We start from the raw sequence: 57,671 nt of genomic DNA, 5'->3' as shown, positions 1-57,671 counted from the left end.
AATTTCGGCTCTAAGGCCGGCTTTCCCGTAAGCGATATCTTTGGGCGCCATTTTTGGATTGGCCAGCATACCCATGTATACTTTCAATTGGTCATTATCACCCAAAAGCAGTGTCATAGTTCGGTTCTCATCTACCTTGACATCCTTGTTTTTAGTAGGATCCTCATCCTTGTCCGGCAAGCTCAAGTCCATGGACTGAGGCTTCGACAACGACGTGGTAAGCATAAAGAACGTGATCAAAAGGAACGCCAAGTCAACCATAGCCGTAAGGTCAACCTTGGAGTTGAGCTTCTTACTACGGACTTTCTTCGAGCCTTTCTTGCCTCCACCGTCGCCGGTATTTAATTCAGCCATTTCTTTTTCTTTAAATTAAAAATCTTTACCACGTAGACCAGTCACCAAATTGAAACTGTTGACCTTTTGATCCTGGAGAATGTCCATTACCTTTTTGATTTCCGGATATTCCTCTTTAGCGTCACCTTTGATTGCGATAGTCAACTCCACATTGTGGTTGTCGATCGCCGCGCGGCGCGCATACTGAATCCAGTCTGCCAATTGGTTGTTCAACGAATCTTTAGGGATTCCCGGTTGAACATTCTCTAAGTTGCGATCGGCCGCCTTCATGTCAATTACCTGCTTGAGATTCTCGATAGGGACGCCAAAATTCTCGATAAGCGCAAACTTGTCCTTGTCTTCCTGAGAGAAGGTCACATTGTATTTCTGAGCCATCATTTCCAACGTGCTCACCCTTAAATCACGACCTGTAACGCCAAAAAACACTTTGCCTTTCTGTCCGATCGTTATCGTAGCCAAGTCGCTGTCAGGCAATTTGGTTTGATTCGTGGAATTAGGCGTGTCTACCGGAAGCGGTTCCGGCTGTTTGGCAGTCGCGGTAAGGATAAAGAACGTCAGCAAAAGAAACGCAACGTCACACATCGCAGTCATGTCGATGCTCGTCGCTTTCTTAGCCATTTTTACTTTAGCCATATCAGATATTTTAGAGTTGTTTCCGCTTAGTATCCAAACGGAAACAACCTTTAATTAGTATTTAGTTTCTTGAAGTACCTCTGTACTTTCTGTAAGTGTTCACGATCGTAGAACCTGCCTCGTCGATTGAGTAAGTCAACGTATCGATCTTAGAAGTAAAGAGGTTGTAAGTCACGATCGCAACAGCTGAAGTAGCAATACCTGTAGCCGTGTTGATAAGTGCCTCGGAGATACCGTTTGCAAGCATCGCCTGGTCTGGTGTTCCTGAAGTAGCCAAAGCACCGAAGGCCTTGATCATACCGGTTACCGTACCCAATAGACCCGCAAGCGTACCAAGTGAAACCAAAGTGGATAGGATTGTAAGGTTTTTCTCCAACATCGGCATCTCAAGAGAAGTAGCCTCTTCGATTTCTTTGTGGATGGTTTCAGAAGCTTCCTCGCTGCTCAACCCTTCTTTTTTAACTTCCTGGTATTTGACAAGTGCAGCTTTGATCGCATTTGCAACCGATCCTTGTTGTTTGTCACAAGCTGCGATTGCCGCGTCGATGTCACCGTTTTTGATACTTGTCTGAACATTGTTCATGAACGTGTCAAGATTTCCTTTTCCTGCAGCTTTCGAGATAACCATGAAGCGTTCAATAGAGAAAACGAGCACCATCAAAAGCAGTCCCATAAGAACCGGTACGATAGGACCTCCTTTGTATACCATCGCCAAGTAATTTCCAGGTAGTGGGTGACCTTCGTTCGTTCCGCCTTCAAAGTTAGAACCATTACCCATTACGAATTGCCAGATTAACCACCCAACAAAAATACATAGAACGATTACGATACCGGAGAAGACACTCCCACCGTTTGAACTGCTTTGTTTCTTAGCGTTTGCCATTTTTACAATTTTTAGTTTTTAATAAATTATCTTATAGTTTTTTTAATTTTTCGGTAAAAACCATGAACGGCAAATTTATATGTTACTTCCAAATAAAAAAACTTTTTTTAATATTATTAGCATTAATTTAATCTGCCGCAAACCGTTGTCACACCTAACGTCCAAACGTTTGCAATCGTATTTTTGAGGATGCGTTTTTTTGCAAAAAGGTTGCGTTGGCACCGTGTTTTTTTTGTAAATATCTATATCCGAAATTTATACCTTTCGCAAAACCAACCTCCAGCTAAACAAAACATAAAATTATGGGTACGAAAGACCAGTTAACAGCCGTCATAAACGAGGGATATTCGTTAAAAGGAGAAGGCATTATCCTTGGCGCCGCAATGTTGGATGGAGAACCAATCGCGGATACCCACGTCAGGATTCCGCTAAAAACCCTGAACCGGCATGGCTTGATTGCCGGCGCGACCGGAACCGGCAAGACCAAAACGATCCAAGTGCTTTCCGAGCAACTTTCCTCTTTTGGCATTCCCGTACTCATGATGGACATCAAAGGGGATTTCAGCGGGATTGCCCAGGCCGGGACCGAACAGCCTTTCATCGCGGAACGACATTCAAAAATCGGCTTGCCGTTTGCGCCGGCGGGATTTCCGGTAGAACTTATGACGTTGTCCGACCAGAACGGCGTAAAGATGCGCGCAACGGTCTCGGAATTCGGGCCCGTGCTGTTTTCGCGCATTTTGGGGCTCAATGACTTGCAATCCGGCGTGGTGTCCATCATTTTCAAATACTGCGACGACAATCAAATGGCACTGCTCGACCTCAAGGACATCAAAAAAGTGCTAAATTATATTACCGATGACGGCAAATCCGAAATAGAAGAAAGCTACGGCAAAATCTCCACGGCGACGACCGGAACCATTCTTCGTAAGATCATCGAGCTCGAACAACAGGGAGGCGATATTTTCTTCGGCGAGCTTTCGTTCGATATTTCAGACCTGATGCGCCTCGACGAGAACGGACGCGGTTATGTCAATATCATCCGACTCAACGACATTCAGGACAAGCCGAAGCTTTTCTCGACGTTCATGCTCAGCCTGCTGGCCGAAATTTATCAGCAAATGCCCGAACAAGGAGACGCCGGCCAACCCGAATTGGTAATTTTCATAGACGAAGCCCACCTGATCTTCAACGAGGCGAGCAAGGCGCTTTTGGATCAAATCGAAACCATAGTGAAACTCATCCGCTCGAAAGGAATCGGAATCTATTTCGTGACCCAGAATCCGATGGATATCCCAAACGGCGTGCTTGCCCAATTGGGGCTGAAAATACAACACGCACTAAGGGCTTTTACCGCGAACGACAGGCAGGCGATCAAACAAACGGCCGACAATTATCCGACATCCCAATTCTACAAAACCGACGAGGTGCTCACCAGCCTTGGAATTGGGGAAGCGCTTGTCACGGCACTCAATGAGAAAGGCGTCCCGACACCGCTTGCCGCCACAATGATGCGCGCTCCACAGAGTCGAATGGATGTTCTGACCGAAGATGAGATCGACGCAATTAACGGCAAATCGAAACTTTTCAAGAAATATAAAGATCCCATCGATCGCGAAAGCGCTTACGAACTGCTCAACAAAAAAATTGCCGAAGCCGAGGAAATCGCCTCCGCCCAAAGACAACAGGCCGAAACCGCAAAACAACAGGAGGCACAAGCCAAAGTCGACAACAAAAAAGCGCAGCAAGAACAAAAACGGTCGGGCGATCAGGTTGGCGAGGTGACCAAATCGGTCGTGAAAGTCCTGACAAGCGCAACGTTTATCAGGGGCGCGTTCAGTGTGCTAAATAAAATGTTCCGCAAATGAAAGCGTTCGCCACCATCGGACTCCTGATATTGTCCAACATCTTCATGACATTGGCCTGGTATGGCCATTTAAAATTTAAGGAATGGAAATGGTTTGAGAGCGCCGGACTGATTGCCATCGTATTCATAAGTTGGGGATTGGCGCTGTTCGAATATTTTTTCCAGGTTCCGGCGAACCGCATCGGATTCAAGGAAAACGGAGGGCCATTCTCGCTGCTCCAGCTAAAAGTGATACAGGAAGTCATCACGCTCGTGGTTTTCGTCGGATTCTCGATGTTGTTTTTCAAAGGCGAGAGCTTTAAATGGAACCATGCCCTGGGATTTTGTTTCTTGATTTTGGCGGTGTATTTCATCTTTAAAAAATAATTCCGGGCGCCTGTCCCTAAGAAACGTTAACACGGTTTTTCTTCTTGTCATTTATAGGTAACTTTAGTGCACCAATAACAACAACATGGCAAGAAAACGCATCGCCATCGTCGGGGCCGGGTTCGCCGGTTTGACGCTGGCACAACGCCTGAAACGTTCCGATTACGACATCTGGATATTCGACAAGCACAACTATCATCAATTCCAACCTTTGATGTATCAGGTCGCGACCGCCCGACTCGAGCCGTCGAGCATATCTTTTCCGCTGCGGAAAGTGTTCCAACATTGCAAAAACGTCCATGTTCGCGTGGCGAAAGTCGAAAAAGTGGATCTCGACCGTAAAAACCTGCAAACCACGATAGGCGAATACGACTACGATTATCTAGTGATTGCCAACGGAGCCGAAACAAATTACTTCGGAAACGAGGAATTGGCGAAATATGCCTATCCGATGAAATCCGTTCCTGAGGCCATCCAACTGCGCAACCGAATTTTACAGACGTTCGAAGATGCCATAATCGCGCCTGCCGAACAGCTCGAATCCTTGCTGACGTTCGTCGTCGTCGGTGGTGGCCCGACAGGCGTCGAGCTTGCCGGAGCGCTTGCGGAGATGAAGAAAAACGTCCTTCCGCGCGATTATCCGGATAAGGATTTTTCAAAACTTCGGGTGTTCCTGCTCGAAGGCTTGCCGAACCTGCTCAATGCGATGAGCGATGAATCGAAGAAATATTCACGTAAATACCTTCAGGATCTCGGCGTGATCGTCAAAACCGACACCTTGCTTTCCAATTACGACGGAAAAACCGTGACGTTGAAAAACGGAGAGACGATCGCGTCCCAAAACGTGATTTGGGCGGCCGGAATTTCCGGCGTCAAACTCGACGGAATCCCGGAGGAAGCCTACTCAAGAGGCAACCGATTGCCCGTCAACAGGCAAAACGAACTATTGCAGATAAAAGATGTCTTCGCTATTGGCGACATCGCTTACATGGAAACCAACAAATATCCGAAAGGACATCCTCAGCTAGCCGCCGTGGCAAACGAGCAAGCAGAAGTCCTGGCCAAAAACTTCATCCGGATGGCCAAAGGCGTCATGCCAAAACCATATGAGTATCATGACAAAGGCTCGATGGCGACGATCGGGAAACGCAAGGCGGTCGTCGATTTGCCGCAGTTCAGCTTTCAGGGGAGACTGGCTTGGTTTACCTGGATGTTCGTTCACCTGATGTTGATTTTAAGTATCAAAAACAGGTTGCTGATTTTCATCAACTGGGCGTTCAGCTATTTTACGAACGACTCTACGTTAAGGGTTTTGATGGATGCGCCGGATCGGAAAAGCAATTAGCGAATTAGTTAATTAGCGAATGGATAATTAGCGAATTAGCGAATGGGGAGGTTAGTGAATGAGATTTCTATTTACACGAAGTCCACATCTGATATCCGGGCGCGAGTAAACGGAATAAAGCCGGATCAACACTAGCTCACGACAAATACTCGAATATTTTTGTCTCCACTTCCTCACTGTCCCATTTGGACTCGATGTCAGGAAGCTGCATGACCTCATCCATAATCGCCTTTTGTCTATCGCCTTCGGCCAAAGCCTCGCTGTATGGGCGATCGCTGAAAGTCACACGACTGTACAACGGCAGCCATTTTTCAGGATATTTTTCGGAAAAACGCTTTTCGATTTTCTTTTGAAGCAGGAATTTTTCGTCGGCTACACTTGAGGACATTTCCATGAAATTGCGGTAGGAAAGCTCTGCAATCGCATCGGCATTCGGTTTTCGCAAGGTTTGGTATTCCTGAAACGCCGAAAGCCAGTCGTCTCCGTGTTTTTCCATACACTCATTAAGTACCGTAATGTCTTCAAAACCGGCGTTCATGCCTTGCCCGTAAAACGGTACGATGGCGTGGCACGCATCGCCGATCAACGCTACTTTGTCCTCGAACGTCCACGGATAGCATTTCATCGTAACAAGCGTACTCGTTGGGTTTTTGAAAAAATCTTCGGCGAGTTTTGGAATTACGTCAATCGAATCCGGGAAGTTTTTAGCAAAGAAATCCTCTACCGATTTCCTGTCGGTCAGGGACGCGAACGAATTGTCGCCTTCGAACGGCATGAACAGCGTGCAGGTAAAACTCCCGTCAAGATTGGGAAGCGCGATCAGCATATATTCGCCCCGCGGCCAGATGTGAAACGAATTTTTGTCGAGTTTGTGCGTCCCGTCGGGGTTTGCGGGAATGTTCAATTCCTTATAACCCGTGCTCAGGAATTCCTGCGAATAATTGAACATGCTCTGTCGTTGCATGCGATGGCGGATTCTTGAAAAAGCCCCATCGGCCCCGAAAACCATATCGTATTTCAGATCGGTCCACTCCCCTCTTTCGGTCTCTCCAATATGTAAAGTTGCCGTGGCAAGGGAAATATCCCAAATGCGTTGCTCGAAAAAGAATTCGGCCCCCGCGGCTTCGGCCAGGTCGATCATCTTGCGGTTGAGCGTTCCCCTCGAAATCGAGTAAATGCTCTCGCCTTCTTTGCCGTACGGCTGGAATTTCAATGTGTCCGATACATGGATCGCACGTTTGTCCATCGCAATGGCAATTTCGCGAATATCGTCTCCGATACCCACCGCGTCAACGGCCTTCCAGCCGCGAGTCGACATGGCCAGGTTGATCGAACGACCAGAGAATTGTATGGTGCGAATATCGGGACTGCGGTCGAAAACATGTACGGTGTGACCCGCTTTCCGAAGGTAAATCGCCAACAGCGAGCCCACTAAACCAGAGCCTACCACAGCGATTTTTAGAGGTGAATGCATGGTATTCTTGCTAAAACGACGTAAAAGTAAGCATTATAAAATGCCCGTCGACCACATTTTTCTTTTTTTGGCGTGTCCGACATTGCTGCTAAACATTATGTAAGTCAAGCTAAAATTTCTATAACGCATCCGATTATTAAAAAACTAACTTCGGATTTCACCAAGATATACGCCTTATGGAATTCGACATCAACACCGCGATCAATCTGATTATCGACAAACTATCGGTTTGGGGACGGGAGTTCGTTAGAATGCTTCCCAATATCGCCATGGCGGCCATTGTGTTCGTCATCGGCTTCTTCATCTCCAAACTTATCAAGCGTCTTGCGCTGCGGCTCATCGCAAAAGTGTCGCATAACGTCACGCTTAACCGCTTGTTCGCAACCGTAGTTTACGTGTTCGCGATCGGGATCGTGCTGTTCATAGGATTGAGTGTGTTAGGGCTTGACAAGGCCGTCACGTCTATTCTCGCCGGGGCCGGGATACTCGGGTTGGCGCTTGCTTTCGCGTTTCAGGACATCGCCTCAAACTTTATGTCGGGAATTTTTATGTCGTTCCGCAAGCCGTTGAAAGTGGGAGATGTCGTCAAACTTAAAGGCTACATGGGCAAGGTCAAAGAAATCAATTTGCGCGATACGGTCATCCAAACATTTCAAGGTCATCTGATCACGATTCCAAATAAAGATGTTTTCCAGAATCCGATAGAGAACTATACGACGCTGAACAAACGACGTTTCGACCTCGACATTGGCGTATCGTATGGGGACGATCTCGACCTTGTCAAACAGGTCACGCTCGACGCCGTGAAAGATATTCCAGATATCTCCAAAACCTCGCCTACTACGATCATGTTTCGGGAATTTGGCGACAACTCCATCAATTTTCGCGTCAGGATGTGGATCGACAGCGCCGAACAGGGAACGTTTTCAAAGGTCGGGAGCGAGGCTATCCAACGCATCAAGAAAGCCTACGACAAGGCCGGGATCACGATTCCGTTTCCTACGAGAACGTTGGATTTTGGCGTCAAAGGCGGTGTTCCGTTATCCGAAATTCCAATCATGACGCAGCCGTCGACTGAAGTTGACGATCCAGAAGATCTGGGAATGGACATGGCGGATGCCCCGGACGACGATCAGTGAAGCTGTTGAATGCCTTTTTTGAGAACCTGGCCGAATTCGTACATGTCCTCGAATGAACAATACAACGGAACCGGTGCGAGACGGATCACGTTGGGTTCGCGCCAGTCCGTGATTACGCCGGCTTTCATGAGATAATCGAATAGGTTGCGCCCTTCCCCATGCAAATAGACTGACAACTGGCAAGCCCGCTCCGATGGATTCGTAGGCGTGATGATCTCAAAATTGCCGTTCACTTCCCTTTGGATTTCGGATAACACAAACTCCAGGTAAGACGTAATCCGGTCGCGTTTCTCGATCAGTGCGTCCATTCCGACCTCGTCGAACATCTCAACCGAGGCAAGGTAAGGCGCAAGCGAAATCACCGGAAGATTCGATATTTGCCAACCTTCCGCACCTTGGGCGGCATCGAACTTGGGCTCCATTTTGAAACGGCGTTCTTTATTGTGTCCCCACCAGCCTGCAAATCGCGGCATTTCGGGATCGGAGTGATGCATTTCGTGAACGAAAATTCCCGAGACGTTTCCTGGGCCCGAGTTCATATATTTATAAGAGCACCACGCAGCGAAATCTACGTTCCAGTCGTGAAGTTCGAGCTTGATGTTTCCCGCGGCGTGCGCCAAATCCCATCCGACGAACGCGCCTTTTTGCTGGGCGTACCGGGTAATCGCTTTCATGTCGAAAACCTGGCCCGTGTAATAATTGACGCCTCCGATCAGTACGAGTGCGAGTTCATCGCCGATTTCGTCAATCTTGGCCAAAATGTCTTCGTGCCGGATATTGTGCTCGCCTTCCCTCCTCCTGATCTCGACGATCGTCGTTCTGGGATCGTAGCCCCGGAACCTGACTTGGGATTCCAGCATGTATTGATCGCTTGGAAACGCTTTTTCCTCACACAAAATCTTGATTCGCCTTCCTGACGGACGGTAAAACGACACCATCAGCAAGTGGAGGTTCACGGTAAGCGTGTTCATCACGGTAACCTCGCTCGGCAAAGCACCCACGACCTTACTCAACGGCTTTGCAAATCGCTCTTGGTAATCCCACCACGGCTTTTCAGCGTAAAAATGCCCTTCGACGGCCAAATTAGCCCAGTCGGACATGATTTCGTCTACGTAAGCTTTGGTGCGTTTGGGTTGCAATCCGAGGGAATTCCCGGTAAAATAGATGACCTGCTTGCCGTCTACTTTCGGAAAAATAAACTCGTTCCGGTATTTTGATATTGCGTCCTGATTGTCAAGTTGTTGTGCGAATTCGCGTGTGTTCTGGAACATGTTTGTAGTTGTTGTGGGCGTAAATTTACGAATTGGTTGTCGTTTTTTGTTTGAATATCACTACCAGTCATTAGTAATTATTAACGAATTGCTAATCCAAACCTAACGGTTGCGGAAAACGCCCCTCCTACTTTTGCCGCCAAATCCACAACTACATGAAAAAAATTTACGCTCTCTTACTGCTTTGCTCCGCTTATGTGCAGGCGCAGGAATTGTTTCCGTATTTGCAATCGGCAAAACCGACTTCGATTTACGTCAATTGGAAAACATCCGAGAATCCCGAAACCACTGTGATGTTCGGCGCTTCCGCGGATGCGCTGACGAATACCGTAACGGGCACGAACCAGATCTTCAACGATACGGGTTACAACAACAATTATTATTTCCACTCGGCTAAAATCGAGAACCTCCAGCCGAACACGAAATATTTCTACAAGATCAAAACGGGCGCTATGGAATCCCAGGTCTATTCGTTCAAGACGATGCCGCTTCCGGGGCAAGCCGCTACGGCAGACGGCCATTTGCGCTTTCTCGTTTTGGGCGACAACCAAATGCGCAACGTGCCGCGTTTCGATACACTCGTGAGTGCCGCAAAACGCAAGATCGCGCAGAAATGGGGCGCGAACCTCGATCCTGCCGACAACATTGCGATGACCGTCATGGTGGGCGACCAGGTCGATGTCGGAACGTTGGATCACTACGAAAACGTCCATTTCAAGAAGAACAAGCAATTGTCCGGTTATTTGCCCATCTCGACGCTCGTCGGGAACCACGAAACCTACGGCACGCTTGGCATGAACGCCTATTACAACCATTATGTTCTCGACGACATGACATATCAGGGCATCGACTCGGGAACCGAGAATTACTACGCCAACCAAGTCGGGAATACGTTGTTCATCGCCATGGATACCGAACACACCAGCGCCCAGCAATTGGCGTGGGTGGCGAACGTCGTGGAAGCGGCCAACAACGATGAGACCGTGCAATGGATCATTTCGCTCGGACACCGTCCGTATCAGGCGGAGCAATACGTGGGCGACATTTCACAATGGGTACGCAACAATGCTATGCCGATCCTGACGACATCTCCGAAACACATTCTTCACATTGGGGCACATCATCATTTGTACCACCGCGGCCAATTGAAAAACACGCCGACGTACCAGATCATTTCAGGCGGCGTGGCTTGGGACCAATATTGGGGAATGGCCGTGGAGCAGAATTTCGAAGACGTTCAAAAAACGATCTCGAACTGGATTTACCAAATTATCGATATCGACGTGGCAAACGGCACTTTCAATGTAGAAGCATATTCCATCGGAAGCATTTACCAACACAAGGACAACCAATTGATGGACGAATTCCACCGTCATTTGGGATTGGCCGCTCCAAACCAACCGGAGATCACGTCGGCACTTTCAGGAAACGACGTCGAGTTGCCGCTGACGGTCGAAACGTCCGCTTATGCGACTACTACGAACCAGGAATTGAACTCGACCCAGTTTATGATCGGGAAAACCGAAAACTTCAGCATCGTCGAAAAAGACGTGTATCGCGATTTCGAGGATTTGTTCGGCTCGGTAGGAACCCAGGTCGATTCAACGGCGAACGTCAATCTCGGCGTCGACATCACCAAACTGACGCTTCCGACGGGATCGCTCCCGAATGGTTTGTATTTCATCAAGGCGCGCCATCGCGACAAAAACCTGAATTGGTCGCCGTGGAGCACGACAAAGTCGTTCAACATCATCAACAGTACATTCGCCAACACCCAAATCCAGCTCGATACGATTGCCTATATGCCGAATACGCCTATAGAAGTTTCGTTTTCGGATACGCCTGGCAACAGCACGGATTGGATCGGGATTTACAAAAACGGACAAAATCCGGGAAGCGCGACGCCTTCTACGATTTGGGCTTACACAAACGGAAATATCAGCGGGTCCCACATCTTCACATCAGGATTGACGCAGCCTGGCCGTTATTACGCGACCTTGATGGAGAACGATGGTTATACCGAAATTGCCGAGCGCAAACAATTTTATGTAGGGCCATTTGTCAACGTGTCGACGAATCAGGCGGCATATCCGACGGGAAGCGCGGTGACGGTGACTTTCTCGAACGGCCCGAACCTGAATTTGGATTGGATCGGGATTTATAAAGTCGGACAAACTCCTGGCTCGGTAAATTCTACCAGATGGAATTATTGCAACGGCACTTCGGGTAGTTTTACGTTCAACGGATTGGCCGATGGCTATTATTACGTGCAGTATTTTCTTCAGGACGGATACGATACCGTAGGAGAAAAAGTGTTCTTCCAGGTTGGCGACCAGATTACCGAACTGGCGATCAACAAAACGGTTTACAACCTCAACGAGAATATCATCGCGACCTGGACGGACGCACCGGGAATCATCAAGGATTGGCTCGGCATTTACCACGAAGGCGACGATCCGAATGTGGACGAGTTGGTGAGTTATACCTATTTTGACGGTTTGGCCGAGGGCGCGAAAACCATTCCGGACGAATATTTACCAACCCAGGAAGGGGCTTACTTTATCGTGATGTTTACCAACGATTCTTATAACGAAGTCTCGAACCGCATTGCGTTTGTCGTGGAGGATCAATTGGGCATTCCCGACACATCTTCTCAAAACGGCGTTCGCGTCTACCCGAATCCGGCCAAAGCTGGGGAACGCACCTTTATCAAGTCGCAATATCCAATTGAGAAAATCGATATTTTCGATATGATGGGGAATTTGTTTTATACCTCGAGCAACATCCACGACTATAATTACTCGCTCATCAACAATAGTTTGCCGACGGGAACTTATGTGTTGAAGATCCAGTCGAATAAGGTGTATACCGTTAAGATGGTGGTAAAGTGAGCGATGGAGGCTTGATCCGAGGCGCTTGGCCTTGAGATGAGTTACTGATTTGATTATAAGCTGAAAATCCCGTTTAACAGGCGGGATTTTTTGTGCTGATTGGTGGCGTTTTTTTAAGATTTTTTACAGTTTTTCTGTAGCGGAGTAAGTGGAAATCCGGCGAAATTTACGGGTGGGTGGTGGCGGCTTTTTTTACAAACCAAACTTTAACTTTTCAAGGTCGCCACCCTTATCCAAAAAAAATCCCGCTCAATTGAACGGGACTTCTATATTGGTTTAGCGCGGTAACTCAACCGCCCAGACGCTTAAATAATCAACATCGCATCTCCGTAAGAGTAAAATTTGTACCCTTCCTTGATGGCTTCGTCATATGCTTTTTTCATCAAATCGTGTCCCGTAAATGCGGAAATCATCATCAACAACGTCGACTTTGGTGTGTGGAAATTCGTGATCATACAGTCGGCGATCGAAAAATCATACGGAGGGAAAATAAACTTATTCGTCCAACCGTCATAAGGATTGAGCGTCCTGTTCGAAGAAACAGAACTTTCGATAGCGCGCATCGTCGTTGTTCCGACTGCGCAGATCTTCTTGCGTTTTGCGATCGCGTTGTTTACCGTGTCGCAAGCTTCCTGTGTGATTTTAAGTTCTTCCGAATCCATTTTGTGTTTCGAAAGATCCTCGACCTCAACCGGGTTGAACGTCCCTAAACCGACGTGTAGCGTGACTTCCGCAAAATCGACACCCTTGATTTCAAGACGCTTCAACAAGTGCTTCGAAAAGTGCAATCCTGCTGTTGGTGCGGCAACGGCACCTTCTTCCTTGGCGTAGATCGTCTGGTAGCGTTCGGCATCTTCCGGAACGACTTCGCGGTTGATGTATTTCGGGATCGGCGTTTCACCGAGTTCCGTCAGTTTGTTGCGGAATTCGTCGTACGATCCATCGTAAAGGAAACGCAACGTTCGTCCGCGTGACGTCGTATTGTCGATAACTTCCGCCACAAGCGAATCATCGTCACCGAAATACAATTTATTCCCGATCCTGATCTTTCTCGCCGGGTCGACCAAAACATCCCACAAACGCTGCTCCGAATTGAGTTCGCGCAGCAAAAACACTTCGATCCTGGCTCCCGTTTTTTCTTTGTTTCCGTACAAACGCGCCGGGAAAACTTTGGTATTGTTCAAAATGAGCACGTCGCCGTCATCGAAATAGTCGATAAGGTCCTTGAACATTTTGTGCTCGATTGTTTTTTTCTTGCGATCCACGACCATAAGGCGTGACTCATCCCTGTTCTCTGCCGGATATTCCGCTAAAAGTTCTTTGGGAAGATTGAAATTGAAATGTGATAATTTCATGTAAGGAGGCGCCGTTTAAGGATTAAGGTTACAAAAAGGCTTAAACTTGCGGATGCAAATATACGGCTGCCGGATAGGCGTTGTCAAGTGTTTTCGCAAGTAATTTGGAAATGTCAGCAAACGCAGGTGCGCACAGCTTAAAATTTCTCGATTTTGACTTTGGATTCCTTTTGGAGCTGACGCAGATGTACGAAGGCCTGTCGCAATTCGTGTGCGGCGTCCTGGTCGCGCATCTCGATGAGCAATTTGACTTTTCTCGGATCCGTTTTCCTGACGTCGTCCACCTCATTCACCCATATATTGAGAATGCCGATGTTGTTTTCCCGCCTGTCGATAGCCTGGAATTTGAATGCTGTCGAAATATCGTAAAGCTCGCCCTCGTCAACCGGTTTTCCTTTTTTGTTCATGACCACGATGCGCATCACATCGCCTTCAAAAGAGGCTTTGAGACGTCTTTTGTCCGATCCTCTTTGAAACCCGAACTCGTTTATCATGCGCACGATGTAGTCTCTCGTATCGCTTTCCGATCGCTTTTTTAATGCTCCGGTCTCGCCTTCGAATCCGGAATAATCCTCAGATGTCCCGTTGGCGTAATTAATTTCCGAAAGTTGTTTCTTGTCGATCGCAAATTTGGCTCCGCCGGCGTTATCATGCTTGTTGTAAAGCACATCACTGGCGCGCACTTCAATTACTTTCCCAAGGATGATTTCATTATTGCGCTTGACGATCGTGTCCTGGGCAAACAAAGGCAACGCGCCTAGCATCAAGGCAGTTAAAACAGTGTTTTTCATATTCGGATATTGGTTGGTAGCGCAAAAGTATCCCTTTTTCGGACACTCGCAAATGCAGTTTCAAGCCAGTTTCAGATATAGCGCTCCAACGTAAATCCCAGCTTTTGCAAATCACTCCAAAATGTCGGGAACGATTTGGTGACGACCTCGGCATCGTTGATCGCCACAGACGTGCGAAGGCCCAACGGTGCGAAAGCCATGGCCATGCGATGATCGTTGTAAGTGTCCACGGTTACGTTCGGGACAATCGTTTGCGATGCGGCCAACGACAAGCTGTCGTGCGTCACCTCGGTCTTGGCACCAAATTTCGACAGCTCGGTTTTGAGGGCTTCGAGCCGATCCGTTTCCTTTATCTTCAACGTGTGAAGTCCTTCGAGCCTACAACCGATACCTAACCCGAAGCAGGTCACGGCAATGGTTTGGGCGATGTCCGGCGTAGGGCTCAAATCGTAATTGACTTCAGAAAAACGACACTCGGCTGCTTTTCGCAAAACGATGCTGTTCGCCGAATACGACGTGACGACGCCAAAGTCTTGATAAATCCTGTCAAGTGCGCTGTCGCCCTGGAGGCTATCGGCTTTAAACGAGGACAATTCGATTCGCGTCCCAATGTGCGAAAGCGCCACGATCGAATAAAAATAAGAGGCCGACGACCAGTCCGATTCCACGACGAGTTTGGTTTTTTTGATCTCGTTTGCCGGTTTGACAGCGATTCGGTTATCCGCGAAAGCGCACTCCACGCCAAGCTCTTTAAGTAGCGCCAACGTCATCTTAAGGTAAGGGACAGATGTCACGACGCCTTCAAGTCTGATCTCGAGCCCGTTCCCGAGTTTGGGCGCGATAAGCAATAAAGCCGAAATATATTGGCTGCTGACTCCGGCGTCGAGCGTCACTTTATTCGCGTTGAGCTTTTTGCCGACAATTTTTAGCGGCGGGAAACCCTCGTTTTTCACATAGTCGATCTGAGCGCCCAGTTGGCGCAACGCCTCCACCAATATCCTGATCGGACGTTCCTGCATGCGCTGCGATCCCGTCAAGGTTACCGTTCGGTTTTCCTGTATCGAAAAGTAGGCGGTCAGGAAACGCATTGCCGTCCCCGCGTGGTGGATGTCGATTACCTCGGATGTGGCCGAAAGCGCGTTTCTCATGGCGTGTGAATCATCGGATTCCGAAGCGTTCTCGATAGCAATTTCAGGATACAACGCCTGTAGCAGCAGCAAGCGGTTGGTTTCAGATTTGCTTCCCGTGATAAAAAGACGTGATTCGATCGCGATTTGCGACTTCTCAATGGCGATTTTCATAGCGTAAAGTAAGGTACAAAAATAAAAAAGCCGCCTCATCCGGACGGCCTTTCGCTTTTTTATGTAAAAATTGTGGCGCAGGCCTCATCTCAACTTTTCATTTTGGTGATGGCGATCGTGGTCGCGTTTGGTTTTCAAGTCCATTTTTTTGTCGAAAGCAGCCTGGAGATCCACGCCGGTTTGGTTGGCCAGGCAAAGTACGACAAATACCACATCGGCCAATTCCTCGCCAAGGTCTTTGTCCTTGTCACTTTCCTTTTCGGACTGTTCTCCGTAACGACGCGCGATGATGCGGGCCACTTCCCCAACTTCCTCGGTGAGCTGGGCCATGTTCGTAAGCTCGTTGAAATAGCGGACGCCGTGGTCCTTGATCCAATTGTCAACATCGATTTGGGCATTCTTGATATCCATGTCAGGCTTTTTTGAGTACGATTTTTTGCTTTTCTTTCGCTACCATCTCACCGAAAAAACCCTTGATACTAGGATAGAAACCGGAACCTACGAGCATTTGTCCGGTCTCGTAAGTCGCGCTAATCGTAATGGAATTTCCAGCGGTCTGGCAGGCGAGCCTGAAAGATACGACATTTTCGCCTGTGGTAATGTTGACCGATTCCGGCAACGATTCGACGGCAAATCCGTCAGGAATTTTAAGGATGATGATATAACGCGACTGTCGCGGATAGCCGAAAAAAACCGGCATCAACCGTTCCTCGGTGGTAAACGGATTGGCGTGCATCGAAAAGAACAGCATCGGGTCGATGTACAATTTTCCGCCGATGACTTCGGAGTGTTTGGCAGTCGTAAAATCGAACGTTTCCACAACGGGATCGGTCGACCGGTTTTCATTGGCAACCGCATAATTGTCGATCTCGATATTGTCATACAACTGTTCGAGCCGTTCGGCATAACTCTCCTTGTTGGTTCCGGAAAACCGTTCGCGAAATTCAAACCCTGCCAATTCAGACATCTGGACGCGCGTCTTGCCTTGAACGGTTCCGTCCGGCCGCACTTCGCCCATAAGCGAATACGAGCGCCTCGACAGTTCGGGTTTGGTCAATGACATTTCTTCGGAACTGCCGTCCTGCCGCACAAGCCTTCCGCTCCAGTTGAGGATTTTCGCCGGAACAATTCCCGGCGTGGTGTACTTGTTGGAGGCGTCCATCAGCACTTTTCGCCCGTCCACGATTGCGCAGGCCACGACGTAGTTGAACGACGTTTGGTTAGGGAATGCCGGCACGCCGTGATCGATTGTGCTGATGAGCACCGGATAGGTCTCAACTCCGGCCATGTTGAGCATCGCAACCAGCATCAGGTTGATCTCGGCCACGTTTCCGGTCTGGTTTAGCCAGGCTTTTTCAACGCCATCAGCCGTGTAAAATCCATTTCGGTTGTTCCAGCTCATGCGATCCTGGACGAGCGAAAACACCTTTTTCATGCGTTCCGCTTTCGGCTCGGTTCCGGCTAAGGCACGTTTTAGCGGATCCATGAAATACTCGGCTTTTTTGATCTGGGCACCAAAATCCTCATCCTTGTAAATCGTTTGCGTCAGGCTTTCCCAGGTTTGGGAAAAATTGCGCACCGGGGCGTCAGGAAATTGTATCAGTTCGAGTTCGTGATCGACCGACGCCCGGTAATTGTCGACATTGTCCACGTAATCTTCGGATTTCAACGCGGGCAGCTCACTGGCAGAAAGGGTTACCACTTTCAGCGTGTACTGAAGCGAATTGGTTTGTCCGTATTTGTTTTCGAAACTCTGGCTGCCGGATTTCGTGTCTACTTTCGATTGTATCGGAAACAGTCCATTCGTCAAAATCTTGTATTGGTAATTGACTGGAATTTCGCTGACGTATTCGGCATAGTCGACAGGAATCGACCGTTGGAAACGAAAGTTCGGGAACGCGTGGATATTTTCCGAGGTGACGGTATACTTGAATTCTATGATCGACCCGATTTTCACATCCGGAAAGACGACGGTCGCCGTTTTCCAGGATTCGTTCACTTTTTCCTTGAAAACTTCAGACGAACTGACTTTCGTCCTTTTCACCTGTCCGCCGACGAGGTTGTACGTCGCAGCATCCTCTACTCTCAGCTGTTCCGGCTTTAGTTGTTTGTAGCCGATATAGTATGCAATTTCCTGATTGGCCTGCCCCAAACCTTCTTTTTTGTAAATCTTGATCTTCACATTGTATTCGTGGACGGCTTTGAAATGGTGCTCCCTGTCGATTTTGAACGTCGTCTTGGCTTTGCTGAACAATACCGCGGCGGCGGCCGAAGTGTCGATTTGATGCGTTTTTTGTCCGAGCTCGGCAACGGTGACTTTTCCGAGTTGCATTTTTTGGGCTTCAGATACGAATCCGCAAAAAAGAAAGACGATGATGAAAATGGCTCGCTTCATATTTTTTTGAGTACGATTTTTTCGTTTTGCTTGTCGACCATTTTCTGGTAAAAGTCTTTTAGGGAATCGTAATAATCAGGCGCGATTACCGCTTCGTTCATATCGTAATTGGCCGCGATTTGTATAGTGTTTTCGCCCTTTTGGGATACGAAACGGAATGTCCCGAGATTGTCAGGCATGGCCAGGTTCACCGCTGCCGGAAGGCTCTCGATAACGTATCCGTCGGGAAGCGTTAGATTCAGGTTGATCTTTTCCTGGTGCGGATACACGAAATCAATAGGATAATCGCGCTTTTCCTGTCGAAACGGATTGCGGGCCAGCACAAGAAATGTCAAAGGCGAAATATACATTCTGTCGCCAATCACTTCTACGCCGTTGTCGTGCTCGAATGTGAAGGATTCGGTGACAGGTTTCGACATATCGGCATCCATTTCGCGCTTGTAGGCCAAAAGTGCAATGCCTTTGTGGGATTTCTCTACCTTTTCGAGATAACTTTCCTCGTTGAGTGTCGCATTCGACGACCTGAAGTTCATCGCGTTGTGATCAAAATATTGCCGTCTGACCTGGCCGTTGTATTTTCCTTTCGCTTCGACTTTTGCCATGACGTTGACGATCTCGCGCGATTTGCTCTTTGGCATGAGGTCTACGATTTCCGAGCTTCCGTCGGCACGGATCACGCGGCCAAACCAATTGAGGTCGCGAACGGGAAGTATGTCCGGGGAAGCCCATTTGTCGGTAGCGTCCATCAGGATTTTCGAATCGCCGATCTCGGCTTGCACGATTACATAGTTATAAGACGAAAGCGCCGGATATAACGAAACGCCGTTCGAGCGCGTGCTTACCAAAACAGGATTGGCCTTGATTCCCGCCGAACGCAGCATGGCTACAAGCATCAGGTTGATTTCGGCGACATTTCCCGCTTTTTCCTGATACGCCTTTTTGACACCCTTGTCACAGTAATATCCGTACATTCCGTCCCAGTTCATCCTGTCCTTGACCGTTTTGTAGATCGCCTGCAATTTTTGGGACGGGTCGATAGCTCCGGAAACGGCCACGCTCAGATCGGTTTCGAAATATCCGTTCCTTGCGAGTTCGGACCCAAAATCCGAGTTGTCGTATATCGTCCGAACCACGCTTCCCCAATCGTTCGCGTAGGGTCTTATCACGCCGTTTAGCTCTCGCACCGACGCCAGTTCGTGCAGCACCGACGAGGTATAATTGGAAATATTGTTTACGAAACCTTCGTCGTTGAGCGCCGGTACGTTTTGCATGCTGTAGATTTTGACCTGTTCCTGGAAATCGACGTTGTACACTTCGTCTTCCATGTGACCAGTCCTCATATTTTTTACGCGGTTTTTGCCTTCGTGTTTTCGGCGGATGGAATTTACCGCGACCTGAGGTTGCAAACTGCCTTTGAAATGCGGTTGATACACGAAATATTCCGGAATTCCCGTTTCGTACTCGACATAATCGACGGGAATCGCCTGCTGGAAACTCCAATCCGGCATGTTCTGGAAATAAGGCGATGTGATCCTGTACGTGAATTCTACTATCGATCCTTCCCTCACGCCCGGCATCGCGATTTTCTTCCGCGACCAGAATTTGTTGCTCTTCTCGATGAATTCACCTTCCCGCTTTAGTTTGGTCTTCTCGATTTTACCGTCGACCAGGTTGTAGGTCACGGCGTCGTCAATAGCTACTTTTTCATTGTCGCTGCCAGTGTAGAAAGGAATGCTTGCATTGGCCCATTCGTATCCGTCCTTTTTGTAGATCTTGATGCGTTGGGTACATTCTGTGACCATGCTGAATCCCTGGCCGCCTTTGTATTCGAGACGCGTCGAGCCCTTTTTAAATAACACGGCAGCCGCGGCCGAGGTGTCGGATGGGTGCCGTTTCTGGCTCAGTTGCTCAACGGTGACTTTTCCGGGAAGGAACTTTTGTCCCAATAACGCAATCGGGAAAAGTCCGGCGCAAGCCAAAAATGCGCCAGCCAAAAATTGCTTTGTCATCATATTTTTTTCAGTACTATTTTTTCGTTTTGTTTGTCAACCATTTTTTGGTAAAAATCCCTGATTACGGGATATGCTTCAGATGGAACGAGCGGCTGTGCTATTTCGGAATTCACGACCAGCTGCAACTTCGACCCGGTTTGCGCGATGGTGTATTTGAAGCTCCCGAAGTTGCCATCGGTGATCATGGAGACGCCAGCCGGAATACTTTCGACGGCATAGCCTTCCGGAAGCTCGATCAGCACGATGTGCTTCGACTTTACCGCAAACCCAAAATCGACGGGATAATCGCGCGTTTCGAGCTTGAATGGATTTTCGGTCGCAGCCAAAAACAGCAAAGGCGAAAAATAAAGCTTGTCTCCCACGATGTCCGCCGCCTGGCTCTTGCTGAACGAATAGGTTTCGATCACATCCTTGTAATAGTCGGACTCGTTCTCTCTTTTATAATCAACTATTTCGATTTGTCCAGATTGATTTTCGAGTGTTTCGAGATAGTGTTCATTGCTTCGGGCGGTGTTGCTGTTGCGGAAGTCGAGCGCTATGTTCCCCGACAGTTGCCTCCTGACCTTGCCTTCGATTTTTCCGTCTGCCGATAAGGTGTAAGCAAGTGTCCGGTTCTCTGATGCGGGTGAGGCGGGCCACAGGTTCACGTCCTGGGGCTTTCCTTCGCGGTCGACCAGCAGGCCTTTCCAGTTCAGGGCGCGCATTGGCAACACATTAGGCATCGCAAAGGCCTCGGTGGCGTCGAGAAGTACGATCGCGCCATCGATCCGGACGGAACTCACGACGTAATCGAATGCGGAAACGGCCGGAAACAGCGAAATGCCGTGGCTTCGCGTCGACACAAGTACCGGATTGGCATCAAGGCCCGAATAGCGCAACATCGCGGTCAACATCAGATTGATCTCGGCGGAGTTGCCGCTGTGTTCCCTGAATGCGGTCTTTACGCCCTGATCGCACCAGTAATTCCGGAAGCCGTTCCACTTGACGTTTGTCTTGACAAATTGGAATATGGCCGAGAGTTTGTCCTGCGGCTTACTCATTCCGGCGGTAAGTGTCTTGATTTGCTCCTCGAAATAGCCGCTTTTGGAAAGTTGCCCGCCAAAATCATCGTCCTCCAGGATGTTTTTCGCCACATCGCCCCAATCGGACGAATACGACTTGATCGTACTGCCGGGAAATTTCGTCATCATCAATTCGTGGGAAATGCCACAGATGTAATTGCGGTAACTCGACAGGAACTTTTCCTCCTTTATCGACGGCAGGTTTTTCGCCCGGTAAATCGTCGTGGTCTCACTAAATTTCACGTCGACTTCCTCGACATAGGCTTTGATCATTACGCCCTCGGCTTCGTGCTTTTGGCGATAACTGATGGAATTCCGACCTATCTTGGTCTCAACCTCGAGTGTGTAAAATCCCTTTTGGTAATGGCTATAAACGAGATACTCGGGAATGATCGTCCTGAACTCGGAATAGACAACCGGTATCGCATCCTGGAAATTCCATTGTGGCAAGGTGCCAATATTGGGCGATTCTAGCGTGTATTCGAATTCTATGATCGACCCTTCGCGGACGTTGGGCATCGCAATCTTTTTTTGTCCCCAATATTTGTTGAGTTTGCTGTCGAAGATCCCGTCACTCCTGAGTTTGGTCTTTTCGATCTGGCCATTGACGAGGTTATACGTGCACGCATCGCCAAAGGTCAGGCGCTCGCGATTGGCGCTCGCCGCGTCGTAGTAGTTCTTCTCGAAATTGCCCCATTCGTATCCCGCGCTGCCGTAAATCTTGATACGTGTCTTTACGGTGGTGTAAATCCTGAAACCCTTTTCCTTGTCATACCGAAAATTGACTTCGCCTATGCTGAAAAGGATGGCCGCTTGCGCAGACGGATCGGCCGGAAGGGCTTTTTGCTCGAGATCGGCGACCGTGACTTTTTGTATCTCGAACTTTTGCGAAAATGCCGGTGTCGCGATAAGCAGCAGTGTCACCAAGTGTAGAATTTTGTTCATCGCTTAGCCTTTTTTATAAATTACGGCTTTAGCCGAGTCGAATCTCGCAACCTGTTCACAAAACTGACGGTATTCGTCGTATTCGGCACTCGAATAGCTTCCGTCCTTCATTAAAAAAGTGCGTTTGTAGAGGATGTTTTTATCGTCCTGCTTCACGATCTTGCATTCGTATTCGCCAAATTTCGTTTTAAGGCTTGCGTCAGACGGCAACGCTTCCACGGCAAAACCGTCCGGAATCGAAATCGCGATCTCATCCTGCTCGAAAAAACCGCGTTCCACTTCAAACGGATTTTGGCGATTGCGATAGCGCTTCGGCGTTTCAGAATACGGGTTCAGCGCGTTGACGGCAAACATGATGCGCCCGGTGCTTACATTTCCGTAGGCTGGAGCCGATAGTTGAATCGCTTCGGTAAATTCTACCTTTTCCCTATCGTTCCGGAACTCTATCTTATCGAGTTTTAAGTTGGAAATGTTTGCATATGAATTCTTGTAAAACTTTTCTTTGTCTTTGGGAGACAAACGCTCGTTCCGGTAAACCGCGTCATACGCCGCTCCCTTGCTCCTGGTCACGACGGCACCCGTGATCCCGGAATCTTCAGCAATGGCAAAATTTCCCGAAGCAAGCCGGCTGTTGTGCTGTTCCGCAAAAGTTCGGGTCTTCGTGATTTCGCCTCCTTCAGGCTTGATTACCAATACTTCCCGTCCATCGGTAAACATGCCTTGAAACCCAAACGGATTTACTTGGCTCGTACATTCGAGCCAAATATAATCGTCTCCGTTTGGCATCGCCAGGATAGCGTGGTTGCCTTGAGGGGAAACGAAATCGCGCATGAGTCCGCGTCGGGAATCGTCGCCGGCGTACACCAATGTGAAATAAGACGGGATGTCGGCAACAGCCAACAAAGCACGCATATAATTGGAAAGCGCCTTGCAATCGCCATAACCGAGCCGGTCCACATCTGCAGCTTTCATTGGTTTGTAGCCTCCGATTCCAACCTGTATGCTGACGTAACGCGTCCGATCCTGGACATATTGATAGAGTTTGCGCGCGATTTTTATCGGATCCTTTTCCTGGCCTATCAGTTCACGGACTTTGGCCTGCGTTTCTTCGGGAAGCTCGTCTGTTCCCGAAAGAAGGCGGTCGTGGTACCATTTCCCGAACTCCTTCCAATCTGATGCATGGCCGTCAACGCCTTCAAGGGAAAATTTATCGAGCCTGAAACAAACCATAGGCGACATTTTGTGAAACTCCGGGCTGCCTTCCTCTCGCTTCAATGCGGCGATATTACGTGCGGTGTAGGTCAGCGTCCCGGTTTCCTGTTGCCTGGCGATATCGAATTTCGGATCGAAGTTGACTTCTTTGAATCCAAACCCAAGGCCGTCCGGATAGGAAATACGCACCACGTCCTTTTCCGTGCTCACAAAATATCCGCTAAGCGCCGACCAGCGCGGCATTTGGGCCGTATTGGACGTATGGTATTCGCTTTCCATCACAAACGTGAACGGATAGGCGATCGGCGTATAGTCGAGATAAAGCATGCGGTCGTCATTGAATACCGAAAAACCGTCGGCAAGGCTGACGTCCCTGAAATCCTTCTTTTTAAAAACCTTGAGCTGGTAACCCATTTTGTCGTAAACACGCGCCTCGACCCGGGAAATACGCGTCGTCGGGCTATAATAAAGTTGCGTATTGAGGTTGCGCAAGCCGTATTCATTGAGAATGGTTATGACCGTAGTGACCTTTGCCGAGAGTGAATTCTGGGAATTTACCGTGTAGTTTTCCTCATTATAGCGCACGACCGCATTGGCGTTATCCGTCAACTCTTTTGGTATAAGCGCAGAGGCGTACTCAAGTTTTTGAGCGTTCAGTTGTAGCGAAAAAAAGGCGATGCAGAGCAACAAAAGCGATTTCATATCCATAGCGATAGCGGGGCAGGACTTTCATCCGACCAAATAAAACTTAGGAAATTTTTAACATTTGTGGTAGCCGCAAAAGTAATGGAATTTGCGGAATATCAACTTAATTTATTCGCGCTTTCTCGAGTCGATGAGAATCGTCACCGGACCGTCGTTGAGCAACCTGACTTTCATGTCTGCCCCGAATTCTCCCGTTTGGATTTGGCGGCCTGTCTCTGCGTGAAGTTTGGATACGAAACGCTCGTAAAGAGGGATCGCGATCTCCGGTCTGGCGGCCTTGATATAAGAAGGACGATTGCCTTTTTTGGTAAGGGCGTGTAGCGTGAATTGGCTTACGACGATAATGTCGCCCGAGATATCTTGAACGCTTAGGTTCATAACGCCGTCGGAATCCCCGAAGATGCGCAGGTTCGCGATTTTGGGTGCCAGCCAGTCAATGTCTTCGTCCCCGTCAGCGTCTTCTATGCCAACCAAAACTAAAAGACCGGTTTGAATGTCGGCGACGATTTGTTCATTTATGGTTACCGATGCTTCGGAAACGCGTTGCACCACAATCCTCATTCTTCCTGATCGTTTATGGCGCGCTCGTCCTCGAAATCGTTTGTGCGATAGTGCTCGTCCTCTCCGTCGAGGATCTGGATATAGCTGCGGTAACGCGACCAGGCGATCTCGTCGTTTTCCAACGCCGCCTTTACCGCGCAATGTGGTTCGTCCCTATGCAGGCAATTATTGAATTTGCAGTCTTGCTTCAAAGCGAAAAATTCCGGGAAATAATCCCCTATCTCGCTCTTTTCCATATCGATGATACCAAAACCACGAATGCCGGGCGTGTCGATGATGCTCGCCTCAAACGACAAATCGAACATTTCGGCGAATGTTGTGGTATGCTGACCTTGCTGGTGTTGCAACGAAATTTCTTTTGTCTTGAGGTCGAGATTCGGTTCGACGGCGTTGACGAGTGTCGATTTCCCAACGCCCGAATGCCCGGAGAACATACTCGTCTTGCCTTCCATCATTGCCTTGAGTTTGTCGATTCCCGTACCTTCTTTTGCCGAAACACGCAGGCAGTCGTAACCGATATTGGAATAGACGTGCTGCATGTAAAGTTGCTCGTCCCGCATCGCCTCGTCGAACGTGTCGATTTTGTTGAAGACCAAAACCGCTTTGATGTCGTAGGCTTCGGCCGTGACCAAAAACCGGTCGATGAAACTCGTCGTCGTAGGCGGATTGTTGATCGTCACGATCAGGAAAACCTGGTCGACATTCGACGCTATGATGTGGATCTGCTTGGACAGGTTGACCGATTTGCGCACGATGTAATTCTCCCGATCGTGAATGTTGGTAATCACGCCGCGAACCTCATCGGTACTTTTATCGATGTCATAATCGACCACATCGCCCACGGCAACCGGATTGGTGCTTCGGATACCCGAAATGCGCAACTTCCCTTTTATCCTGCAATCGAGAAATTCTCCCGATTCGGTCTTGATCGTGTACCAGCTTCCGGTGGATTTGTAGACGGTTCCTGTCATTTGGCTAAATTAGCGAATTAGCGAATGAGACAATTAGCGAATGTCCAAAATCAGTAAAAAACTTATACCCGGTATTGGTACAGAAAAAAACATCCAATTATTTTCAATTCGCTAATTGACACTTTCGCTAATTAACCATTAATCACCCTCTCCTGGTGCGTGATGCTTTCCTGGTGGATCGCCTTGAAAATTTTTAGGACGAAATCTTCGGTCAGGCCTTTCGAGGAACCTTCTGAAATCATCTTGTCGAGAATTTCGTTCCAGCGTTTGTTTTGCAAAATCGCGACGTTCTTCTCTTTTTTGAGCGCCCCGATCTCGTCAGCGACCTTCATGCGACCGCCCAGGATTTCCAAAAGTTTGGTGTCCGCTTCATCTATTTTGGTGCGCAATTTTGCCATTTTAAAATTGAAATCGTCCTCCGCAATCGTCATTTCGCGCATCTTGAGATCGATGAACATTTGCTTGAGCGCAGTTGGCGTGACCTGTTGGGCCGCGTCGCTCCAGGCGTTGTCCGGATCAATATGGGTTTCGATGATGAGCCCGTCAAAGTTGAGATCGAGCGCCTGCTGGGCGACGTCCTTGACCATGTCGCGGCGACCGGTGATGTGGGACGGATCGTTTATCAGTGGCAAATCAGGGAAACGCGATTGCAGTTCAATCGGAAGCTGCCACTCGGGAATGTTGCGGTATTTGGTTTTTTCGTAAGTCGAAAAGCCCCTGTGGATTGCGCCGAGATTTCGGATTCCGGCGTTGTAAAGCCGTTCGATCCCGCCAATCCAAAGCGCGAGGTCAGGATTCACCGGATTTTTTACGAGCACGATCTTGTCCGTGCCTTGGAGCGCATCGGCAATTTCCTGGACGGCAAACGGATTCACCGTCGTCCGTGCCCCGATCCACAACACGTCGATATCGTGCTCCAATGCCAGTTTTACGTGTGTGGCGTTGGCAACTTCCACGGCCATCGGCAAACCGGTTTCGGCTTTGGCTTTTTGCAGCCATTTGAGTCCGATCGCGCCGACGCCTTCGAATCCGCCGGGTCGCGTGCGCGGTTTCCAGATTCCGGCGCGGTAAAACGACACGTCGGAATCTTTGAGCTCGCGCGCGATCTGCATGACTTGTTCTTCGGTTTCAGCCGAACACGGGCCGGCGATCACGAGCGGATGGTTCAAATTCAGGGCATCGAGCCAGTTTCTAAGGGATTTATCGTTTTCCATTTTAGTCTTTTTGATATTCATTTTTCGTTTCGCCGCGAATTTGCGGTTGCGATTGTTTCTTATCGTTATTCTTTTTTTCTTTGCCGCGGATTGGAGGATTCTTTGGATTTCCCTCGGGCTTCATATCCGTTAAATCCGCAAATCCGCGGCAAACATCAGTTCGCTTTTTTTAAGTCGCTTTAGAATTTCGGATTCTTTCATCGCGGATTAACGGGTTTTTTGGATTCCTTTCTGTCGTTATGCCAATTCTTTAGCCGCGAATTTGCGAATTGGTGGTTGCGATTGCTTCTTATCGTTATTCTTTTTTTCTTTGCCGCGGATTGGAGGATTCTTTGGATTTCTCTCGAGCTTCATATCCGTTAAATCCGCAAATCCGCGGCAAGAATCAGTTCTCTTTTATTAAGTCGCTTTAGAATTTCTTATTTTGGATTATTTCCTATTGTTATGCCTATTCTTTTAGCCGCGAATTCGCGAATTGGTGGTTGCGATTGCTTCTTATCGTTATTCTTATTTCTTTGCCGCGGATTGAAGGATTTTTGGATTTCCCTCGAGCTTCATATCCGTTAAATCCGCAAATCCGCGGCAAAAATCAGTTCTCTTTTTTTAAGTCGCTTTAGAATTTTTCGGATTGTTTCATCGCGGATTGATGGTTTTTTTGGATTGCTTCCTATTGCTATACCTAATCTTTTTTGCCGCGAATTCACGAATTTTCGGTCTTAATTACTTTTTATCGCTATTCTTATTTTCTCTGCCGCGGATTAAAGGATTCTTTGGATTGCTTCCTGTCGTTATCTTTAGCCGCGAATTTGCGAATTGGTGGTTGCGATTGCTTCTTATCGTTATTCTTTTTTTCTTTGCCGCGGATTGGAGGATTCTTTGGATTTCTCTCGAGCTCTAAATCTTTTAAATCCGCGGCAGAAATCAGTTCGTCACTTTTCAAATCGCTTCAAAACTTCGCGGATTTTCTGTTCCGGCAGGCAAAGCGAAAATCTAATATATCGTTCCCCATTGCTTCCGAATATCTTTCCGGGCGTGATGAAAACGTGCTTCTTATACAACAGTTCGTCGACGAAAACCTCCGCGTCCGCAATGGAATCGGGCAATTTCGCCCATACGAACATTCCAACGGAATTCCTGTCGTACGAACACCCGAGCAAATCGGCTAACTCAAAAATCAGCTCGCGTCTCCTGCCGTAGATCTCATTTTGCCTGGCGAACCACGACGTATCGGATTTCAAGGCTGCGACCGCGCCTTTCTGAATGCCGTAAAACATGCCCGAATCCATATTGCTTTTTACTTTGAGCACCGCGTCGATACACGTTTTGTTTCCGATGACGAACCCGACGCGCCAACCCGACAAATTGAACGTTTTGGACAGCGAATTCAGTTCCAAAGCTACGCCTTTTGCGCCGTCTGCTTCGAAAATCGAGATCGGATAGTCGTTCAGGACGAAGCTGTACGGATTGTCGTTCACGAGCAAAATCGAATGCTTTTTGGCAAATGCGACCAATTTCCGCAACAAGTCCAAATTTCCTTTTGCGCCCGTGGGCATGTGCGGATAATTGGCCCACATGATTTTTACCTTTGACAGATCTTGTTTTTCCAATGCGTCAAAATCCGGTTCCCAATTCGTTTCCTGCGTCAAATCGTAAAGCTTCGGAATCGCCCCGACCAAATCCGTCACCGATGTATATGTCGGATAACCGGGATTCGGGATAAGCACCTCATCGCCTTCATCGAGAACTGCCAGCGAAATGTGCAAAATGCCTTCTTTGGAACCCATCAACGGCAGGATTTCGGAATTAAAATCCGCATCGATCCGAAACTGATTTTTGTAAAAATCCGAAATCGCCTTTCGCAGCTCCGGCAAACCTTGATAGCTCTGGTATTGATGCGCACCCGGTTCATCGACCGCACTTTTAATGGCGGAAATCACCTCATCGGATGGCGGCAAATCAGGGCTTCCGACTCCCATGTTTATTACCGGATTTCCGGCCGCCATCAACTCCCGAACCTCCCGCAACTTCTGCGAAAAGTAGTATTCCTCGACCCTGTTCAGTCTATTTGCTGTTCGTATCATTGTCGAAACCTTAAAATTTGTTACGCGGTCGCTCTTCAACGTGTACCTGTCGCCACGCAGTAATGCACAAACACATCGTAATTATTCATTATTAATTGTCTCATCGAACGCCCGCCTTGTATTCTCCCAACACCTTAAAATGTGTCGTCATGAGTTCCAGGATTTTCTTTGCCTTCTCGTAATGTTTGTACTTCTCGAACACCACATCTACGAAAAACGAGTACTGAAAAGGCGTCTCTATAATCGGCATCGACTGGATTTTGGTGAGATTCAATTTGGACGTCGTCATCATATTCAAGACCGACGCCAACGCGCCCGGCATGTCGTCGAGCTCGAACTTTATCGAGGCCTTGTTGATTTCTTCTTTCGGAATGACCTTGTTCTGCGTTTTGACGATCACGAAACGCGTCATATTGCTTTTTACCGTGTGGATTGCCGGCGCTAAAATCTCCAAACCGTACATAGGCGCTGCTTTCGGGCCCGCGACGGCGGCGATTCCCGTCAGATTTTGTTCCTTGATGCGTTGGGCCGTCTCGGCAGTGTCGCCGCTTTCCACCAATTTGATGTGCGGATACTGGGCGAAGAAAACTGCGCATTGCAACAACGCTATCGGATGCGAATGCACCTCGTTGATGTCCTCGATTTTTTGCCCCGGAAGCGCCATTAAATTCATGTGGATGTTGAGATAATGCTCGCCGATGATGTGCAGATCGTTTTTGTCGATGAGCGCGTAGTTCGGTATGATCGAACCCGCAATCGAGTTTTCTAGCGCCATGACGCCTTTTTGGGCGCGATTCTCCTTTAGCGAACGCACGAGCGACTCGAACGACATGCATTCGTCAAGCGCACTTTCGCCGAAATATTCCCCGGCAACCTGATGGTGGAACGAGCCTTTTATCCCTTGTATCGCTATCGTCAGAGCAGTTTCCATAACAGATGAATTTAAGCAAAAAAAAAATCCCGACTGTGGGTCGGGATCGTATCGTGTTCTGAATTAATAATCAACTAGAGCAACTACACAGCAATCCCGATTCCTTGCGGAAATAAAAGAAATTGCTAAAATAAAACCAGTTGTTTTGCATTGTGTACTTGCTTCGTCGGCTAAAGTAGAAAAAAAAGTTTCCGCTCACAAAGCGTTTTGAAATTTTTGTGAATATCGGATTTTGGGGCTCGTAATTTGTGCAATCGTCAATTTAATCATGCATCATTTGATCGTTCATTCATTGTCAAGTCGACACAACAGCTCCATCGCCAAATTATCTAATCATCTAATTATCTAATTACCTCAACCCGCGTCGGCGTCTCCTTCCCGCTTATGATGCTTTCCGCACTTACCGCGATCGACTTGATGATTTCAGTCATGTTGGCCATGTCGAGCGTGCCGACCTCATCGCTTGCTTTGTGATAGTTGGGCTCGTCGTCCATTTTGGAAGTCGAAATAGTGTGGGCGGGAACGCCGAGTGCCGCCAACGTGGCATTGTCTGATCTATAGAACAATTTCATTTCCGGATAAGGATCGGGCTCGAAACGAAATTTGCTTCCCTTGAGATTCTTCTGCAATATCTTGCCGAAATCCGATTTTTCAAAACCGGTTATGTAAGCGGAATTTTTGCCCCATTTGCTTTCGGTTCCAATCATTTCGATGTTGAACATAGCGACGACTTTGTCCGGGTTTATCGACTCCGAAAAGTGGCGCGACCCGAAACCACCGATTTCCTCTGCGGTAAACGCCACGAATACCAACGTGCGCTCGTTCCCTCCTTTTTGCTTGTAATGCTTTGCGAGCGCAATGACAGCCGTCACACCCGAAGCGTCGTCATTGGCACCGTTGAAAATCCTGTCGTCTCCTGAACCCTTCACGCCCAAATGATCGTAGTGAGCCGAAAAAACGACGAATTCATCGGCTTTGGATTTTCCCGGAATAACTGCAATGACGTTGTTGGCCGGCTTTCCTTTTATCGCGAATTCCTGTCGATAGGTTTTCAGGTCGCCGTAAAATCGAAGCCCGATGTTTTTAAATTCGGATTCGATGAACTGCGACGCCTTTTCGATCCCGGGTTCAAAGACCTTTCGCCCTTCCATTTCGTCCGAAGCCAGTACGGTTTCGATGCGCGTGACTTCTTTTTGGCTGATTTCCGACTTTTGCGCGATCGCCGCCACGCCGAGAAATAATATCGGCAACAAAACTTTTTTCATACTTGTCCGTTTAGATGCTAAATATAGCAACCAAAAATAATTATTGGTTTACATTTGCGATAAATCCCGAGATATGTCCATCGAAGTCAGCAATATCACCAAAATGTACGGCAGCCAGAAGGCGCTCGACAACGTTTCGTTTTCCATCAAAAAAGGGGAAATCGTGGGTTTTTTGGGTCCGAACGGGGCCGGAAAATCGACGTTGATGAAAATCCTGACGACGTATCTAAATGCGGATTCGGGTTCGGCAGCGGTCAACGGTTTCGATGTGTCGTCTGACGAAAAGTCGGTCCAGAAATCGGTTGGCTATCTGCCGGAGCACAATCCGTTGTATCTCGATTTGTACGTACGCGAGTATCTTGGCTTCAACGCCGATGTCTATAAGGTTGGGAAAAATCGCATTGAAGAAGTGATCCAGCTTACCGGCCTCGCATCCGAAAGCCATAAAAAAATCGGGCAACTTTCCAAAGGTTACCGCCAACGCGTCGGGCTTGCCAATGCGCTTTTGCACGATCCGGAAGTGCTGATTCTCGACGAACCCACGACCGGGCTCGATCCGAACCAATTGGTCGAGATCCGCAGCGTCATCAGGAATGCCGGGAAAGACAAAACCGTTTTTCTTTCGACGCATATCATGCAGGAAGTCGAGGCGATATGCGACCGTGTGATCATCATCGACCACGGACAAATCAAGGCGGACAACAAATTGTCGAAGATCAAGGAAGTCGCCCAACAGGTCATTGAAGTAGAATTCGACAAGGCCGTCGCCCAGGATGTCATCGATACCATTCCCAACCTGCATTATTCAAAACGCATTTCGGACAAAAACTGGGAACTGACGTTCGTAAAAGATAGCGATATGCGTCCGGCAATTTTCGATTTTGCCCAGGAAAATGGGTTGAAAACACTTCAGATCGCCCAACAAAACCGTAACCTCGAAACGGCTTTCAGGGAAATGACGACAAAAAAGTAAACGAACCGCGATTTGCTGCGGTACGTCCCTTTTAAAATTTGATTCGGCAATTCCGTTATACTATCATCGTTGCTGTGCCCCGGTTTGTTCCCGGCAGTTGGCGCAACAACCCGATATCACGCCGTTAAAGTGGTGAGGCTCGTAACCATTTGGCAGTTTGATTTCGACTTCGGATACCAAACATTCCATTTCGCCGCATTTCAAACATCGGAAGTGAAAATGGTTGTGCTGGTGCTTTTTCTCGCCGCAGTTGACGCAAACCGCAAAGTACTGTTTCCCGTCGTCACCAACGATTTTATGGACGATGCCATCATCCCAAAAGCTGTTCAACACCCGATAAATCGTGGCGCGATCGACCGAGTCGCCAAGTTTTTCATGGAGCGATTCCTGGCTCATGGCCGATTTGGCGGCCTTCAGCGAGTCGAGAACCAATTGTTTCGACTTGGTGTTGCGCTTGTTCATGAGGCAAAGATAAAAAATATTATTGCGACATCATCGCATTAGTGTATTTTTGCGTTACATTTGTCAGCGTGATTTTCAGATCGAGCCCCGTCATTTTTAAAAATATCGTTGTTCGCCAGACTCATTTCCAATAACCTGATATCTTTTTTAAATCTCTTGTAATGCCAAAACCCATCCTCTTCGACGTTATCATTATCGGCGGCAGTTACGCCGGACTTTCGGCAGCTATGGCGCTGGGCCGTTCCCTAAGGCGCGTCCTGGTCATCGACAGCGGGACTCCCTGCAATGCGCAAACGCCTCATTCGCACAATTTCGTGACGCACGACGGGACGCCTCCGGCCGAAATCGCGCGCCTGGCCAAACAACAGGTGTCGGAATATCCGAACGTCACATTTGTCTCCGGCCTGGCAACCGAAGTCACGCAAGGGCTTTGCGGATTCGACGTCAAAACCTGGGACGGAGAATACTTCACCTCCCGAAAGCTGTTGTTGGCGACGGGAATCGAGGACATTATGCCCGAGGTCGACGGCGCGTCCGAATGTTGGGGAATCTCGCTGATCCATTGCCCGTATTGCCATGGCTATGAATACAGGAATGAGAAAACGGGAATCCTGGCCAATGGAGAAATGGCTTTTGAGATGGCGCGCCTGGTTTCGAATTGGACGAAAGATTTAACGATTTTTACCGATGGCGATCCCGGATTGACGGCCGATCAAATCGCGAAACTGAATTCGAAAAACATCGAAATCATACACACTGAGGTCGAAGCCCTCATGCACGAATCGGGTTACATGACGTCGGTGGTCTTATCGGATGGCTCAAAAAAAGAGGTAAAGGCAATTTACACGCGCCCTGCGTTTATCCAACAATCGGACATTGCGGAAAAACTCGGATGCGAATTCCAGCCTTCGGGCCACATCAAGGTGGATCCTTTCCAGAAAACGACGATTCCGGGCGTTTACGCGGCAGGCGATAATTGTTTCCAGATGCGATCGGTCCCGAGCTCGGTTTTCGCGGGAAGCCTCGCCGGGTCGATGATCAACAGGGAACTCATCGATGAGGATTTTTGATCAATCGAAGCGCAATCGCCCCGACCAATGCTCGGTGATGTTTACCGTTGGCGGATGGGTTGTGGAAATCAGGTTTCCGGTACTGTAAAGATTGCCGCCGAGACTTTGCACCGCATGGACGATCATGTCGTTCGAGCCGCGGTGAAAAACCTGCACATCGTCGGCCATCAGGCTGCCGGCTTCAAGCCTGCCGACGCCGTCGTAAAAGTTGTAAAGCGCCTGATCTGTTCGTCCGCTAAGGTAAAACGCCGCGACGTGGTTGGCTTCGACGACGACCTGAGCGTTATCGACTTCGATATGGAAATCGCCCGTGCCGACGCCATCGAAGAAATCCATGGAAAAAAGTCGTAAGATCGGATAATGCAGAACGCCGTCGGAGGTGATGTCCTTTTCCGTATTCGAAAAAATTTCTTCTATGTTCGGAGCCGTGACGAAAACTTTGGTTTGTCCGTAAGCCCGAACGAGATTGCAGCCGGAATTGTCTTTGAGCGTCAACCTTCCGTCCGAAACGTCAACCTGCACATCGTCGATCAGGTTAACTCCCGATTGTACCGAAATTTCGTAATCCGGGCCTTCCTTGACGACCAACGCGATTCCGGGAAATACATATATTTTGGTAAAAGGCGTCTGGGAAACGTCTATTTGTCGCGTGGCGGGACTGCCCGTGCTTTTAAAACAAGCGTCCGATGCACCGCAGCCTGCGAGCAAAGCAACCAAAACGATGTATACTAGTTTTTTCATATCAAATCCTTACGCCTATGCCCAATTCGATTGCTTCCGCCCGTCCGCCGTGGGCTTTTAGGGCGACGCCTCCGAAAATGTTCTTTGTGCCGTAATACTTCACGCCAAGTCGTTGGTAAACATCCGATTCATATTTGAATGGTTTGTAAATATAGTATCCGACCTGGGTTTCCACCGACAAGCGGTTGATGAACAGTTCGTGTCCGGCGAACAACCCGATGCGTTTGTAATCGGTATCAGGATCGAGATACGGCCGGTCCGGATAGGCAACGGATGAATATCGGATGAATTCCTTGAGATATTGGGAGAAGAAGATGTCGGTTCCGAGTTGCAACGCGCTTTTGCGCCCTACCCGTTTGTCGACGGCAAGCCCTATGTGGTAAAACGGATGCTGGCCGCTGCCCGTGATCTGGCTCTCGCTCGCGCCCGACCTCAAATACAAACTGTAGCGAAACGGTTCGCGATAGGATTTCTTCGAAAGCGTGTCTCCGGTGCGATATTGCGGCTGTTGCGCATCGAGATTGTAGTTGATCCCGACATTGGCCGCATAGGTGTTGATGCCGCTGTTCGGAGACTTGAAACGCCCGTTTGAAAAATGCGTGAACATCAGCCCGGCCTGCAAGCCGAAACGCCCGACGATATTCTGGCGCTTGAAGTTGAGCAGGAACAGGTTGCTGCTCATCAGGCGCGACCCGAAAGCGTTGTTCTTGAAATTGGTGTGCTTGTCGTAAGGATTCGTCGCATATCCGACGCCTTGGGAAATCCGGAACTGCAAATGGCGATTGAGGAAATAAAAATTGTAGTGAACCGCCAATGCCAGTGCTTCGCCCAAATATTCGTTTTTGAATTCCTGGTATTGGAACGACATGCCGTAATCAGGATAATTGTAGGCTTGTTCCCATTCTTTTGCCCCGAAAGTTTGTCGGTTGACCGAAATCAGGACGCCTTCGGGATGACCGGTTATCAGGTGCGTAATATCGTCGGTATGTTTGTAGACGTTGCCACGAAAATAGGAAACCTCAACGTTCGCAGTCTCATCCGGAAGCTCAAAATTCGGCTTCAGTCCCGCGATGGAATCGGCTGCGACCGACAAATCCTGGGCAAAAGCGATGCAGGAGATCATCAGGAAAAGACACAGGCTGATTGGCTTCATTGGTTAGGGAAAGCGCAAATATAGCAAAGTCGAATGTCGAAAGCCGAAAGTCCTGTGATATTAGCACGAAAAATTCCGGGCATACCGACATTCGCCTTTCGCTAAAAAATCTCCGTCGCGATCGACCTGATATTTTCTGCTTTTCCCATCGAATAATAATGCAACACGGGAATTCCCGCTTTCACTAATTCGCGGCTTTGCTCGATGCACCATTCAATCCCAATTTGCCGGATCGCCTCATTGTCCTTGGCCTTGACGACGGCCATGATAAGATCGTCCGGCAAATCTACCGAGAAGCGATGCGGGATTTGATTGAGTTGTTTTTTGGTCGCGATCGGTTTTAGTCCCGGTATGATGGGAACCGTGATGCCGTTGGCGCGGCATTTGTCCACAAAGGCGAAGAATTTCCTGTTGTCGAAGAACATTTGGGTGACGATATAATCGGCTCCGTTCTTGATTTTTTGCTTGAGGTAATAAATATCCGAATCGAGACTTGGCGCTTCCATATGTTTTTCGGGATAACCCGCCACACCGATGCAAAAGTTCGTCGTGTTGGTGTTTTTCAGATCGTTGTCGAGGTAAATCCCGTTGTTCAGGTTCGATATCTGGGAAACGAGTTCGGTGGCATAATGATGGCCTTCATTTTCAGGCCGGAAGTAAATTTCGGACTTGATCGCGTCTCCACGCAACGCCACTACATTTTCGATCCCGAGGAAATCCAGGTCGATCAGCAGGTTTTCCGTGTCTTCTTTCGTAAAACCTCCGCAAAGCACATGAGGCACGGCATCTACATCGTACTTGTTCTGGATCGCAGCGCAGATCCCAACCGTTCCCGGACGTTTCTTGACGACTTTTTTCTGCAACAAGCCGTTGTCGAGTTCCTTGAATTCGTATTCTTCGCGATGATAGGTCACATCGATGAACGGCGGATCGAATTCCATCAGCGGATCGATCCCGTCGAAAATAGATTGAATATTCTGGCCTTTCAAAGGCGGCAATATCTCAAACGAGAAAAGGGTTTTGCCGTTGGCGTTTTGGATATGTTCGGTTACTTTCATTTATCGATTAGCGAATTTGTCAATTAGCGAATTAGCGAATTCCAACGCCAATCCGGACTCTTTCCTTTAATTACAACTTTATATTTATTTTAAGCGCATTCCTGTTTACACCGATTTTTTCGGTTGACTGTCTAATTAGCGAATTTGTCAATTAGCGAATTAGCGAATGCGAACGCCAATCCGGATTCTTTCATTAATTACATCTCTATATTTACCTTAAGCGCATTCCTGTTTACACCGATTTTTGCGGTTGACTGTCTAATTAGCGAATTTGTCAATTAGCGAATTAGCGAATGCGAACGCCAATCCGGATTCTTTCATTAATTACATCTCTATATTTACCTTAAGCGTATTCCTATTTACACCGATTTTTTCGGTTGACTGTCTAATTAGCGAATTTGTCAATTAGCGAATTAGCGAATGCCAACGCCAATCCGGACTCTTTCCTTTAATTACAACTTTATATTTAGTTTAAGCACATTCCTGTTTACACCGATTTTCTCGGGTTTACTGATTCATTTGCTAATTCGCTAATTCGCTAATTTGCTAATTCTAAAGCTAATCCGGACTCTTTCCTTTAATTACAACTCTATATTTACTTTAAGCGCATTCCTGTTGACACCGATTTTTTCGGGTTTAATGATTCATTTGCTAATTCGCTAATTTGCTAATTCGCTAATTTGCTAATTCTAAAGCTAATCCGGATTCTTTCACTAATTACATCTCTATATTTACCTTAAGCGCATTCCTGTTTACACCGACTTTTGCGATTTACTAATTCATTCGCTAATTGGCTAATTGGCTAATTGGCCAATTAATCCGCAATATTCGGATTCAGCCATTTCGTCGCTTCCAAAACCGAAATCCCGCGTCGTTCGGCATAATCTTCCACCTGATCTTCTTTTATTTTTCCGAGTCCGAAATATTTGCTTTCCGGGTGGGCAAAATAATATCCCGAGACAGATGAAGCCGGCCACATCGCCATGCTTTCGGTAAGCGTCACGCCAATTTCGTTCTCCACGTCGAGCAACTTCCAAATCGTGGGTTTTTCGAGGTGATCGGGACAGGCCGGATAACCTGGTGCCGGACGTATTCCTTTGTAAGCTTCCGAAATCAGCTCCTCATTCGACAAAATCTCATCTGACGCATATCCCCAGATTTCCTTTCTTATCTTTTCGTGCAGATATTCGGCGAACGCCTCTGCGAAACGGTCGGCGAGCGCTTTGACCATGATCGAATTGTAATCGTCGTGGTCTTTTTCGAACTCGGCTGCCCATTCGTCAACGCCAAAACCTGTCGTGACGCAAAATGCCCCAAAATAATCCTGGATTCCGGTTTCTTTAGGCGCGATGAAATCAGACAGCGCGATGTTCGGCGCTCCTTTTGTTTTTTGCGATTGCTGGCGAAGCGTCAGGAAAGTAAATGGCGGTTGGCCGTCGACCGTCGGGATGACTTCGATGTCGTCGTCGTTGACGGTGTTGGCGGGAAATATTCCGTAAATGCCTTTCGCAGACAAGCGCTTTTCGGATAGGATTTGATCGACCATGTTTTTTGCATCGGCAAACAATTCTGTGGCTTCCTTACCGACAATTTCATCGGTTAGGATCGCGGGATATTTCCCATGCAATTCCCACGTCCGGAAAAACGGCGTCCAATCTACATAAGGAACGAGATCGGAAATTGGAACCTCGATCTTTTTGCTTCCGATAAAATTCGGCCTGACCGGAGAAAATTCCAGTTTTAGTTTATTGGCACGCGCTTGCCCGATCGTCAGGAAATCCTTTTCACGCCCTCGATTGAGATAACCGTCGCGCAGTTTGTCGTATTCCGAACGAAGTTCCAACGCATATTCGATCTTGTCTTTCCCGAGCAAACTCCCCGCAACCGTAACGGCTCGTGACGCATCGTTTACATGAACGACGGTTTCCTTGTATTCAGGGGCGATCTTTACCGCCGTATGTGCTCTTGATGTCGTCGCGCCTCCTATCATCATTGGAATTTTGATGTTGAGCCGATCCATTTCCCTGGCGAGATAGACCATTTCGTCGAGAGAAGGCGTTATCAATCCCGAAAGCCCGATGATGTCGACATTTTCCTTGATAGCGGCTTCGATGATTTTCTCCGGCGGAACCATAACGCCCAAATCAACGATCTCGTAATTGTTGCAGCCGAGCACGACCGACACGATGTTTTTACCGATGTCGTGTACGTCGCCTTTTACGGTCGCCATCAGGATTTTTCCCGCCGATTGGGAAACACCGTCTTTCTCGGCTTCGATGAATGGAAGCAGATAAGCCACGGCTTTTTTCATCACGCGAGCCGATTTGACGACCTGCGGAAGGAACATTTTTCCGGATCCGAACAAATCGCCCACGACGTTCATTCCCGCCATGAGATTCTGCTCGATGACGTGGATCGGGCGTTCCGATTGTTGGCGCGCTTCCTCGACGTCGACCTCGACAAATTCGTCGATTCCCTTTACCAATGCATGCGTCAGACGCTCCTGAAGCGGGGCACTTCTCCATTCCTGGACGGCTTTTTCATCTGATTTCGTGTGCCCTTTGTAGCTTTCGGCAAGATCGAGAAGCCTTTCGGTGGCATCGTCACGACGGTCAAGCAACACATCTTCGACCGCTTCGAGCAGGTCTTTCGGGATTTCGTCGTATACCTCGAGCATTTCCGGGTTTACGATGCCCATCGTCATACCGTGTTGGATCGCGTGGTACAAAAATGCCGAATGCATCGCCTCCCGCACTTTGTCATTTCCGCGGAATGAGAACGAAACATTGCTCACGCCTCCTGAAATGTTGGCATACGGAAGGTTTTCGCGAATCCATTTTGTGGCGCGGAAAAAGTCGAGTGCGTTCAACCGATGTTCTTCCATGCCGGTGGCGACCGGAAAAATGTTTGGGTCGAAAATAATATCTTCGGGCGGAAACCCGACTATGTCGACCAATATATCGTAAGATCGCTTGCAGATCTCGATACGCCGCTGGTAATTATCGGCCTGACCGACCTCGTCGAACGCCATTACGATCACGGCCGCACCGTAGCGACGGACTTTTTTGGCGTGTTCGATAAACAACGCTTCGCCTTCCTTAAGCGAGATCGAATTTACGACGCTTTTCCCCTGGGCGACCTTAAGCCCGGCCTCGATGATTTCCCATTTCGAGGAATCGATCATAAGCGGAACCCTCGAAATATCAGGTTCGGCAGCGATCAGGTTCAGGAATTTCGTCATCGCCGCGACGCCGTCGAGCATGCCTTCATCCATATTGATGTCGATGATCTGGGCGCCTCCTTCGACTTGGCCGCGTGCTATATCGAGGGCCTCATCGTATTTTTCTTCTTTTATCAGACGCAGGAATTTACGCGAACCCGTTACGTTCGTGCGCTCGCCAACGTTGATGAAATTGGTCTCGGCCGTGACGATCAGTGGTTCGAGGCCGGAGAGTTTGAGGTATCGGTTGGTGGTTGATGGTTGATAGTTGACGGATCCTTCGTTCATGGGTTACAGTTTTCGGTAATAATTGATGAATCCATTAAGCAGCTTTTTGCAATCCAAAATTTGAAGAAGTACGTCATCAAGTTCTTCTTCTGAAATGTATTTTCTATCAAAGGATAAATAAGTTTGTGTTTCCAATTCATAAAGCGAACCTCTGGAAATATGTAAAAAATTGATCGTGTCTTTTGATGTTTGCCTCCCGCAACCTTCTGCAATGTTCGAAGGAATCGAGACTGCACATCGTCTCATTTGATTAGATAAACCGTACAGTTCTACTTTCGGGAACCCATCTGTAATTTCGTATATGCGATTCGCCAGTCTCCGCGCCTGAACCCAAACTTCCAACTTGACGTATTCCATCTCCAACTATCTGTCTAACAACTAACAACTACCAACTATCAACTATCAACTCCCAACTACCAAACTCCGCGGTTCATACATCTCCGCAACTTCAGCAATCAGCTTAATGTGTTCGGGTGTGGTGCCGCAGCATCCTCCAATAATGTTGATCAGGTTTTCGTCGAGATAATCCTTTATCAGTTGCTGCATTTCCTCTGGCGTTTGGTCGTATTGTCCAAAAGCGTTGGGCAGACCGGCATTCGGGTGAGCCGAAATATTCAAGGCGGTATTGTGCGCCAGCCGTTTGAGGTACGGCCTTAGCTGATCGGCTCCAAGGGCGCAGTTGAAACCTACGGACAACAACGGGATATGCGAAATCGAAATCAGGAACGCTTCGACGGTTTGGCCTGAAAGTGTCCTTCCCGAAGCATCGGTTATCGTGCCCGAAACCATCACGGGCGTGTCCAATTTGCGTTCTTCCTTGACTTCTTCTATCGCGTACAGAGCGGCTTTGGCGTTGAGCGTGTCAAAAATGGTTTCCACGAGCAGGATGTCCGATCCACCGTCGAGAAGCGCTTCGACCTGCTCTTTGTAGGCAATGCGGAGCTCGTCGAACGTGATGGCGCGAAAACCGGGATCGTTGACATCGGGAGAAAGACTGGCGGTGCGGTTCGTCGGGCCGATCGATCCAGCGACGAAACGCGGCTTTTCGGGATTTAAGGCGGTGAATTCGTCAGCTGCTTCGCGGGCCAGTTTTGCCGATTCATAATTGAGCTCGTACACCAAATCCTCCATGTGGTAATCTGCCATACCGATCGTAGTCCCCGAAAACGTGTTGGTCTCGACGATGTCTGCACCTGCCGCGAAATATTGACGGTGGACGTCCTTTATCGCCTCGGGTTGTGTCAGGGTCAGCAAGTCGTTATTGCCTTTCAGCGGATGTGGAAAATCTTTGAACCGCTCGCCACGATAGTCTTCTTCAGTGAAGTTATAGCGCTGCAGCATAGTTCCCATCGCGCCGTCGAGCACGAGGATTCTTTTAGAAATAGCTTGTTGTATTTTAGTCATAATTTCTTGTTTGAGGATTAGTGTTTAAGGTTTAAGGTTGCGTCCTACCTACTTTAAACTTTGAACTTTAAACTTTAAACAACTAAACGTTCAACCTCACCCGATTTTCCTGTCTAGCCCGGATGGCCGCAGGTAGCCTTGAGCAGGACGCGACTGTTTTTTGCCTTGTTGGGCCGGCGACCAACGGAAGCCGGGCACAGGAAGCGCAAAAAAAGAGCGTTCAAGCAAGCTACGGCGAACAGCCGGATCAGCTCTTAAAAAAACATAAAACCGTTATTGAAAGTGGGAAATTTCTCGAGTTATCTGTCCTGAAAATTCAGGTAGAACGTAGCACCTTCTTAAAGATAAGGGTTGCCAAGGCTTCGTCGGGTCTATTCCCTCGGCCTTTCGTGATAACGGCATGATGTGTATGAACGCTGCAAAGTAACGGCATTTTACCAAAGTTTGCAAGCGTTTTCAAATTTATGGCGAGCAGGAGCAAATTATCCGACAACAAACGTTTACAAACGTTTACAAATGTTTACAAACGACAGTAAATGTTTAATTACCGGTTAACGCGAATCGATCGTTGAATATTTGCAGTAAGATTTCCGAGAGCTGCGCCGGTTCGATAAAAAATGCGTTGTACCTGTGAACGGCGCGTAGCTCAAGACAGAAAATATCAGGTTTGAAGGGTCCGGATTTGGGTTACGTCATGGCATTTTTCCACGGCAGGGTAAATTGATCGCAATCTACCTTAGCGGCAAAGTGAACTAGCCATTCAACTTTAGTTGTTTCTAAAAGCAAATTCTTATATTTGCACCCGAATAAGAGGAAAAATTTGACTGATTGCAACCTCGTTAAAAAATGCTAAAGCAGAATCTCTCTCCTTTAGCGCGCGAAAACGCAATCCCTCACAACATTAAACAGTTAAGACACTATGGCTTATTTCTTTACGTCGGAGTCCGTGAGCGAAGGACATCCGGACAAGGTTGCCGACCAGATTTCGGACGCCCTTATCGATAACTTCCTTGCCTTCGACCCGGAGTCGAAAGTTGCCTGTGAAACCCTTGTCACAACGGGCCAGGTCGTGCTTGCCGGTGAAGTGAAATCGAAAACCTATCTCGATGTACAGCAAATTGCGCGCGACGTAATCCGCAAAATCGGCTACACGAAAAGCGAATATATGTTCGAGGCGAATTCGTGCGGGATCCTTTCGGCTATCCACGAGCAATCGAGCGACATCAATCAAGGAGTCGACCGCGCGAGCAAGGAAGAGCAAGGCGCCGGAGACCAGGGAATGATGTTCGGATACGCAACGAACGAAACCGACGATTTCATGCCGTTGGCGCTTGACCTGTCGCACAAATTGCTTCAGGAATTGGCCGAACTAAGACGTGAGAGCCGCGAAATCGATTACCTCCGTCCTGACGCGAAATCCCAGGTTACGCTCGAATATGACGACAACAATAAGCCTTCGCGAATCGACGCGATCGTCATCTCGACGCAACACGACGATTTCGACGAGGAGCAAACGATGCTTGCCAAGATCAAAAACGACATCATCGACATTTTGATCCCGCGTATCATCGCCAAATATCCGCAATACGCCCATTTGTTCAACGACAGCATCCACTACCACATCAACCCGACCGGAAAGTTCGTCATCGGCGGGCCTCACGGGGACACGGGCCTGACCGGGCGCAAAATCATCGTAGACACTTACGGCGGGAAAGGCGCTCACGGAGGCGGTGCATTTTCAGGAAAAGACCCTTCAAAAGTAGACCGTTCTGCCGCTTACGCCACGCGTCACATCGCCAAGAACCTTGTCGCTGCGGGAGTCGCCGATGAAATCCTGGTCCAGGTTTCGTATGCGATCGGAGTTGCAAAACCAATGGGAATTTTCGTAGAAACCTACGGCACTTCGAAAGTAGGTTTGTCCGACGGGGAAATCGCCAAAAAAGTCGAGAACATCTTTGACATGCGCCCTTATTTTATCGAGCAACGCCTTAAACTCAGGAACCCGATTTACAGTGAAACCGCCGCTTACGGCCACATGGGACGCAAGCCACAGACGGTTTCCAAGACATTCAAAAATCCTTATGGAGAAGAAAAAACCGTATCGGTGGAATTGTTTACCTGGGAAAAACTGGATTTCGTAGACAAGGTCAAAGCCGAATTCAATATCTGATGTGCCAATCGCCCATCATTCCAGAAAGCCGCCGTCGTTTGATTGCGGCTTTTCTTTTTCGCTTTTTTTTGGCGCGCGCCGGCTTGGAAAAACAGTGATGGACATAAAATGTTTTTTGGCCGTCGCCGGGCTGTCCGCTGTACCTTTTACCAAACCTCAAAGGTCTTAAAAACTTTTGAGGTTTCGTAAAAGGGTGCCGCTTCCATCCCTCGCGCACCCGTTTCCTGAACAACATCTTTGTAAAAACGCATTTCCTTTTCCAAAACCCGCAACTCAATTATCGGCATAAAAAACCTCGGGCGCAGTTTTACATCTTTGGGTCAACTAAAACCCAGATTATGAAAACGATCAAACTTTTGTCTTTCATTTTATTGTTCGCTTTGGCTTTTTCTTGTTCCAAAGACGACGACGGCCCATCTCAAAGCGACAACGACAACACGCCCGTCGTCAGCCTAAATGCACAATCCGCTTCGGGATTCGGCTACAAGGTGTTCTTCCAGGAAACCGCTTCCCCACAAACGCGTAAAGGCCTTGTGATCCTCGCTCACGGCGACAACAGCGACGAAGCCGACGGAACGCTTAATTCCCAATGTGAAGCGCTCGCCAAAAAAGGATATGTCGCCGTCACGACTTCTTATCGCAATCCAACAGGCACTTATGAAGAGATCAACGCCCGTTTCAAAGGCGATATTGAAAGCATGATTACCGCGATGGGTGGTGAATTCCAAATCCCGAGAAACAAAACCATAATCGGTGGCTTGTCGCGTGGCGGAAACAACACTTTCCCGTTGATTTTACCCGGTCAACCCGGAGTCGGCAACCCGATAACAGACATTCGCGGCGCCATCCTGGAATGTTCGGGAGGAGACGAATGGAAAGGTTCGGCGGTGCTCGTGCCGGTTGCCTACATGGCCAACAAAGTAGACCCGACGATGGGTGTCGAAAACGCCAACGACTTCAAAAACGGTTTGCTCAACAATGCCAACGGAAGTGTAGCCCAGGACAGCGAATGCCTGATCATCAACAGCTCAGGACATTGCACGAGCTCAGGGCAATACAAAAACTTCGTGGTCGAAAAAGTAATGGAGTGGTTACCGTGATACCGGAAACTGACAAGACGAGAACTAGCCAGACAAAATAAAGCGGAATGGAGAAAAACAACAAATTACTGGCGTGGCTGTTCGCCGTGATCGCATTGGTGAGCATCGCCGGGTTCTACCGATCCTATCTTTCGAAAATTCCGGACGTGTCCCAGTTTTATTTCGTGACGCACCTCCACCTGATCTTGTTCTTGCTTTGGTTCGGCTTGGTAATCACGCAGCCCATCCTGATCCGGAACAAGCAGTTTGAATTGCACCGAACGCTGGGCCGCTTCTCCTACTTTCTGGCGCCTTTGCTCGTATTCTCTATACTGGCGCTGGTTTACGACGCCTTGCCGCGCAATTACGCCAATTCTCCTGAGGACGCGGCGGTTCGATCTGTCGGAGGGATTCTGGACACCATTACCTTTAGCCTGTGCTATGCGATCGCAATGGTAAAAAAGAACAACCTGCGCTGGCATGTCGCGTTTATTTTAGGCGCCTCGCTGATCGTCCTGAATCCCGGTTTGGGCCGTCTCATGGGAAATCTTGTCGGGGACGGCGCGGGCATACTGGCAATGATCGCGACGCCATTCGCTTTTGCGTTCACGATCCTGCTTTACGAAAAGTTCAAACTCGAAAGGCCGATGCTCAAAAGCCCCTATTTGCTTTACGCGTTCATATGGTTGTGCGAATTGGTCTTGTTCATCGTGCTGCCGCAGACCGCATTCTGGAAGGCCGCGATGCGTTTCGTGATAAACGGTTGAACCGGAACGAGAGCCTAGCCCCGATCGCAGCAGAAAGCCTTTAGCTGGAAAACGCTAGATTTTACCAAACGCGAAAGGCGACCTAAGAAGCCGCTTCGCGTTTAGTAAAAACAGCGTTTTTGTGATAAAGCTTGTCGCGAAGAGCGGGAACAGCTTCAAAAAAGCTTACAAATTATACCTCAAACTCAAAATCACATAGCGCGGCTGCACGTAATATTGCGAATTCGTGATCCTGAACTGGTCGAAATTGTTGTCGTTGAGTGACGTCGTGTTGAGCAGGTTGGTGGCCGACACCTTGTATTCCCATTTGCTGCCTTTCTTTTGGTAAATCAGGCTCGCGCTCAGGAAATCGTATTCGTTGTCTACCGTATTCGCACCTGATTTGTTGTAATAATGGTAAAATTCGTATTCCGTCACCAGAGAAAACGCATCGAGGAAATAGTAGTCGAGTTTGGCAAACGGTCGGTCGGTGTAAAACGTTTGCCCCGTGAATTCATTGACGGTAAAATTGTATCCGACCTCGAGATTCGGCAACTTGCGAAACTGTGTCGAGGCACTGATGCGGTAGTTTTGCGTAAAGCTTTCCGTGGTGCGGCGCGTCGGGTCGAGCTCTCCCGTGCCGACGTCCGGAACTAAGACGATGTTGTTGAATTTCGACCAGTTCAACGACGCGCTAACCTGGGCTTTGTAATACCTGAGGAAAGAGCGGCCGTAGCTTCCCATTCCCGAAATCGTTTCGTCCGCGAAGCGAGAATTGAACGGTGTGTTGGTTTGGTTGACGCCGTCGAAAAACGCCTGGTTCTTGACCGCATCGGTCCTTTTGGTATACATAAGGTTTCCGAAAATATTCTCGAAATTGAACATATTATAGCGAAAGTAGCGCAGGGAATGCACTTGGGAAGTCGCGTTTTCGAGTTGACGGTTTCCGCGAAAAAGACTGTTGTAGTTCGAAAAAACATAGCCTTCAGCCAATTGGTTGATATCGGTAAAATCGTTCGTGAGCGAGTAGTTGTACGTCAGGGTTTCCGATTTCCTGATTTGCCACATCATATAGAAATCAGGCAAAATCTTGATGAAATCCCGCTTGAATTCCGAATCGTTCTGGTCGTTTGCCATCGAAAACGTGTGTACGCTAAAACCAGGATTTATCGTAAAAGCCCCGAAAAGCAGTTTGTAATGCAGCCCGACAAAGGCGTCGTTGAATGCATAACTCACATCGTTCCGGTTCTCGGGCGAATCGAGTTCGTTGATTTGCTCGTTGTCGAGAATCTGGAAAATGCGCGAGTCGAAATTTTGGTACGAATAGGTGTTCCCTATCGAAACGTTCAGGTTGGATTTTGGCGTGAGCACATAGTAATAATCGGCTTTGAGGTCGAACTTGTTGGTTTTGACAAAGCGTTGCTGGTTGATGTCGTTGCGCAATTGTCCCGAAATGTATTCGGTAAAATTGAACGGCTGGGTCGCGAGGTTCGCATTGTAAAACGGGTCTTCGTTCTGATAAAGGTGCTGCATCTCGACGGCGAAAATATTCTTTTCGTTGAGCGTGTAATACAAACTCAGGTTTTGGTTCAACGAGATCGGATCCTGTTCTTTGTTCGTAAAGATATTCTCGGTGTTGGCCACGCCGTCCACAATCGACTCGCGCAACAATCGTGCGTTTTCATCCTGTTTCGAGGTCTTGAGCAACGCATCGTAATCGAATTGAAGCGTCGTGCTTGGCTTGTAGGACGAACTGAGTTTGAATAGCCCGAAACTACTGCGTTGGCGCGAACGGTCTTCGCGATTTTCCTGAATGTCTTCTTCGATATATTCCGTTTGGGAATCCGTTTCCATGTCGGTTTTGGAGCGGGAGAAAATCCCGAACCCGCTAATGTTCCAGGCTTTTGTCGGATTATACGAAAAGTTGGCCGCACCAAAATCCGTGTCGATTTCCTTAGCGCGGTTGTTGCGCAGCATTGCGATGCCGAGATCGTTCGACGACACGTTGAAATTCGTCCCGTTGCGTCGCATGGCAGAACGGAACCCGCCAGTCATCTTGAAATAATCCTGCATCGTAAGCGGAAGTTCGCCTATGTTGTTGAAATTCCCGATAAGGTTCACGCTGAATTTCGGATTGTAGTAGAACAACTTCGGATTGACCAAAAAGCGGTTTTCCTCATGCCCAATCCCGGTTCCCGCGGTGAGATCGCCAAACCAAAAATTCTTTTTGCCGTCTTTGAGCTTGATGTTCATCGCAATATTTTCCTCGTTGTTCTCAAGGCCTTTGAGCTGTCCGATCTCATTGTAATTGCGCAATACCTGGACTTTGTCGATAGCGTCGGCCGGTATGTTCTTGACGCCGAGCTTGGTATCTCCGTCAAAAAAATCCTTGCCTTCCACCATCAATTTCTGGACTTTTTTACCTTCGACTTCCACCTCGCCGTCCGCATTGACTTCGACTCCTGGCAGCTTTTTGAGCACGTCTTCGAGCTTGCGTTCGGTTCCGGTCTTGAACGAATCGGCATTATAGGAAATCGTGTCGCCGCTTATCGAAACGGGCATTTCCTTGACGATTTCGACCGCGTTGAGCTCGATTCCGCCGGCTTCCATCTGTATCTTTTGGGTCATGTTTTCGGTCGTCGTAGTCACGCTGACTTCCTTGCTCGCCATGCCGAGATAGCTGACCTTTATCGTGTAAGCGGTCGACGCCTTCAGGTTGAGCACGAATTTGCCTTTGTCGTTCGTGATCGCATAGGCGTCCATGCCCTTTGAGGCGACGTTGACGGCCATGACGTTGGCCATTTCGAGCGGTTTGCCGTCGTTGTCGACGATATTGCCTTCAAAGCGGATGTTTTGGGAAAATGCGGAAAGGGAAATGCATCCGAGAAGCAAAAAAATAAAGTTCCTCATTTGTTTGGCTGGGATCCGTTTTTTGACGGTTTATTTGTTGGGTTTATTTGTGTATTTGTTTAGCTCAGGTGCATTCGGCTGCGCTTCGGGTGTTCATTCGCTGATTCGCTAGTTTGTTCATTGAGGTCGTCCCTTTTTTGACTGTCCTTAGTTCATCCTGATCATCGTGCGATTCTGTCCCGGGCCGCCCTGGCCGCGCATTTCCCGCATTTCTTCCATTTTTTTCACGACGATTTCGTCATATTCTTTCTGGCTCGTCTTTTGGCCTTTCGTAGGCGCTTTGATCGCCACTTTGTCTTTCGGGTTGAGCACCACTTTGGAACAAAGAATCACGGTCTTGCCGTCGTTGATCTCGAGGATCAGGCCAGGCAGTCCCCAATAACTTTCCGGACCTTGGTTGACGGGAATCTCGGGCGTATACCAAGCCGTTACGGTAATGTCTTTGGGCATTTCGACCTCGTCCATAAAATTCGTCTTCTTCTCCGTCTCGGTCTTTGCTTTGTCGTCCTTTTTTTCTTCGTCCCGCTTTTTCGGACGGAAATTCCGGAAATCCGATTTACTCGCCGGGACGACAGCCGTAGCCTTATAGCACGTATACTCGCCTATCTTCTTGGTTTCGCTTTCCATTTTCCACTCGAGTTTCGGGAGCGAATCGGTCACGAGGAATTCCTTTCCGAGAAAATCCTTGTCTATCGTGTAAGTTTTGGACTTTACGTTTTTGTAGTACGTTCCGCCTCCGCCCATGAAAGACGAGGCCATTCTCATATTGAACCCGCCGTTCTTTCCCGGCGTTTCCAATTTTTCTTCCTCTTTATAAACCGATGCCGACTTGTCGAAATGAAGCACGAACGTCTTTTCGAACATCGCTTTCATATTTTCCTGTATGCGCTTTTGCATTTCGGGTGTTATTTCGCGGTTCTCGCCCATCCTGGCCTGGAAATCGGCCGTGCTCGTCTTGGATTCGTAAACCGCCATGCCTTGAAAATCCTGGGCTTGGGAAAAACATCCGACCAACGCGAACACACAACTTAAGATAACTGTTTTCATACGTATTTTTCTGATTGATAAGGCAAAGATGACAGATTCGGGTTTTGGTTAATACCAAGAATCTGTTAAATGTTGTTGTCGTTCCGCATCTCCAGTCAAATCGCCCGGTCGGTCCGGTGTGTTTTCGACCACCGTTAGACCGGCTACGGGATTCAAAGTTTAATCGTATCTTAGTTTCCGATGAAAAATTTCCTGCTGGCCTTCCTTTTTTTATGCGGTGCCGTCGTCTCGGCCCAATTTCCACAATTGCATTCGGAGATTCCGGCTAAGGCCGATTGGTTTGTCGGGTTCGACAATCTCGGCGCCAATTATTTCGTCACCGACAATACGTTCTACAAAGAAAAAGAGCGGAAATTGTTGCAATACCAAAACATTTCGTTCGGCAAAATAGCCCGGGGCGACCTCATCAACCCGATGAACCTCGTGTTGTTCTACAAAGATTTCAATGCGGTCGTCTTCCTCGACAACCAGCTCAACGAAATCCGCCGCATCAATTTTTCCGATTTTCCCGAGCCGCTTACCGTGACGGCCGCCGGAAACGCATCCCAAAACCGACTTTGGATCTACAATAGCATCAACCAGCAAATCGGGCTTTACGATTTCCTGAAAAATACTGTCCTGTATCTCGCCCAGCCGATAAAAGGCGACATTGTGCATTATGAAACAAATTTCAACCATTTCTACTGGATCGACGATTCGGGAAACCGCTTTTCATGTGATCTTTTCGGCAAAATAATTTCGGTCGGAAAGTTTCCCGTCGAGCCCAGGACACAATTCATTTCTGACACTTCGATCCTTTACCTGAAAAACAAGGAACTGCGCCATTTTTCGTTGGACGGAAATACGGAACAGCTTGTCGATTTGGGCGAAAAATCTGTATTGGGCTTCTGGTACGGCGCCCAAAATTTAGCTATTTTTACATCCGAAGGAATCAGCCTCTACAAATTAAAATTACGCTAATGCACATAGCCGTCGCAGGAAATATCGGAGCCGGGAAAACAACGTTGACACGCCTTTTGGCCAAACATTTCAAATGGGAACCTCATTTCGAGGACGTGGTCGACAATCCTTACCTCGACGATTTTTACCATCAGATGGAGCGCTGGTCGTTCAATTTGCAGATCTACTTCCTCAACAGTCGCTTCCGCCAGATTTTACAAATCCGCGAAAGCGGAAAAAAGATCATACAGGATCGCACGATTTACGAAGATGCGCACATTTTCGCGCCCAATCTCCACGCAATGGGCTTGATGACCAACCGCGACTTCAACAATTACTCTTCTTTATTTGAGCTCATGGAATCGCTTGTGGCGCCACCTGACGTGTTGATTTACCTCAGAAGTTCCATCCCTAATCTCGTGGCGCAAATCCACAAACGCGGGCGCGATTACGAGAATTCCATTTCAATTGATTACCTGAGCCGCCTCAACGAGCGTTACGAAGCCTGGATTTCTACATATAACAAGGGAAAATTGGTGATCATAGACGTAGACAACATCGATTTTGTCAACAATCCCGAGCATTTGGGAATGGTCTACAACCGAATCGACGCCGAAATCAACGGGCTTTTTTAGCATTGGCATCCACAAACGCCAAAGCCAGATGCTGAAGTTTTAATTCCAAAATAGCATTTAAGTTCAGGATTTCGCGGCCTTTTTCATTTTTTCGATTTCCGAACGATCGGTATATTGGCTCCCGTCGACAATCGCAGCGGAATGAAACCATTGCGCTCCGGATGTTTCGATTATTCCGATGTTTGACGAACGAACACCGCCTCCGGGCATGACGGTGATTTTTCCATCTGCGGATTTTACCAATTTTAGCAACGCCTCTAAATTACCGATCGCATTTCTAATCCCGGCCGAAGTCAGGATTGTGCTGAAACCGCAGCAGATCACAGCGTCCAACGCTGAACTGAAATCGCTGACATCATCAAACGCACGGTGAAACGTACACGGCTTTCCGGCAGTTTTGACGAGCTCTGAATTTCGCTTCACATCGACTTGGTTTCCCTGTGTCAATATCCCGAAAACAAAGCCGTCGGCCCAAGTTTTGAATTGCGAAATAGCCGATTTCATTTGCGCAAATTCCGTATCCGAATACAGGAAATCGCCACCTCGCGGGCGAATCATGACATAAATCGGGATTTCGACTTCCGATTTCAACCGACGCAAAAGCGCAATATCCGGCGTCGTCCCTCCTACTTCAAAACCGGCGCAGAGCTCAATCCGGTCAGCTCCCGATTGCGAAGCGACAATTGCCGATTCGTAGTTGAAACACGCTATTTCGAGTTTCATTTGAGGTAGAAATCTGGCTTTGCCATTCGGTTTCCTTTGGCGTCGTGAACGGCATAGCTAAATCCGTCCTGCACGCAATACGACCCGAATTCGCCTTTTTTATTGATTGCAATGAATCCGACCTGTATGTCGCGAAGGCTTTGGTTCCGCTTTTTGGAAATCGCCACGATGCGCATCACGGCCTCTTGGCAAGCTTTCTCGGGCGACTTGCCTTGTCGCATGAGTTCGACCACGAGATGGCTCCCCGCAATCCGGATCACTTCTTCGCCATGACCTGTGGCCGTTGCCGCACCTATTTCGTTGTCGACATACAATCCGGCCCCGATGATGGGCGAATCGCCGACACGCCCGTGCATTTTATAGGCCATGCCGCTCGTCGTGCACGCTCCCGAGAGATTGCCGTTCACATCGAGGGCGATCATCCCAATCGTATCGTGGTTTTCTATATTGACCTTTGGCTTGTATTCCGATTTTGTAAGCCACTCTTTCCATTCCTTTTCGGAAGGCTCGGTAAGCAAGTTCTGTTTTTTGAAACCTTGTGAAAGCGCGAAAGAGAGCGCTCCGTCGCCCACGAGCATTACGTGGGGCGTTTTCTCCATTACCGCCCTGGCCACTGAAATCGGGTGCATGATATGTTCCAAAGCCGCCACCGAACCGATGTTTGCAAAATCGTCCATGATGCACGCGTCCAAGGTCACGCGGCCGTCGCGATCCGGGCGGCCGCCATAACCGACGCTGCGTTCATTGGGATCGGCCTCGGTAATTTTGACTCCGGCCTCTACTGCGTCAAGCGCACGTCCCGATGAGCTGAGTATCTTCCAGGCCGCTTCGTTGGCTTTGAGTCCGAAATCCCATGTGGACAAAACGATTGGTTTTCCGGGTATTGCGCCGGTGGGAAAATCCAGCTCAAGAATGGGTTTTACGGCCAAAGCTGCTGAGGCCATCGCGGCATTTTTGATAAAATCTCGTCTTGCGCTCATCAGTTGACCAGGATTTCGTCGGCGAAAAGCCAGGCCGCGTTTCCGGCGCCGGGATTTCCGTCGGGAATTTTTATCGTGTTTTTCGCTATGACCTTCACGAATCTCGCCTTCTGGCTTTTAAATGCGATGTCGATCGTTCCCTTGACTTTTTCGATATCGGATGCGGAAACCGTCGCAACCTGTTTAAATTCCTGTCCGTCTTTCGATATCAAAATGCGCACTTGCGATGGAAAATAAATCCAACTTCCCTTGCTCTGTAAAAAACTCGCCGTTACCGATTGGATTTTCCTGACGTCGGCCAAATCGATGACTGCATCGAGATCGACGCCCGAGAATCCGAGCCAATCGCGCCCGAATTTTACCTTGTCCCCAAAAATCCCGTTGACGAGCGTGAAGTTGCCGTCGCCGGGATAATGTTTGCTCGGCGCCTCGGCAAGCTCGACTTTGTGGCCTGTTGCCTTGCTGAACGTAAATTCCTGTTGGGTTGTACCTCCTATCTTGACGCCGTTTTCAAACCGTGCGGCTTTTACGGTTTCGGATCCGGGAATTACGATTTTTCCGGGGAACAGAGGCGAATCTGGTTGTGGTTCGCTTCCGTCGGTCGTGTAGCGGATTTCGGGATTTTTGCCGGCGGTAGTGAATTCGAGCACGATCTTGTCGCGCCCAAACGCCGATGCTTTCGCCGATAACCCGAACATGGCGCGGCTATAGTTGATTTTGAGCTTATCGAGCAATTCCATATGGGTTGCCAGCCGCTTTTGGAATTGGGCGAACTGTTGCGGCTGGGCCGTTCCCCACGCTACTTCCGACAACGCGGCAATCCTCGGGAAAACCATGTATTCCGCGTGCCTTTCGGTTGCGATGTACTCCGTCCATAAATTGGCCTGAACGCCTAAAATGTATCGCGCTTCTGCCTCAGAAAGCGCCTCCGGAACAGGATTGAAACCGTAAACTTTGTCGATCGTGACGTTGCCGCCAAAACCCAACGGCTCGTTTCTAGGATCGCCCTGATAGCGGTCGAAATACAGGTTGGACTCCGGTGTCATCACGACGTTGTGTTTTTGCCTGGCCGCCGCGATTCCGCCCTCGATGCCACGCCAGCTCATGACGGCCGCATTCGGCGCGAGTCCGCCTTCAAGGATTTCGTCCCATCCGATAATCTTGCGCCCTTTTGAATTCACGAATTTTTCAATGCGTTGGACAAAATAACTCTGGAGTTCGTGTTCGTCCTTGAGTCCTTTCTGTTTGATCAGGCTCTGGCAATGGTTGCAGGTTTTCCAACGGGTCTTCGGGCATTCGTCACCGCCTATGTGAATGTATTCCGACGGAAACAGTGCCATTACTTCGACCAGGACATTCTCCAAAAATTCAAACGTATATTCTTTTGGGCAGAAAACATCGTCGAAAACGCCCCATGTCCTTTCGACTTCGAACGGGCCGGATGTGCACGCCAATTCGGGATACGCAGCCAGAGCAGCCACGGCATGGCCCGGCATCTCAATTTCAGGTACGATCGTGATGCCGCGTTTCCTGGCGTAGGCGACTACTTCTTTGATTTGTTCCTGGGTATAAAATCCTCCGTACGGAATGTCGTCCCAACGCTGTTCGTTATAATGTCCGGCCATCGTGCCTCTGCGCTTTGACCCGATTTGAGTCAGCTTCGGATACTTTTTGATTTCAATTCTCCAGCCTTGGTCGTCGGTAAGATGCCAATGAAATGTGTTCATTTTGTACATCGCAAGGAAATCGATGTACTTCTTTACGAAATTCACATCCCAAAAATGACGGGAACAATCGAGATGCATGCCGCGCCAGGCGAATTTCGGTTCGTCTGAAATTTCAAGGTGAGGAATCGTTTTGGCATTTTCGGTTGCGGAAAGCTGGAAAAGCGTTTGCAAGGCATAGAGCGCTCCCGATGCATCCGAAGCTTCGATCTGGATTGGGAGATCCGGGAGTATTTTGAGATCGTAGGCTTCCTTTTTGAGTTTATCCGACTTTCGTATCTCGATCGCTCCAGGATTTCCGAGGCTGTAAATCACCACCGATTTATTGTTGAAAAATGCCTGGAGCCCGTCGAGATCTGAAAACAGGTCTTTTGAATCGAACGCTACTTTTTTTTCTCCGTTGCCCAAAAGGCGTAAATGCTGTGGCTTTGGGACGAGCGCAAGTTCCTGGGCGAAACAGCTGTTTGAAATCAATAAAAGCAATAGGAATTTCCTGATCATCTGAAGTGTTGGTTTTTACAAATGTAAACATCCGACGCAAGTTTTTGGCAATAAAAAAAGCCCCGCGATGTGCAGGGCTTCTTAGAAATAAACGAAATATTATTCGACCACGATCTTGCGGGTCACTTTGGCGTTCCCGTTTTGGACCGTCACAAGATAAATCCCGGACGAAGCGCCATCAAGCTGAAGGCTTTCGTTGAACAAACCGTTGTTTTGGTATTTTTTGCCGAAAATCTGGCGTCCGCGGATATCGTGTACGTTGACCTCGATATCATTTGAACCGTTTGGCGTAAAGCGGATATTGAAATTTCCTTTGTTCGGGTTCGGATAGATCGCAAAATCCTCGAGGTTGTTCTCCGGAGCCGAAAGCTGAGGGCTGCACATCGAAATGCTCCACGAGGTAAGGCTTCCACCATCCTGAGCGTAGGCATCGGCAATGCGCAATGTCCAAACTCCCGATCCCGATTGCCCGGCAACTGCCGAAAGCGGGCTCAACGGCCTTACCGTTCCTGAAATCGCCGGATTGTTTCCACAAACCAGAGGCGATCCGGCATCGGAAAACGTCACGTTGAAGTTAGCTGTGTTATCGCCACAAGCTTCGGCCACCAACGGCACCTGTACTCCCGAAGGGCTGATGAGCGTGAACGTCAGGTCACTCACCCAAGTGTGGGTTCCGGCTGCGGTTACCGTTAGGCTTGAAACGATCACGCCTGCAGGAACGGTGATCGTGGAATTGATCGTGTTCGGCCCTGCCGCACTGATCGCTAGCGGAACGTTGGTCGAGGTATAATTGATTCCGCAACTTACCTGCCCAGTCCTGAAGCTGAATGGCGCTGGGAATGCACCCACCGCGCAATCGTTGACCGGACGGACTCTCCAGAAATACGTCATAGCTTCCGCCAAACCAGTCAATTGAAATGATGTGCCGACGACAGTATAATTCTGGACCGACAACGTAAATTGCTCGTCAATGGCAACCTCGACGTTGTAAGCCGTAGCGTTCGGTTGGCCTGCCCATGTCAAATTAACGGTCGTGGCCGTCGGATTGGTATTGTTGGCCGGGCCTGTCAATGCCAATGGCGTAAAATCAGCTCCGAAAAGTTGTAAGTACAATGGGATCGTTTTGGACATTCCGCCTGACGTGGCCGTTACGACCAGCGAATACAAACCGCTTGGAGCAGTGGCCATGTTACTTAATGTCAACGTAACGTTTCCGTTAGCCGAAACCGTCGCCGGAGCGAAAGTAGCGGTTGCACCAGAAGGTTGGCCCGTCACGCTGAACGTTGTCGATCCTGAAAATCCACCCAAAGCAGTATACGGAAGCGTGTACGTCACGCCAGAACTTGCGCATGCATTTTTATTCTGTCCGCCTGAAGCCGGGCTGTAACCGACTGCAAATGTAGAAGCCGGAGCCGTTATCGAAAAATTGGCGTTCGACAAATCATAAAAAATATGATTGTATCCTTTGACCATTATACGGTTGGTGGTTCCGGTGTTGTTCGGGATCGTAATGGTTTCGGACCCGTCGTTCGGCACCTGGCTGGCGAGTTGTATCGGATAGGTTTGTCCACCATCGGTAGAGAGGAAAATATCTACGAAAGCCGCGTTTACGTTATTTGCGGTAGTTCCAGCGACATTCCACGTTACGTTTTGGTTGGTTCCCGCAGCGTAGGAAACCGCCGTGTTCGGAGACGTGACCACGAAAGGTCCGGCCGTCGCGTTTACGGTAACTTTCATGGCGTCCGAACTCGTTTGTCCGACACCCGTCGCCACATCGCGGGCGGTCAATACAAAATTCAAATCACGCGCGACATTCGAGGCGGCCTCTTGTGGAACGCCGTTGCTTGTCGTAACCAAAGAGTTGGCTAGAACCGTGGCAAGCCTTGGCATATAACGCGATGGCGTCGCTACCGGATCGTAGGATCGGAAGGTTGGCCCACCCGTTTTGGTAACCGAAGCGACACTTGCGCCTCCTGTTTGGTTCGTAGCCGAATCGTTCTGTTCCCAGCAATAGCTCAGCGTGTCCCCATTGGCATCCGTAGCCGAACCCGTAAGGATAAAAGCCGTTCCCTTTGGAATCGTATAATCGGCGCCGGCATTGGCAACCGGGCCCGGATTGGCGATCGGTGTGCGCGTCGGGCATGTCTTGGACACCATATTGTCCTGAACCTGCTTGATGCTGGCGTAGACGAAATAGTCGTCGGAATTGTTTTGGATGTTATAACCCGTGATCCCGGCGTAACCCATAATCGTGGAACCTGAACCCGGTTCTACGTTTACGTTCGTGCCTTCGACCGCGTGGGAAAATGTATGGTTGGCTCCGAACTGATGCCCTAATTCGTGGGCGACGTAATCGATGTCGAAAGTGTCTCCCATCGGGACGCCGTCAGCAGGAGAAGTAATACCGCGGCCTTTACCGGTTTGGCAAACGCATCCGATACAACCTGCATTTCCGCCGCCTCCTGAAGCGCCGAACATATGTCCGACGTCGTAATTCGCTTCGCCTATGTTGGCGGTCAGCGTGGTTTGAAGCTGATTGTTCCAACTTCCCATCCCTGTGTAAGGATCGTTAAGCGGGTTGATATAAATCACGGAAGTCGTGTTGGCGATGATCGAAAGGCGGATGGCAAAGTCCTTCTCGAAGACACCGTTAACCCTTGTGATCGTATTGTTTATTGCAGCGAGCGCCAACGGGACAGTTCCGCCGTGGTATTGGGTATATTCCCCGTTACACGACATCGCCAAACGGAATGTCAGCAATTCGCCTGTGTTTGATGCAGGAGCGTGAGGCAATTCCATTTGTCGGCTAACTTCAGACGCGACGG

The 57,671-nt window shown here is 48.7% G+C and carries 44 protein-coding genes and 1 riboswitch (2 of these 45 cut by a window edge); of the genes, 12 read left to right on the top strand and 32 right to left on the bottom strand.

Annotated elements, in window-relative coordinates:
• From HC229_RS11970 to HC229_RS11960, 3 genes are all read right to left on the bottom strand, one after another.
• On the bottom strand, nucleotides 1–354 hold the 5' portion of the coding sequence (locus tag HC229_RS11970) for an ExbD/TolR family protein (RefSeq protein WP_191020728.1). It extends 213 nt beyond the left edge of the window; the window shows 354 of its 567 coding nt (coding positions 1–354); the start codon lies at nucleotides 352–354; its stop codon lies off the left edge, out of view.
• A 15-nt stretch (nucleotides 355–369) separates the two neighbouring features.
• Nucleotides 370–987: an ExbD/TolR family protein gene (locus tag HC229_RS11965; protein WP_191020727.1), complete on the bottom strand. Its 618-nt coding sequence runs from the start codon at nucleotides 985–987 to the stop codon at nucleotides 370–372.
• Nucleotides 988–1,048: 61 nt separating this feature from the next.
• Complete coding sequence (locus HC229_RS11960) at nucleotides 1,049–1,870, bottom strand: MotA/TolQ/ExbB proton channel family protein (protein WP_191020726.1); 822 nt, start codon at nucleotides 1,868–1,870, stop codon at nucleotides 1,049–1,051.
• A 302-nt stretch (nucleotides 1,871–2,172) separates the two neighbouring features.
• Between HC229_RS11960 and HC229_RS11955 the strand changes: the two genes are divergently transcribed.
• The 3 genes from HC229_RS11955 to HC229_RS11945 all read left to right on the top strand — a co-directional run bounded on the left by HC229_RS11955 (nucleotide 2,173) and on the right by HC229_RS11945 (nucleotide 5,448).
• Nucleotides 2,173–3,738, top strand: a complete 1,566-nt coding sequence (locus tag HC229_RS11955; protein ID WP_191020725.1) for a helicase HerA-like domain-containing protein — start codon at nucleotides 2,173–2,175, stop codon at nucleotides 3,736–3,738.
• Entirely contained in the window at nucleotides 3,735–4,103 is a 369-nt protein-coding gene (locus tag HC229_RS11950) for a DMT family protein (protein WP_191020724.1), read from the top strand. Before HC229_RS11955 ends, HC229_RS11950 begins: the two co-directional genes overlap by 4 nt.
• Nucleotides 4,104–4,188: 85 nt before the next feature.
• Nucleotides 4,189–5,448, top strand: a complete 1,260-nt coding sequence (locus tag HC229_RS11945; protein WP_191020723.1) for an NAD(P)/FAD-dependent oxidoreductase — start codon at nucleotides 4,189–4,191, stop codon at nucleotides 5,446–5,448.
• Between the two features lie 136 nt (nucleotides 5,449–5,584).
• Here HC229_RS11945 and HC229_RS11940 read toward each other — a convergent pair whose 3' ends face one another.
• Entirely contained in the window at nucleotides 5,585–6,922 is a 1,338-nt protein-coding gene (locus tag HC229_RS11940; protein ID WP_191020722.1) for an FAD-dependent oxidoreductase, read from the bottom strand.
• Nucleotides 6,923–7,098: 176 nt separating this feature from the next.
• Here HC229_RS11940 and HC229_RS11935 point away from each other — a divergent pair, with 176 nt between their 5' ends.
• The gene (locus HC229_RS11935; RefSeq protein WP_191020721.1) at nucleotides 7,099–8,061 is read left to right on the top strand and encodes a mechanosensitive ion channel family protein; all 963 of its coding nucleotides are present in this window, start codon (nucleotides 7,099–7,101) and stop codon (nucleotides 8,059–8,061) included.
• Here the strand turns inward: HC229_RS11935 and kynU are convergent.
• A complete protein-coding gene (gene kynU / locus HC229_RS11930) occupies nucleotides 8,055–9,332 on the bottom strand; it encodes a kynureninase (RefSeq protein ID WP_191020720.1) in 1,278 nt (425 codons plus the stop codon). The two genes, HC229_RS11935 and kynU, sit on opposite strands and share 7 nt — an antisense overlap.
• Before the next feature lie 155 nt (nucleotides 9,333–9,487).
• Here kynU and HC229_RS11925 point away from each other — a divergent pair, with 155 nt between their 5' ends.
• Nucleotides 9,488–12,223 (top strand): fibronectin type III domain-containing protein, encoded by a 2,736-nt coding sequence (locus tag HC229_RS11925; protein WP_191020719.1) that lies wholly within the window; start codon nucleotides 9,488–9,490, stop codon nucleotides 12,221–12,223.
• A 305-nt stretch (nucleotides 12,224–12,528) separates the two neighbouring features.
• Here the strand turns inward: HC229_RS11925 and queA are convergent, their stop codons facing one another.
• From queA to HC229_RS11855, 14 genes are all read right to left on the bottom strand, one after another.
• The gene (gene queA / locus HC229_RS11920; protein ID WP_191020718.1) at nucleotides 12,529–13,578 is read right to left on the bottom strand and encodes a tRNA preQ1(34) S-adenosylmethionine ribosyltransferase-isomerase QueA; all 1,050 of its coding nucleotides are present in this window, start codon (nucleotides 13,576–13,578) and stop codon (nucleotides 12,529–12,531) included.
• Nucleotides 13,579–13,715: 137 nt separating this feature from the next.
• Entirely contained in the window at nucleotides 13,716–14,369 is a 654-nt protein-coding gene (locus tag HC229_RS11915; RefSeq protein ID WP_191020717.1) for a hypothetical protein, read from the bottom strand.
• Nucleotides 14,370–14,440: 71 nt separating this feature from the next.
• Nucleotides 14,441–15,670, bottom strand: coding sequence for a 3-phosphoshikimate 1-carboxyvinyltransferase (locus tag HC229_RS11910; RefSeq protein WP_191020716.1), 1,230 nt, complete (start codon nucleotides 15,668–15,670; stop codon nucleotides 14,441–14,443).
• Nucleotides 15,671–15,754: 84 nt separating this feature from the next.
• Complete coding sequence (locus HC229_RS11905; RefSeq protein ID WP_191020715.1) at nucleotides 15,755–16,081, bottom strand: nucleotide pyrophosphohydrolase; 327 nt, start codon at nucleotides 16,079–16,081, stop codon at nucleotides 15,755–15,757.
• A gap of 1 nt (nucleotide 16,082) precedes the next feature.
• Complete coding sequence (locus HC229_RS11900) at nucleotides 16,083–18,065, bottom strand: DUF3857 domain-containing protein (RefSeq protein WP_191020714.1); 1,983 nt, start codon at nucleotides 18,063–18,065, stop codon at nucleotides 16,083–16,085.
• The gene (locus tag HC229_RS11895) at nucleotides 18,062–20,074 is read right to left on the bottom strand and encodes a DUF3857 and transglutaminase domain-containing protein (RefSeq protein ID WP_191020713.1); all 2,013 of its coding nucleotides are present in this window, start codon (nucleotides 20,072–20,074) and stop codon (nucleotides 18,062–18,064) included. Before HC229_RS11895 ends, HC229_RS11900 begins: the two co-directional genes overlap by 4 nt.
• On the bottom strand, nucleotides 20,074–22,083 hold the full coding sequence (locus HC229_RS11890) for a DUF3857 domain-containing protein (RefSeq protein ID WP_191020712.1): 2,010 nt from the start codon (nucleotides 22,081–22,083) through the stop codon (nucleotides 20,074–20,076). The genes HC229_RS11895 and HC229_RS11890 overlap by 1 nt, the downstream gene beginning before the upstream one ends.
• A gap of 3 nt (nucleotides 22,084–22,086) precedes the next feature.
• Nucleotides 22,087–23,997, bottom strand: coding sequence for a transglutaminase-like domain-containing protein (locus tag HC229_RS11885; RefSeq protein ID WP_223845596.1), 1,911 nt, complete (start codon nucleotides 23,995–23,997; stop codon nucleotides 22,087–22,089).
• Between the two features lie 111 nt (nucleotides 23,998–24,108).
• Nucleotides 24,109–24,561: a D-aminoacyl-tRNA deacylase gene (dtd, locus tag HC229_RS11880; protein WP_191020710.1), complete on the bottom strand. Its 453-nt coding sequence runs from the start codon at nucleotides 24,559–24,561 to the stop codon at nucleotides 24,109–24,111.
• A complete protein-coding gene (gene rsgA, locus HC229_RS11875; protein WP_191020709.1) occupies nucleotides 24,558–25,532 on the bottom strand; it encodes a ribosome small subunit-dependent GTPase A in 975 nt (324 codons plus the stop codon). The genes dtd and rsgA overlap by 4 nt, the downstream gene beginning before the upstream one ends.
• Before the next feature lie 131 nt (nucleotides 25,533–25,663).
• A complete protein-coding gene (locus HC229_RS11870) occupies nucleotides 25,664–26,746 on the bottom strand; it encodes a chorismate mutase (protein WP_191020708.1) in 1,083 nt (360 codons plus the stop codon).
• A gap of 929 nt (nucleotides 26,747–27,675) precedes the next feature.
• Nucleotides 27,676–28,827 (bottom strand): pyridoxal phosphate-dependent aminotransferase, encoded by a 1,152-nt coding sequence (locus tag HC229_RS11865; protein ID WP_191020707.1) that lies wholly within the window; start codon nucleotides 28,825–28,827, stop codon nucleotides 27,676–27,678.
• Between the two features lie 100 nt (nucleotides 28,828–28,927).
• The gene (locus HC229_RS11860; protein ID WP_191020706.1) at nucleotides 28,928–29,758 is read right to left on the bottom strand and encodes a prephenate dehydratase; all 831 of its coding nucleotides are present in this window, start codon (nucleotides 29,756–29,758) and stop codon (nucleotides 28,928–28,930) included.
• A 341-nt stretch (nucleotides 29,759–30,099) separates the two neighbouring features.
• Nucleotides 30,100–31,023, bottom strand: coding sequence for a M28 family metallopeptidase (locus HC229_RS11855; RefSeq protein WP_191020705.1), 924 nt, complete (start codon nucleotides 31,021–31,023; stop codon nucleotides 30,100–30,102).
• Between the two features lie 73 nt (nucleotides 31,024–31,096).
• Between HC229_RS11855 and gldA the strand changes: the two genes are divergently transcribed.
• On the top strand, nucleotides 31,097–31,996 hold the full coding sequence (gene gldA, locus HC229_RS11850) for a gliding motility-associated ABC transporter ATP-binding subunit GldA (protein WP_191020704.1): 900 nt from the start codon (nucleotides 31,097–31,099) through the stop codon (nucleotides 31,994–31,996).
• A 63-nt stretch (nucleotides 31,997–32,059) separates the two neighbouring features.
• Here the strand turns inward: gldA and HC229_RS11845 are convergent, their stop codons facing one another.
• Nucleotides 32,060–32,458 (bottom strand): Fur family transcriptional regulator, encoded by a 399-nt coding sequence (locus tag HC229_RS11845; protein ID WP_191020703.1) that lies wholly within the window; start codon nucleotides 32,456–32,458, stop codon nucleotides 32,060–32,062.
• A 161-nt stretch (nucleotides 32,459–32,619) separates the two neighbouring features.
• On the opposite strand from HC229_RS11845, the gene HC229_RS11840 reads away from it, so the two are divergent.
• Nucleotides 32,620–33,528, top strand: a complete 909-nt coding sequence (locus tag HC229_RS11840) for an NAD(P)/FAD-dependent oxidoreductase (RefSeq protein ID WP_191020702.1) — start codon at nucleotides 32,620–32,622, stop codon at nucleotides 33,526–33,528.
• On the opposite strand, the gene HC229_RS11835 is transcribed toward HC229_RS11840, so the two are convergent.
• From HC229_RS11835 to HC229_RS11810, 6 genes are all read right to left on the bottom strand, one after another.
• Complete coding sequence (locus tag HC229_RS11835; RefSeq protein ID WP_191020701.1) at nucleotides 33,529–34,269, bottom strand: head GIN domain-containing protein; 741 nt, start codon at nucleotides 34,267–34,269, stop codon at nucleotides 33,529–33,531.
• Between the two features lies 1 nt (nucleotide 34,270).
• On the bottom strand, nucleotides 34,271–35,422 hold the full coding sequence (locus tag HC229_RS11830) for an acyloxyacyl hydrolase (protein ID WP_223845595.1): 1,152 nt from the start codon (nucleotides 35,420–35,422) through the stop codon (nucleotides 34,271–34,273).
• 101 nt (nucleotides 35,423–35,523) lie between these two features.
• Nucleotides 35,524–36,480, bottom strand: coding sequence for a methylenetetrahydrofolate reductase [NAD(P)H] (gene metF / locus HC229_RS11825; protein WP_191020700.1), 957 nt, complete (start codon nucleotides 36,478–36,480; stop codon nucleotides 35,524–35,526).
• Between the two features lie 814 nt (nucleotides 36,481–37,294).
• Nucleotides 37,295–39,988, bottom strand: a complete 2,694-nt coding sequence (gene metH, locus HC229_RS11820) for a methionine synthase (RefSeq protein WP_191020699.1) — start codon at nucleotides 39,986–39,988, stop codon at nucleotides 37,295–37,297.
• Nucleotides 39,989–39,991: 3 nt separating this feature from the next.
• Nucleotides 39,992–40,345, bottom strand: a complete 354-nt coding sequence (locus tag HC229_RS11815; RefSeq protein WP_191020698.1) for a four helix bundle protein — start codon at nucleotides 40,343–40,345, stop codon at nucleotides 39,992–39,994.
• A gap of 45 nt (nucleotides 40,346–40,390) precedes the next feature.
• Nucleotides 40,391–41,392 carry a homocysteine S-methyltransferase family protein gene (locus HC229_RS11810; protein WP_191020697.1) on the bottom strand — a complete coding sequence of 334 codons (1,002 nt, stop codon included), beginning with the start codon at nucleotides 41,390–41,392 and terminating at the stop codon, nucleotides 40,391–40,393.
• Nucleotides 41,393–41,688: 296 nt separating this feature from the next.
• A riboswitch (SAM riboswitch) is annotated at nucleotides 41,689–41,791 on the bottom strand.
• Nucleotides 41,792–42,311: 520 nt separating this feature from the next.
• Between HC229_RS11810 and metK the strand changes: the two genes are divergently transcribed.
• The 3 genes from metK (at nucleotide 42,312) to HC229_RS11795 (ending at nucleotide 45,408) form a co-directional block, all read left to right on the top strand.
• Nucleotides 42,312–43,562 (top strand): methionine adenosyltransferase, encoded by a 1,251-nt coding sequence (gene metK, locus HC229_RS11805; RefSeq protein WP_191020696.1) that lies wholly within the window; start codon nucleotides 42,312–42,314, stop codon nucleotides 43,560–43,562.
• Nucleotides 43,563–43,900: 338 nt separating this feature from the next.
• On the top strand, nucleotides 43,901–44,662 hold the full coding sequence (locus HC229_RS11800) for an alpha/beta hydrolase family protein (protein ID WP_191020695.1): 762 nt from the start codon (nucleotides 43,901–43,903) through the stop codon (nucleotides 44,660–44,662).
• Between the two features lie 47 nt (nucleotides 44,663–44,709).
• The gene (locus HC229_RS11795; protein WP_191020694.1) at nucleotides 44,710–45,408 is read left to right on the top strand and encodes a hypothetical protein; all 699 of its coding nucleotides are present in this window, start codon (nucleotides 44,710–44,712) and stop codon (nucleotides 45,406–45,408) included.
• Nucleotides 45,409–45,573: 165 nt separating this feature from the next.
• Here HC229_RS11795 and HC229_RS11790 read toward each other — a convergent pair whose 3' ends face one another.
• Both HC229_RS11790 and HC229_RS11785 read right to left on the bottom strand, forming a co-directional pair.
• Nucleotides 45,574–48,297 (bottom strand): carboxypeptidase-like regulatory domain-containing protein, encoded by a 2,724-nt coding sequence (locus HC229_RS11790; RefSeq protein ID WP_191020693.1) that lies wholly within the window; start codon nucleotides 48,295–48,297, stop codon nucleotides 45,574–45,576.
• A 147-nt stretch (nucleotides 48,298–48,444) separates the two neighbouring features.
• Complete coding sequence (locus HC229_RS11785; RefSeq protein WP_191020692.1) at nucleotides 48,445–49,344, bottom strand: GLPGLI family protein; 900 nt, start codon at nucleotides 49,342–49,344, stop codon at nucleotides 48,445–48,447.
• Between the two features lie 180 nt (nucleotides 49,345–49,524).
• On the opposite strand from HC229_RS11785, the gene HC229_RS11780 reads away from it, so the two are divergent.
• Nucleotides 49,525–50,304, top strand: coding sequence for a hypothetical protein (locus HC229_RS11780; protein ID WP_191020691.1), 780 nt, complete (start codon nucleotides 49,525–49,527; stop codon nucleotides 50,302–50,304).
• Nucleotides 50,304–50,918, top strand: a complete 615-nt coding sequence (locus HC229_RS11775) for a deoxynucleoside kinase (RefSeq protein WP_191020690.1) — start codon at nucleotides 50,304–50,306, stop codon at nucleotides 50,916–50,918. The genes HC229_RS11780 and HC229_RS11775 overlap by 1 nt, the downstream gene beginning before the upstream one ends.
• A 63-nt stretch (nucleotides 50,919–50,981) precedes the next feature.
• Here the strand turns inward: HC229_RS11775 and HC229_RS11770 are convergent, their stop codons facing one another.
• The 4 genes from HC229_RS11770 to HC229_RS11755 all read right to left on the bottom strand — a co-directional run.
• Complete coding sequence (locus HC229_RS11770; protein ID WP_191020689.1) at nucleotides 50,982–51,641, bottom strand: copper homeostasis protein CutC; 660 nt, start codon at nucleotides 51,639–51,641, stop codon at nucleotides 50,982–50,984.
• Nucleotides 51,638–52,621, bottom strand: coding sequence for an isoaspartyl peptidase/L-asparaginase family protein (locus HC229_RS11765; RefSeq protein WP_191020688.1), 984 nt, complete (start codon nucleotides 52,619–52,621; stop codon nucleotides 51,638–51,640). Before HC229_RS11765 ends, HC229_RS11770 begins: the two co-directional genes overlap by 4 nt.
• A complete protein-coding gene (locus HC229_RS11760; RefSeq protein ID WP_191020687.1) occupies nucleotides 52,621–54,846 on the bottom strand; it encodes a beta-N-acetylhexosaminidase in 2,226 nt (741 codons plus the stop codon). The genes HC229_RS11765 and HC229_RS11760 overlap by 1 nt, the downstream gene beginning before the upstream one ends.
• A 99-nt stretch (nucleotides 54,847–54,945) precedes the next feature.
• Nucleotides 54,946–57,671 carry the 3' portion of a zinc-dependent metalloprotease gene (locus tag HC229_RS11755; protein WP_191020686.1) on the bottom strand. 538 nt of this gene lie beyond the right edge of the window, so 2,726 of the gene's 3,264 nt are visible here — the last part of the coding sequence; the start codon falls outside the window, past its right edge — the gene reads right to left on this strand; its stop codon occupies nucleotides 54,946–54,948.

Source organism: Flavobacterium selenitireducens (assembly GCF_014748335.1).
GTDB classification, from domain to species: Bacteria; Bacteroidota; Bacteroidia; order Flavobacteriales; family Flavobacteriaceae; genus Flavobacterium; species Flavobacterium selenitireducens.
The sequence above is the reverse complement of the archived record's forward strand: the minus strand, read 5'-3'. Positions and strand labels throughout refer to the sequence as shown.

Excerpts from the sequence above, each read along its gene's own strand:
- HC229_RS11885 (WP_223845596.1), bottom strand. The coding sequence starts at position 23,997 with ATGAAATCGCTTTTGTTGCTCTGCATCGCCTTTTTTTCGCTACAACTG.
- metK (WP_191020696.1), top strand. The coding sequence starts at position 42,312 with ATGGCTTATTTCTTTACGTCGGAGTCCGTGAGCGAAGGACATCCGGAC.
- HC229_RS11760 (WP_191020687.1), bottom strand. The coding sequence starts at position 54,846 with ATGATCAGGAAATTCCTATTGCTTTTATTGATTTCAAACAGCTGTTTC.
- HC229_RS11890 (WP_191020712.1), bottom strand. The coding sequence starts at position 22,083 with ATGAACAAAATTCTACACTTGGTGACACTGCTGCTTATCGCGACACCG.
- HC229_RS11835 (WP_191020701.1), bottom strand. The coding sequence starts at position 34,269 with ATGAAAAAACTAGTATACATCGTTTTGGTTGCTTTGCTCGCAGGCTGC.
- HC229_RS11915 (WP_191020717.1), bottom strand. The coding sequence starts at position 14,369 with ATGAAAAACACTGTTTTAACTGCCTTGATGCTAGGCGCGTTGCCTTTG.
- HC229_RS11795 (WP_191020694.1), top strand. The coding sequence starts at position 44,710 with ATGGAGAAAAACAACAAATTACTGGCGTGGCTGTTCGCCGTGATCGCA.
- gldA (WP_191020704.1), top strand. The coding sequence starts at position 31,097 with ATGTCCATCGAAGTCAGCAATATCACCAAAATGTACGGCAGCCAGAAG.
- HC229_RS11780 (WP_191020691.1), top strand. The coding sequence starts at position 49,525 with ATGAAAAATTTCCTGCTGGCCTTCCTTTTTTTATGCGGTGCCGTCGTC.
- HC229_RS11965 (WP_191020727.1), bottom strand. The coding sequence starts at position 987 with ATGGCTAAAGTAAAAATGGCTAAGAAAGCGACGAGCATCGACATGACT.
- HC229_RS11790 (WP_191020693.1), bottom strand. The coding sequence starts at position 48,297 with ATGAGGAACTTTATTTTTTTGCTTCTCGGATGCATTTCCCTTTCCGCA.
- rsgA (WP_191020709.1), bottom strand. The coding sequence starts at position 25,532 with ATGACAGGAACCGTCTACAAATCCACCGGAAGCTGGTACACGATCAAG.
- HC229_RS11810 (WP_191020697.1), bottom strand. The coding sequence starts at position 41,392 with ATGACTAAAATACAACAAGCTATTTCTAAAAGAATCCTCGTGCTCGAC.
- HC229_RS11860 (WP_191020706.1), bottom strand. The coding sequence starts at position 29,758 with ATGGAAACTGCTCTGACGATAGCGATACAAGGGATAAAAGGCTCGTTC.
- HC229_RS11940 (WP_191020722.1), bottom strand. The coding sequence starts at position 6,922 with ATGCATTCACCTCTAAAAATCGCTGTGGTAGGCTCTGGTTTAGTGGGC.
- HC229_RS11815 (WP_191020698.1), bottom strand. The coding sequence starts at position 40,345 with ATGGAATACGTCAAGTTGGAAGTTTGGGTTCAGGCGCGGAGACTGGCG.
- HC229_RS11830 (WP_223845595.1), bottom strand. The coding sequence starts at position 35,422 with ATGAAGCCAATCAGCCTGTGTCTTTTCCTGATGATCTCCTGCATCGCT.
- dtd (WP_191020710.1), bottom strand. The coding sequence starts at position 24,561 with ATGAGGATTGTGGTGCAACGCGTTTCCGAAGCATCGGTAACCATAAAT.
- HC229_RS11800 (WP_191020695.1), top strand. The coding sequence starts at position 43,901 with ATGAAAACGATCAAACTTTTGTCTTTCATTTTATTGTTCGCTTTGGCT.
- HC229_RS11950 (WP_191020724.1), top strand. The coding sequence starts at position 3,735 with ATGAAAGCGTTCGCCACCATCGGACTCCTGATATTGTCCAACATCTTC.
- HC229_RS11840 (WP_191020702.1), top strand. The coding sequence starts at position 32,620 with ATGCCAAAACCCATCCTCTTCGACGTTATCATTATCGGCGGCAGTTAC.
- queA (WP_191020718.1), bottom strand. The coding sequence starts at position 13,578 with ATGAAATTATCACATTTCAATTTCAATCTTCCCAAAGAACTTTTAGCG.
- kynU (WP_191020720.1), bottom strand. The coding sequence starts at position 9,332 with ATGTTCCAGAACACACGCGAATTCGCACAACAACTTGACAATCAGGAC.
- HC229_RS11955 (WP_191020725.1), top strand. The coding sequence starts at position 2,173 with ATGGGTACGAAAGACCAGTTAACAGCCGTCATAAACGAGGGATATTCG.
- HC229_RS11785 (WP_191020692.1), bottom strand. The coding sequence starts at position 49,344 with ATGAAAACAGTTATCTTAAGTTGTGTGTTCGCGTTGGTCGGATGTTTT.
- HC229_RS11845 (WP_191020703.1), bottom strand. The coding sequence starts at position 32,458 with ATGAACAAGCGCAACACCAAGTCGAAACAATTGGTTCTCGACTCGCTG.
- HC229_RS11770 (WP_191020689.1), bottom strand. The coding sequence starts at position 51,641 with ATGAAACTCGAAATAGCGTGTTTCAACTACGAATCGGCAATTGTCGCT.
- HC229_RS11775 (WP_191020690.1), top strand. The coding sequence starts at position 50,304 with ATGCACATAGCCGTCGCAGGAAATATCGGAGCCGGGAAAACAACGTTG.
- HC229_RS11960 (WP_191020726.1), bottom strand. The coding sequence starts at position 1,870 with ATGGCAAACGCTAAGAAACAAAGCAGTTCAAACGGTGGGAGTGTCTTC.
- HC229_RS11935 (WP_191020721.1), top strand. The coding sequence starts at position 7,099 with ATGGAATTCGACATCAACACCGCGATCAATCTGATTATCGACAAACTA.
- metH (WP_191020699.1), bottom strand. The coding sequence starts at position 39,988 with ATGAACGAAGGATCCGTCAACTATCAACCATCAACCACCAACCGATAC.
- HC229_RS11895 (WP_191020713.1), bottom strand. The coding sequence starts at position 20,074 with ATGACAAAGCAATTTTTGGCTGGCGCATTTTTGGCTTGCGCCGGACTT.
- HC229_RS11765 (WP_191020688.1), bottom strand. The coding sequence starts at position 52,621 with ATGAGCGCAAGACGAGATTTTATCAAAAATGCCGCGATGGCCTCAGCA.
- metF (WP_191020700.1), bottom strand. The coding sequence starts at position 36,480 with ATGAAAGTAACCGAACATATCCAAAACGCCAACGGCAAAACCCTTTTC.
- HC229_RS11910 (WP_191020716.1), bottom strand. The coding sequence starts at position 15,670 with ATGAAAATCGCCATTGAGAAGTCGCAAATCGCGATCGAATCACGTCTT.
- HC229_RS11945 (WP_191020723.1), top strand. The coding sequence starts at position 4,189 with ATGGCAAGAAAACGCATCGCCATCGTCGGGGCCGGGTTCGCCGGTTTG.
- HC229_RS11865 (WP_191020707.1), bottom strand. The coding sequence starts at position 28,827 with ATGATACGAACAGCAAATAGACTGAACAGGGTCGAGGAATACTACTTT.
- HC229_RS11855 (WP_191020705.1), bottom strand. The coding sequence starts at position 31,023 with ATGAAAAAAGTTTTGTTGCCGATATTATTTCTCGGCGTGGCGGCGATC.
- HC229_RS11925 (WP_191020719.1), top strand. The coding sequence starts at position 9,488 with ATGAAAAAAATTTACGCTCTCTTACTGCTTTGCTCCGCTTATGTGCAG.
- HC229_RS11870 (WP_191020708.1), bottom strand. The coding sequence starts at position 26,746 with ATGGAAAACGATAAATCCCTTAGAAACTGGCTCGATGCCCTGAATTTG.
- HC229_RS11905 (WP_191020715.1), bottom strand. The coding sequence starts at position 16,081 with ATGGATATCAAGAATGCCCAAATCGATGTTGACAATTGGATCAAGGAC.
- HC229_RS11900 (WP_191020714.1), bottom strand. The coding sequence starts at position 18,065 with ATGAAGCGAGCCATTTTCATCATCGTCTTTCTTTTTTGCGGATTCGTA.